This window comes from Stutzerimonas sp. Brlt_14 (assembly GCF_051948915.1).
Classification (GTDB): Bacteria; Pseudomonadota; Gammaproteobacteria; order Pseudomonadales; family Pseudomonadaceae; genus Stutzerimonas; species Stutzerimonas stutzeri.
On the sequence record NZ_JAYJLM010000005.1, the window covers coordinates 223938 to 279516 of the forward strand.

The 55579-nt window shown below is 63.2% G+C and carries 55 protein-coding genes and 1 pseudogene (2 of these 56 only partly in view); 29 read left to right on the top strand and 27 right to left on the bottom strand.

The annotated features are described in order from the left end of the window. From VF716_RS14190 to VF716_RS14225, 8 genes are all read right to left on the bottom strand, one after another. A protein-coding gene (locus VF716_RS14190; RefSeq protein ID WP_014596253.1) for a YfjI family protein crosses the window boundary here: on the bottom strand, positions 1–201 show its start. It extends 1428 nt beyond the left edge of the window; the window shows 201 of its 1629 coding nt (coding positions 1–201); the start codon lies at positions 199–201; its stop codon lies off the left edge, out of view. Further along, a complete protein-coding gene (locus VF716_RS14195; protein ID WP_011912654.1) occupies positions 201–1076 on the bottom strand; it encodes a toprim domain-containing protein in 876 nt (291 codons plus the stop codon). Before VF716_RS14195 ends, VF716_RS14190 begins: the two co-directional genes overlap by 1 nt. Next, a complete protein-coding gene (locus VF716_RS14200; protein WP_014596255.1) occupies positions 1073–1222 on the bottom strand; it encodes a hypothetical protein in 150 nt (49 codons plus the stop codon). The genes VF716_RS14195 and VF716_RS14200 overlap by 4 nt, the downstream gene beginning before the upstream one ends. Positions 1223–1225: 3 nt before the next feature. Next, positions 1226–1531, bottom strand: coding sequence for a hypothetical protein (locus VF716_RS14205; RefSeq protein WP_020307376.1), 306 nt, complete (start codon positions 1529–1531; stop codon positions 1226–1228). Next, the gene (locus tag VF716_RS14210) at positions 1531–1806 is read right to left on the bottom strand and encodes a helix-turn-helix domain-containing protein (protein WP_014596256.1); all 276 of its coding nucleotides are present in this window, start codon (positions 1804–1806) and stop codon (positions 1531–1533) included. The genes VF716_RS14205 and VF716_RS14210 overlap by 1 nt, the downstream gene beginning before the upstream one ends. 102 nt (positions 1807–1908) lie before the next feature. Beyond that, positions 1909–2430, bottom strand: a complete 522-nt coding sequence (locus tag VF716_RS14215; protein ID WP_020307377.1) for a hypothetical protein — start codon at positions 2428–2430, stop codon at positions 1909–1911. Further along, a complete protein-coding gene (locus tag VF716_RS14220; RefSeq protein WP_014596258.1) occupies positions 2427–3830 on the bottom strand; it encodes a tyrosine-type recombinase/integrase in 1404 nt (467 codons plus the stop codon). Before VF716_RS14220 ends, VF716_RS14215 begins: the two co-directional genes overlap by 4 nt. 270 nt (positions 3831–4100) lie before the next feature. Further along, positions 4101–5594 carry an MFS transporter gene (locus VF716_RS14225; RefSeq protein ID WP_440552786.1) on the bottom strand — a complete coding sequence of 498 codons (1494 nt, stop codon included), beginning with the start codon at positions 5592–5594 and terminating at the stop codon, positions 4101–4103. Positions 5595–5678: 84 nt separating this feature from the next. On the opposite strand from VF716_RS14225, the gene VF716_RS14230 reads away from it, so the two are divergent. Beyond that, positions 5679–6224, top strand: a complete 546-nt coding sequence (locus tag VF716_RS14230; protein ID WP_270066683.1) for a TetR/AcrR family transcriptional regulator — start codon at positions 5679–5681, stop codon at positions 6222–6224. A 3-nt stretch (positions 6225–6227) separates the two neighbouring features. Here the strand turns inward: VF716_RS14230 and VF716_RS14235 are convergent, their stop codons facing one another. Next, positions 6228–7106, bottom strand: a complete 879-nt coding sequence (locus tag VF716_RS14235) for a helix-turn-helix domain-containing protein (protein WP_283258948.1) — start codon at positions 7104–7106, stop codon at positions 6228–6230. A 162-nt stretch (positions 7107–7268) separates the two neighbouring features. Here VF716_RS14235 and pobA point away from each other — a divergent pair, with 162 nt between their 5' ends. Next, positions 7269–8453 (top strand): 4-hydroxybenzoate 3-monooxygenase, encoded by a 1185-nt coding sequence (pobA, locus tag VF716_RS14240; protein WP_186416497.1) that lies wholly within the window; start codon positions 7269–7271, stop codon positions 8451–8453. 41 nt (positions 8454–8494) lie between these two features. Here the strand turns inward: pobA and VF716_RS14245 are convergent, their stop codons facing one another. The 5 genes and pseudogenes from VF716_RS14245 to VF716_RS14265 form a co-directional block, all read right to left on the bottom strand. Further along, positions 8495–10630 (bottom strand): TonB-dependent siderophore receptor, encoded by a 2136-nt coding sequence (locus tag VF716_RS14245; protein ID WP_283258947.1) that lies wholly within the window; start codon positions 10628–10630, stop codon positions 8495–8497. Between the two features lie 189 nt (positions 10631–10819). Beyond that, on the bottom strand, positions 10820–12370 hold the full coding sequence (locus tag VF716_RS14250; RefSeq protein WP_125871116.1) for a sensor domain-containing diguanylate cyclase: 1551 nt from the start codon (positions 12368–12370) through the stop codon (positions 10820–10822). Between the two features lie 377 nt (positions 12371–12747). Beyond that, on the bottom strand, positions 12748–13731 hold the full coding sequence (locus VF716_RS14255; protein ID WP_020307382.1) for a lipid A deacylase LpxR family protein: 984 nt from the start codon (positions 13729–13731) through the stop codon (positions 12748–12750). 75 nt (positions 13732–13806) lie between these two features. Further along, positions 13807–14007: pseudogene (locus VF716_RS14260) on the bottom strand (hypothetical protein); the annotation flags it as partial. A gap of 97 nt (positions 14008–14104) precedes the next feature. After that, on the bottom strand, positions 14105–14338 hold the full coding sequence (locus VF716_RS14265) for a hypothetical protein (protein WP_015277635.1): 234 nt from the start codon (positions 14336–14338) through the stop codon (positions 14105–14107). A gap of 210 nt (positions 14339–14548) precedes the next feature. Here VF716_RS14265 and VF716_RS14270 point away from each other — a divergent pair, with 210 nt between their 5' ends. The 5 genes from VF716_RS14270 (at position 14549) to VF716_RS14290 (ending at position 18718) form a co-directional block, all read left to right on the top strand. Beyond that, positions 14549–15424: a YihY/virulence factor BrkB family protein gene (locus tag VF716_RS14270; RefSeq protein ID WP_013982294.1), complete on the top strand. Its 876-nt coding sequence runs from the start codon at positions 14549–14551 to the stop codon at positions 15422–15424. Positions 15425–15580: 156 nt separating this feature from the next. After that, positions 15581–16696 (top strand): glycosyltransferase family 4 protein, encoded by a 1116-nt coding sequence (locus VF716_RS14275; protein ID WP_020307387.1) that lies wholly within the window; start codon positions 15581–15583, stop codon positions 16694–16696. Continuing rightward, positions 16689–17450, top strand: a complete 762-nt coding sequence (locus VF716_RS14280; protein WP_011912665.1) for a DUF2334 domain-containing protein — start codon at positions 16689–16691, stop codon at positions 17448–17450. The genes VF716_RS14275 and VF716_RS14280 overlap by 8 nt, the downstream gene beginning before the upstream one ends. Beyond that, on the top strand, positions 17447–18439 hold the full coding sequence (locus tag VF716_RS14285) for a lysylphosphatidylglycerol synthase transmembrane domain-containing protein (RefSeq protein ID WP_011912666.1): 993 nt from the start codon (positions 17447–17449) through the stop codon (positions 18437–18439). The genes VF716_RS14280 and VF716_RS14285 overlap by 4 nt, the downstream gene beginning before the upstream one ends. A gap of 87 nt (positions 18440–18526) precedes the next feature. Beyond that, positions 18527–18718: a CsbD family protein gene (locus tag VF716_RS14290; RefSeq protein ID WP_013982298.1), complete on the top strand. Its 192-nt coding sequence runs from the start codon at positions 18527–18529 to the stop codon at positions 18716–18718. Between the two features lie 65 nt (positions 18719–18783). Here the strand turns inward: VF716_RS14290 and fdxA are convergent, their stop codons facing one another. Next, positions 18784–19107 (bottom strand): ferredoxin FdxA, encoded by a 324-nt coding sequence (gene fdxA, locus VF716_RS14295; protein WP_003285709.1) that lies wholly within the window; start codon positions 19105–19107, stop codon positions 18784–18786. Positions 19108–19228: 121 nt separating this feature from the next. Further along, positions 19229–21808 (bottom strand): DNA mismatch repair protein MutS, encoded by a 2580-nt coding sequence (gene mutS, locus VF716_RS14300; protein ID WP_014596278.1) that lies wholly within the window; start codon positions 21806–21808, stop codon positions 19229–19231. 467 nt (positions 21809–22275) lie between these two features. On the opposite strand from mutS, the gene VF716_RS14305 reads away from it, so the two are divergent. The 4 genes from VF716_RS14305 (at position 22276) to recX (ending at position 25596) form a co-directional block, all read left to right on the top strand. Then, complete coding sequence (locus VF716_RS14305; protein ID WP_014596279.1) at positions 22276–23388, top strand: acyltransferase family protein; 1113 nt, start codon at positions 22276–22278, stop codon at positions 23386–23388. Between the two features lie 106 nt (positions 23389–23494). After that, the gene (locus VF716_RS14310; protein WP_014596280.1) at positions 23495–23992 is read left to right on the top strand and encodes a CinA family protein; all 498 of its coding nucleotides are present in this window, start codon (positions 23495–23497) and stop codon (positions 23990–23992) included. A gap of 83 nt (positions 23993–24075) precedes the next feature. After that, positions 24076–25122, top strand: a complete 1047-nt coding sequence (gene recA, locus VF716_RS14315) for a recombinase RecA (protein WP_014596281.1) — start codon at positions 24076–24078, stop codon at positions 25120–25122. A gap of 6 nt (positions 25123–25128) precedes the next feature. Further along, positions 25129–25596 carry a recombination regulator RecX gene (recX, locus tag VF716_RS14320; protein WP_013982303.1) on the top strand — a complete coding sequence of 156 codons (468 nt, stop codon included), beginning with the start codon at positions 25129–25131 and terminating at the stop codon, positions 25594–25596. Positions 25597–25672: 76 nt separating this feature from the next. Here recX and VF716_RS14325 read toward each other — a convergent pair whose 3' ends face one another. Together VF716_RS14325 and VF716_RS14330 are read right to left on the bottom strand one after the other, a co-directional pair. Beyond that, a complete protein-coding gene (locus VF716_RS14325) occupies positions 25673–26764 on the bottom strand; it encodes an LOG family protein (protein WP_020308684.1) in 1092 nt (363 codons plus the stop codon). Between the two features lie 112 nt (positions 26765–26876). After that, positions 26877–28286 (bottom strand): MBL fold metallo-hydrolase RNA specificity domain-containing protein, encoded by a 1410-nt coding sequence (locus tag VF716_RS14330; RefSeq protein WP_017244602.1) that lies wholly within the window; start codon positions 28284–28286, stop codon positions 26877–26879. 132 nt (positions 28287–28418) lie between these two features. Here VF716_RS14330 and VF716_RS14335 point away from each other — a divergent pair, with 132 nt between their 5' ends. Further along, a complete protein-coding gene (locus VF716_RS14335) occupies positions 28419–30836 on the top strand; it encodes a xylulose 5-phosphate 3-epimerase (RefSeq protein ID WP_053527534.1) in 2418 nt (805 codons plus the stop codon). A 54-nt stretch (positions 30837–30890) separates the two neighbouring features. Here the strand turns inward: VF716_RS14335 and VF716_RS14340 are convergent, their stop codons facing one another. After that, complete coding sequence (locus VF716_RS14340) at positions 30891–31286, bottom strand: quorum-sensing-regulated virulence factor family protein (protein ID WP_019407135.1); 396 nt, start codon at positions 31284–31286, stop codon at positions 30891–30893. Positions 31287–31411: 125 nt separating this feature from the next. Between VF716_RS14340 and VF716_RS14345 the strand changes: the two genes are divergently transcribed. Continuing rightward, the gene (locus VF716_RS14345; protein ID WP_045158481.1) at positions 31412–32131 is read left to right on the top strand and encodes a tRNA-uridine aminocarboxypropyltransferase; all 720 of its coding nucleotides are present in this window, start codon (positions 31412–31414) and stop codon (positions 32129–32131) included. Positions 32132–32135: 4 nt separating this feature from the next. On the opposite strand, the gene VF716_RS14350 is transcribed toward VF716_RS14345, so the two are convergent. Next, positions 32136–33047, bottom strand: coding sequence for a DMT family transporter (locus VF716_RS14350; RefSeq protein ID WP_011912678.1), 912 nt, complete (start codon positions 33045–33047; stop codon positions 32136–32138). A gap of 244 nt (positions 33048–33291) precedes the next feature. Here VF716_RS14350 and erdR point away from each other — a divergent pair, with 244 nt between their 5' ends. Continuing rightward, positions 33292–33942: a response regulator transcription factor ErdR gene (gene erdR / locus VF716_RS14355; protein WP_125919072.1), complete on the top strand. Its 651-nt coding sequence runs from the start codon at positions 33292–33294 to the stop codon at positions 33940–33942. An 18-nt stretch (positions 33943–33960) separates the two neighbouring features. Here erdR and VF716_RS14360 read toward each other — a convergent pair whose 3' ends face one another. Continuing rightward, complete coding sequence (locus VF716_RS14360) at positions 33961–34887, bottom strand: LysR family transcriptional regulator (RefSeq protein WP_013982310.1); 927 nt, start codon at positions 34885–34887, stop codon at positions 33961–33963. A 112-nt stretch (positions 34888–34999) separates the two neighbouring features. Here VF716_RS14360 and fpr point away from each other — a divergent pair, with 112 nt between their 5' ends. After that, on the top strand, positions 35000–35776 hold the full coding sequence (gene fpr, locus VF716_RS14365; RefSeq protein ID WP_013982311.1) for a ferredoxin-NADP reductase: 777 nt from the start codon (positions 35000–35002) through the stop codon (positions 35774–35776). Positions 35777–35836: 60 nt separating this feature from the next. Here fpr and VF716_RS14370 read toward each other — a convergent pair whose 3' ends face one another. Together VF716_RS14370 and VF716_RS14375 are read right to left on the bottom strand one after the other, a co-directional pair. Continuing rightward, positions 35837–36322, bottom strand: a complete 486-nt coding sequence (locus tag VF716_RS14370; protein ID WP_013982312.1) for a YchJ family protein — start codon at positions 36320–36322, stop codon at positions 35837–35839. A 1-nt stretch (position 36323) separates the two neighbouring features. After that, complete coding sequence (locus VF716_RS14375) at positions 36324–36824, bottom strand: DUF6231 family protein (RefSeq protein WP_011912683.1); 501 nt, start codon at positions 36822–36824, stop codon at positions 36324–36326. Between the two features lie 169 nt (positions 36825–36993). Here VF716_RS14375 and VF716_RS14380 point away from each other — a divergent pair, with 169 nt between their 5' ends. Then, the gene (locus VF716_RS14380; RefSeq protein WP_013982314.1) at positions 36994–37596 is read left to right on the top strand and encodes an OmpA family protein; all 603 of its coding nucleotides are present in this window, start codon (positions 36994–36996) and stop codon (positions 37594–37596) included. Positions 37597–37655: 59 nt separating this feature from the next. On the opposite strand, the gene VF716_RS14385 is transcribed toward VF716_RS14380, so the two are convergent. Continuing rightward, positions 37656–38120 carry a CopD family protein gene (locus VF716_RS14385; protein WP_013982315.1) on the bottom strand — a complete coding sequence of 155 codons (465 nt, stop codon included), beginning with the start codon at positions 38118–38120 and terminating at the stop codon, positions 37656–37658. Positions 38121–38206: 86 nt separating this feature from the next. On the opposite strand from VF716_RS14385, the gene dinG reads away from it, so the two are divergent. The 4 genes from dinG (at position 38207) to pdxH (ending at position 43215) form a co-directional block, all read left to right on the top strand. After that, positions 38207–40351 (top strand): ATP-dependent DNA helicase DinG, encoded by a 2145-nt coding sequence (dinG, locus tag VF716_RS14390; RefSeq protein ID WP_014596288.1) that lies wholly within the window; start codon positions 38207–38209, stop codon positions 40349–40351. Positions 40352–40462: 111 nt separating this feature from the next. After that, positions 40463–41611: an EstA family serine hydrolase gene (locus VF716_RS14395; protein ID WP_011912687.1), complete on the top strand. Its 1149-nt coding sequence runs from the start codon at positions 40463–40465 to the stop codon at positions 41609–41611. A gap of 135 nt (positions 41612–41746) precedes the next feature. Then, positions 41747–42376, top strand: coding sequence for an OmpA family protein (locus VF716_RS14400; RefSeq protein WP_013982318.1), 630 nt, complete (start codon positions 41747–41749; stop codon positions 42374–42376). Between the two features lie 191 nt (positions 42377–42567). Next, positions 42568–43215 carry a pyridoxamine 5'-phosphate oxidase gene (gene pdxH / locus VF716_RS14405; protein WP_011912689.1) on the top strand — a complete coding sequence of 216 codons (648 nt, stop codon included), beginning with the start codon at positions 42568–42570 and terminating at the stop codon, positions 43213–43215. A gap of 175 nt (positions 43216–43390) precedes the next feature. On the opposite strand, the gene VF716_RS14410 is transcribed toward pdxH, so the two are convergent. Then, entirely contained in the window at positions 43391–43627 is a 237-nt protein-coding gene (locus tag VF716_RS14410) for a hypothetical protein (RefSeq protein WP_011912690.1), read from the bottom strand. 165 nt (positions 43628–43792) lie between these two features. Between VF716_RS14410 and VF716_RS14415 the strand changes: the two genes are divergently transcribed. From VF716_RS14415 to VF716_RS14445, 7 genes are all read left to right on the top strand, one after another. Next, positions 43793–44254, top strand: coding sequence for a glycine zipper domain-containing protein (locus VF716_RS14415; protein WP_011912691.1), 462 nt, complete (start codon positions 43793–43795; stop codon positions 44252–44254). Between the two features lie 219 nt (positions 44255–44473). After that, positions 44474–47266 (top strand): monovalent cation/H+ antiporter subunit A, encoded by a 2793-nt coding sequence (locus tag VF716_RS14420; protein ID WP_108241643.1) that lies wholly within the window; start codon positions 44474–44476, stop codon positions 47264–47266. Then, entirely contained in the window at positions 47266–47595 is a 330-nt protein-coding gene (locus tag VF716_RS14425; protein ID WP_011912693.1) for a Na+/H+ antiporter subunit C, read from the top strand. The genes VF716_RS14420 and VF716_RS14425 overlap by 1 nt, the downstream gene beginning before the upstream one ends. Beyond that, positions 47592–49091, top strand: coding sequence for a monovalent cation/H+ antiporter subunit D (locus VF716_RS14430; protein ID WP_125849850.1), 1500 nt, complete (start codon positions 47592–47594; stop codon positions 49089–49091). Before VF716_RS14425 ends, VF716_RS14430 begins: the two co-directional genes overlap by 4 nt. Then, positions 49088–49588: a Na+/H+ antiporter subunit E gene (locus VF716_RS14435; RefSeq protein WP_125849852.1), complete on the top strand. Its 501-nt coding sequence runs from the start codon at positions 49088–49090 to the stop codon at positions 49586–49588. Before VF716_RS14430 ends, VF716_RS14435 begins: the two co-directional genes overlap by 4 nt. Further along, positions 49573–49842 carry a K+/H+ antiporter subunit F gene (locus VF716_RS14440; RefSeq protein ID WP_011912696.1) on the top strand — a complete coding sequence of 90 codons (270 nt, stop codon included), beginning with the start codon at positions 49573–49575 and terminating at the stop codon, positions 49840–49842. Before VF716_RS14435 ends, VF716_RS14440 begins: the two co-directional genes overlap by 16 nt. Positions 49843–49851: 9 nt before the next feature. Next, positions 49852–50181 (top strand): Na+/H+ antiporter subunit G, encoded by a 330-nt coding sequence (locus tag VF716_RS14445; protein WP_095461135.1) that lies wholly within the window; start codon positions 49852–49854, stop codon positions 50179–50181. Positions 50182–50223: 42 nt separating this feature from the next. On the opposite strand, the gene VF716_RS14450 is transcribed toward VF716_RS14445, so the two are convergent. After that, on the bottom strand, positions 50224–52926 hold the full coding sequence (locus tag VF716_RS14450; RefSeq protein WP_011912698.1) for a [protein-PII] uridylyltransferase: 2703 nt from the start codon (positions 52924–52926) through the stop codon (positions 50224–50226). Positions 52927–52962: 36 nt separating this feature from the next. Further along, positions 52963–53745 carry a type I methionyl aminopeptidase gene (map, locus tag VF716_RS14455; RefSeq protein ID WP_017244594.1) on the bottom strand — a complete coding sequence of 261 codons (783 nt, stop codon included), beginning with the start codon at positions 53743–53745 and terminating at the stop codon, positions 52963–52965. A 286-nt stretch (positions 53746–54031) separates the two neighbouring features. Between map and rpsB the strand changes: the two genes are divergently transcribed. Both rpsB and tsf read left to right on the top strand, forming a co-directional pair. Beyond that, positions 54032–54772 (top strand): 30S ribosomal protein S2, encoded by a 741-nt coding sequence (gene rpsB, locus VF716_RS14460; protein ID WP_011912700.1) that lies wholly within the window; start codon positions 54032–54034, stop codon positions 54770–54772. A 128-nt stretch (positions 54773–54900) separates the two neighbouring features. Further along, positions 54901–55579 carry the 5' portion of a translation elongation factor Ts gene (gene tsf / locus VF716_RS14465; protein WP_011912701.1) on the top strand. 185 nt of this gene lie beyond the right edge of the window, so 679 of the gene's 864 nt are visible here — the first part of the coding sequence; its start codon is at positions 54901–54903; its stop codon lies beyond the right edge, outside the window.

A 55579-nucleotide genomic window follows, 5' to 3' on the forward strand; every position in this document is an offset into this window, starting at 1 on the left:
CTGTGCCGCCATCGCAGCGGCCGCAAGGACCGATTGTGCCGCAAGCGCCGCAGGCACTTGTACAGCTTCCACTATTGCAGCGGCAGCACCTCCCAGTACTTCGCCCAAGGCTTCCAGCGGATAGGGAACGGCCGCTTCCACTTCAGGCAACAGCGGCGTTGGTTCGGGGTAGCTCGGATCAGGAATTAGGAACGGCTCCATTAGTACCCCTCCTGCCAGTTTTTCAGGTCGTTGAAGTCGGAAAGACTTAACGGTTCTGCGCCGCTCCATGGCGGGAACACGACGCCACAGCCGAGTTGTTCGGCGGCACGCTCCGCGGAGGTGCGCCCCGGATTGCCCTTGGTCTGGCGGTCGTCATCGCCGGCAATGACCAAAGGACTATTTGGGTGAATGCGGCGCAACTGCTGACCGACAGCCAGCAGGTTTCCGGCGTTCATTGCGCAGGCCACGGCGGCATCGGTGTGCTCGTGGATCGTGGCGCCTGTCGCCCAGCCTTCGCAGACGTAAATCAGTTTGCCAGGCTCCACCTTGCCCATAGGGCTGTGCGCGCCAGCCACGCGGCCACCAAACATAAAACGCTTGGTGCCGTCCGGGCAGATGCGTTGGAGATTGACCAGCTTGCACTCGTGGTACAGCGGAACCAGCAGGGTCGATTCCAGTTGGCGCAGGTTATGCGGCTGGCAGCCCTTGTTCACCAGGTAGGGATGGCTGGCTTTCGCTGGTACCGCAAGCACGTACAGTCGCATCGATTTGACCGCAGCAAGCTGCTGGCGGTGAAGTTGCTCCGCTTCCCGTTGACGGCGGGCCTGCTCGACACGTCTACGGATCGACTCGAGCTCGAAGGGGGTGGAGGGGTTGCGGCTGCTCCAGGTGTGCCATGTGGTACCACCTGTTTCTTTGAAGCTCCCAAACCAGCCCGATGCAATTCCGTCCGAGTACAGCGCATAAGCACCGTTGCGAGTGCCTGCGCGGTCACCAGGGACGTAGTAGCGGTGGATCTGGCCGTCCGCTTTGGGCAGCCAGTTAAGCGGGCCGTGGACAGCTTGCATGGCAGCGTGAAGATGGGCTTCGATCATTTGAAAGCACCCCAAATGAGCATCACGGCAATCACGCTCAGCCCAACGACATCGGTACTCATCGGGTGGTAGCGAAGCCAGGCAATGGCCTTTTTCAGAGCGGCCGAGGGCGTCCCAGCCTTGCGGCGGGTTGGTGATTTCGGCATGGGTCAGTCCTCGCGATTGGAGAGCGCGTTACGTTCCAGAGTCGCCAAGATGGCGTTAGCGTGTTCACGCTCGGTGGCGGGAACGCTGTAGCGGGGGACGCGGCAACGCTTGCCCCAGCGGTTAGGCACCTTCTCCGGGGTGCGATTTAAGGTGACGCCGCGACGGTTCGCCAGTTCAGAGATAGTGCTATTCAAGCAGTGGTCCCCAAGGGGCTCAGCCTCAAAACGGTTCAAAGTCGCGCCTGCGAGGAAATACGCCAAGATGCTCATGGTCTTGCTGGGGACTTTGGCGGGAGGAGGCGTTTTCATTAGCGCACCTCGCCAGTATGGTCAGCAGTGCGACGCGCCAAGAACGCTGCAAGGTCCGAAACGCGGTAGCGCACCAGGCGGCCAACCTTTACAAACGGAAGGTTGTAACGGCCTGTAGAGCGCCAGACGGCCAAAGTGGTTTTTTTGGCGCCCAATACCTCAGCCGCCTGTATATCGCTGACTTGCGTAGGAGGGTTGTCCGGATCAAAGCCGAGCTGGGCGGCGATTTCGGCTTTGATAATGGCTTCAATGTTTACGGCGTGCTGCGTGGTCATAGGTACATCCCCGTGTTGGTGAACTCGACGGGGCTATGCTCAGCGTAATGAAGCATTAAAAAAATTGCCCACCCGTGACGGAAAAGGGGGTATCCGTGACGGTCAGGGGGTTTTTCGGGGCCGGCCGCCTTTCATGGCGTACTTGTATTCCTTCTCGGCAATGGGCCTGATCCAAGGGACTATGCTTTCGGCCTTGTCTGGTAGTGCGCTTTGATAGCCCATGTCGATGAGCTTCACCCAAACCATCTCGGCCATTTGTCCAATACGAATTGTCCGTGCTTCATCTGCTTTCCATAAACTGTTCGCGCAGCTTTGAGCAGCACCTCTAGCTGCTTCTTTCATTGCATTCGGCAGAAGCGTGCGGTCGCTTTTCTCTTTTTTTAGCGCACGTATTTGGTAAACGTTATGGGCGTTCAAGCAGGTAGCGAGATTCGCAAAACTCAGCGCCACGACGTTTATTTGCTCAATGGCCTGAGGATGAGCGACACGGACGGCTGACAAGGCTGTGAGCGAGTCCGCTAAAAACGATGCGCAGAGGTCTTTCATAGCAGCATCGTCAGTTATTAGGTCAATGGATGCTTTAAGCCCTTTGATCTGTTCAGAAAGCAATGTTTCGACATTCATTCTTCGTTACCACTGTGGTGATTTAGTGCTTCCCAACGTTGCGATTCGGTAGCTTCACCTACGCTCGCGGCTTGCTTCATCCCGGCAGCCGCTAGCATTGCCTGTGTTGCCGTATTAACCGATTGGCGTACCGGGTCCAGATCGAGACGGGCGTAGATGGCCGTTGCTTGGTGGGTCTTGTGGTTAAGCGACTTTCCAATAATGGACAGCGACGCCCCGGTCTTGGCTTGCCAGCTCCCAAGCGTGCGCCGCAAATCATGGATGCGTAGATCAGTCATGTCGTAGAGCGCCGGGTCAATATTTAGCGTATCGGCTATGCCTCGATAACGTTCCTCCGCTGCGGCTGCCGCGACGATGACTTCCGCGTTTGCCTGCTGGCGCTCCTCGGCGGTCAGTTTGCCCAGTTCTTCCATACGGTCGAGCAGACGACGCATGCTGGCGCGCCGCAGGATGGCGGCCCAAGCTTTCTTGGGTTCGACTAGGTGGCCAGTCTTGCCGTCGCCTGGAAATACGAAAGCTGACGCGGAGCTTGTTTGTTTGCGGGCGCGTAGAACGGAGACTGCCTCGGGGGACAGAGTCACGTTCTGCGGAGTGCCATTCTTGGTCATGCCGATGCGCCAGACATGAGCCTCTAGGTCGAGGTCGCGCCAGGCCATCGCCTGTACATTTGAGCGCCGCGCCCCGGTTAGCAGTGCTAGCAGAAAAAAATCACTCAAGCTCGACTCGCCGATTGCTTCAAATAGGTAGGGCAGTTCTACCCCTTGGGCGAAGCGGTCACGAGATGGCGCATGGTTCTTCTGGATGCGGCTTGCGGGACTGGTACCTTCGAATAGCTCCATGTCCGCGGCGTAGCTGAAAACCGAAGAAACGACAGCAAGTGCGCGATCGGCTTGCGCGGCGCTCCTCTTGGTGACCTTGGCGTGGATCGCCTTGATATCGGCGCGCGTAATCTGCGAAAGCTTCCTTGCCTTGATTGGCTCGAGGTACAGGCGTAACACGTCCGAATAATCGCGCTTCGTACGCTCGCCAAGTGGTGTGCCGTCGCGCTTGCGCTTTTTCTTGAGGAAGTCATCGAATACCTCGCCGAAACTTTGCTCCACTCGGATAGCTCGACGGGCTGCTGCTGGGTTTCCGCCCGCTTCGATTTCGGCATTAACGGCAGAGGCGTGTTTGCGCGCCTGCTCGACAGTCATGGCAGGGAATCGGCCAAGGGTAACGCGCTCGGGCTGGCCACCTTTCATGCGTCGATAAAGGGAAAACGTCTTTACCCCGCTTGGCGACACTCGAAGCTGTAGCCCCTGTATCTTGGTGTCGTGATAAGTGGCACGCTTTCCTGCCTCGGGCGGTGGTAGCGCCAGCAGCCTTTCTTTGCTGAACGCAATGTGGGTCGCGCCGGTCATGCCTTCCTCGCCGATTCTGGGGTTACGCTGGGGTTACGTATTTGGTCGAAATATGGATATTTCAGTGTAACCCCGTTAAACCTAGAATAGGCTTCACGCCGCACTCTGTATAGGCCCGTAAAGCTTCAGAGATGCGAGGGTATCCAAGCACCCTCGCATTCGTAATGCGAAGGTCGCAGGTTCGACTCCTGTCTCCGGCACCACAGAACTCAAAGCCCGCAGCGATGCGGGCTTTTTTCGTTTATGGGCCCTGTTGGCGTGGCGGCTGGGCTACCGAGCCCTTCGCGTGGTCAGGGCGATGCCGAGTGCGGCCATTGTCAGCAGGGCGGCGACCAGGATCATGACCGTCACGAATGCGCTGTCGAACGCACTTTGTGCCACGCCGATGAGCTGAGCAGCGACGCTGTCGGGCAGGGACTCGGCGGCGATCAGCGCGCCGTCGAGGCTGTCGTGGGCCAGTGCCGGGGCGTCCACACTGGCAGGGGCAGCGAAGGCGCTGGTGTAAACCGCCGACATCACGCTGCCCAGCACCGCGATGCCGAATGCGCCGCCGAGTTCGTACGAAACCTCCTCGATCGAAGCGGCCATGCCGGCGCGGTCTGGCGGAGCATGCAGCAGCATGGCGCTGGAGGCGGCCGTCATCGCCGCACCGACGCCGAAACCGAGCAGGGCGAACGAGACCAGCTGAATCCAGTACGCGGCGCTGTAGCCCAGCAGGTAGAGCAGGGCTCCGGCTGCGGCGAGGCCCAGCGATGCACTGAGAATGCGTTCGGCGCCCAGGCGCGGCAGTGCCAGCCCAGCCAGCGGGCCGGCAATGAAGGCGCCGAGGGGGATTGGCAGGATGGTCAGACCCGCCTGCAGGGGCGACAGGCCTACCACCAGCTGCAGACGCTGGCTGACCGCCAGTTCCATACCCATCAGTGCAGCGGAAGCAATGAGCGCGGTGGCCACACCGGCAGAAAAACTGCGGTCACGGAACAGCGTGAAGTCGATCATGGGAATCGTCGCTCGCCGCTGACGTCGCAGGAAAGCCAGGCTGCAGATCACTGCCGCGATTGCCGCCATACCGGCTTGCAGGAGCGAGAAGTCGGCCTTGCCGGCTTCCTTGATAGCCAGCGTCAGGCCGACCAGGGCGCCCATGATCCACAGCGAGGCGAGCAGGTCGAACGGCCGCTCGGGATTGCCGGGCCTGGTTGGCACCCAGCGCAAGGCGAGAACCAAAGCGAGCAGGACGATGGGCACATTGATGATGAACACCGAGCCCCACCAGAAGTGTTCGAGCAGCACACCGCCGACCACCGGCCCGAAGGCTGCACCACCGGAGGCGATCGCCGCCCAGATGCCGAACGCCAAGGCGCGCTCGCGATCATCGTCGAAAACATGGCGGATGATCGCCAGGGTCGCCGGCATCATCATTGCCGCCCCAACCCCGAGTGCGACGCGTGCCGTGATCAACAGCGCTGGGCTGGGCGAGAAGGCGGCGCCGAGGGAGGCCAGGCCGAACACCACCAGCCCGGCGACGAGCATCCGCTTGTGGCCGAAACGGTCACCCAGCGCTCCCATACCCGGCAGCAGGCCGGCAACGGTGAGAGCGTAGGCGTTGACGATCCACAGTTTTTCGTTGGCCGTGGCACGCAGCTCGTAGGTCAGACTGGGCAGGGCGAGGTAGATTACCGTCATGTCGATGACGATCAGCAGCAGCGCGCTGGACAGGATGCCCAGCACCAGCCAGCGAAGAGGCGATTTCACGAGTCGATCCTTCAGATTGCGGGTGGCAGCGCGATTGGCTGGAGCGTGGTTGTTCCGGCAGAATATAAATACATACGTATTGAATTAAAAGGGGCATCGGTGGGCAGAAAGAAGACGATCGATCGCGAAGCGTTGCTGGATGTGGCCGAGGGCATCGTCAATCGGCAGGGCGCTGCCGCGCTGACCATTGACGCAGTCGCCAAGGCGGCGGGCATTACCAAGGGCGGCGTGCAGTACAGCTTCGGCAGCAAGGACGACCTGATCAATGCCATGTTCGAGCGTTGGGGCCAGGGCTATACGGAACAGTTCCAGCGCATCGCCGGAGACGATCCCGACCCGCTGACGGCCGTGCGCGCCCATGTCGAGGCGACCCGCGCCTCCGATTCGGACGCCGATGCCAAGGCCGCGAGCCTGATGGCGGCGTTGCTGCAGACGCCCGAGCACCTGGCTTCGACCCGCGCCTGGTATCAGGCGCGCCTGGCCGGCCTCGATACGTCCAGCGAGGCGGGCCGGCGGGCGCGGCTGGCCTTTTTTGCCACGGAAGGAATCTTCACGCTGCGCTTCTTTCGCCTGATGGAGATCAGCGAAGAGGAGTGGCGCGACGTGCTTGGTGACATCGCCGCGCTGGTGCGCGCCGACAGCTGATGCTCAAGCGCCGCTGGGCTGCTGACGGAAGTCCTTTGGCGATCGCCCGGTCATTCGCTTGAAGAATCGGGAAAAGTACGCAGGCTCGGAAAATCCAAGTTGATCCGAGATCTGGCTGATGGTCATGGCCGTGTAGATCAGCTCCCGCTTGGCCTCCAGCAACAATCGCTGGTGCAACAACCCCAGGGCGGTGTGACCGGCGAAGCGCCGGGCCAGCGTGTTGAGGTAGGCCGGGCTGATGTCGAGCTGCATGGCATAGGCTTCTACCGAGCGCTGCTGGCGGAAGTCTTGCTCCACCAGGCGTGTGAAACGTGCCAGCAGTTCCTGTCCGCGACTCGGCCGTTGCTCCCGACGCACCAGCAACTGCCGGGCCACCCATACGGCGAGTACCCCCACCAGCGACTGCAGCAACAGCTCCCGGGCCGGTGCGGCGTTGCGGTATTCACTGTCGATCGCCTCGAACAGGGTGTTCAGATAGCGCCGATCGGCACCCGCCAGATGCAAGGCCGGGCTGCGCAACGCGTCCTGCTGGCCATCCAGCGCGGTCTCCAGCTGCCTTAGCAGCGGGCTGGCCAGTGTCAGCACATAGCCTTCTACACGCTCGGAAAAGCGAAAACCATGCACGCACAGCGGCGGCACCACCTGGATCGCCGCCTGCTCGATCCGCGTGCGCTCCCCCTCGATCTCCACTTCAGCCCAACCGCGACGGATATAAAGCAGCTGAGTCAGGTCTGCATGGCGATGCGCGCCGATCTCCCAATCGTGCAGGCGACTGCGCGCGGCGATGGACTCGCAGTGCAGCAGGTCGGGCGTCGGCCAGTCGGCGCCGTCTCCATAGAGCTTGAAGACGGGAATGGTCGTATGGGCGTCGCGGGGCTTCATCGCCAGTGTTCCTGCTGTGCGCTAATCGAACCGAGTTTATGAAAGTCCAATACCCGCACGGCTTCGTCCATTACCGCCGGGTTATCGCGGGTACACCATTGGAGCGTCTCGACAGGGTGCGGCAAGCGGTCGCGCTCGACAATAACAAGTGAGGACCGAGCCATGAAAACAGGTGTCGCCATCATCGGTGCCGGCCCGTCTGGCCTGCTGCTGGGGCAGTTGCTGCACAACGCTGGCATCCCCAACGTCATCATCGAAAGGCAGACGCCCGAGTACGTACTCGGGCGCATCCGCGCCGGGGTACTGGAGCAGGGCATGGTCAATCTGCTGCGTGAGGCGGGGGTGGCCGAGCGCATGGACCGTGAGGGGCAGATTCACGAAGGTGTCGAACTGGCTTTCGGCGAGCGGCGGGTTCGGGTCGATCTGAAGGCGCTGACCGGCGGCGACACCGTGATGGTCTACGGCCAGACCGAAGTCACCCGCGACCTGATGGATGCTCGCAAGGCCAGCGCCGCGCCGATTTTCTATGGCGTACCGGATGTGCAGCTGCACGACCTGAAAGGCGAGGCGCCCTGGGTCAGCTTCACGCTGAATGGCGAGACCGTGCGCCTTGACTGCGACCACATTGCCGGGTGTGACGGCTTCCACGGGGTGTCACGCAGGAGCATTCCGGCAGGTGCACTGACCGAGTTCGAGCGCATCTACCCGTTCGGCTGGCTGGGGCTGCTCAGCGACACACCCCCGGTGGCCGAAGAGCTGATCTACGCCAGCCATGAGCGGGGTTTCGCGCTGTGCAGCATGCGCTCGGCCACCCGCTCGCGCTATTACCTGCAGGTGGGGCTGGAGGAGAAAGTCGAGGACTGGAGCGACCAGCGCTTCTGGGACGAACTCAGGCGGCGCCTGCCGGAGGACGTCGCGGCACGCCTGATCACCGGCCCCTCGCTGGAAAAGAGTATCGCGCCGCTGCGCAGCTTCGTGGTGGAACCGATGCAGTACGGCCACCTGTTTCTGGTCGGCGACGCGGCCCATATCGTCCCGCCGACGGGTGCCAAAGGGCTCAATCTGGCTGCCAGCGATGTCAGCACGCTGTACCGCATCCTGCTCAAGGTGTATCGAGAGGGGCGTGTCGACCTGCTGGAGCGTTATTCGCCGATCTGTCTGCGGCGCATCTGGAAGGCCGAGCGCTTCTCCTGGTGGATGACCGGCCTGCTGCATCGCTTCCCGGATACCGATGCCTTCGCCCGGCGTATTCAGGCGAGCGAGCAGGATTACTTCACCAGCACGCCGGCGGCGCTGACGACCATTGCGGAAAACTATGTGGGGCTGCCCTATGAGGCGGTGCAATAGCGCGAGCGGGAGCGCAGCCAGGGTGGCTGCGCCCGCGGAGATCAGAGGCTGATCGAGATGCCGGCCTGCAGGGTGCGGGGCTCGCCCGGATAGGCCCAGGCGTTCCAGGCGCGTTCCTCGTAGTGCTTGTCGAACACGTTGTTCAGGTTCAGGTTCAGCCGCACGTTTTCGGTAAGCGGGTAATAGGCCAGCAGATCGACCAGGCCGTAGCCGTCCATGTCGAAGGTGTTGTTGCTGGTCTGCCCCTGGCGATCGCTGACGTACTTGAGCCCGACACCGAGGCCGAGGCCGGCCAGGGGGCCGCCGGCGAACTCGTAGGTATCCAGCAGGTTGAAGCTGTGGCGTGGCACGTTACCCAGGCGAGACCCGGACGGCATGCTGGCGCTGGTGCTTTCGGTGACTTCGGCGTCGACATAGGCATAGCCGCCGATCACACGCCACTGCGGGGTGATGTTGCCGGCCAGGTTGATATCGAAGCCGCGGCTGCGCACTTCGCCGGCGGCGACGCTGCGGGTGCTGTCCAGCGGATCGTTGGTCAGCACGTTCTCCTTGACGATATGAAACATCGCCGCGGTCAGGCTCAGGTCACGGTCGGCCATGTCGTACTTGATGCCGACCTCGTGAGCGACGCCTTTTTCCGGGTCGAAGGAATTACCCAGGCGGTCGGCGCCGCGGTTGGGCTTGAACGAGCGCGAGGTGTTGGCGAACACCGCCAGCTCGTCGGTGAGGTCGTAGATCAGCCCGAAGCGCGGGGTGACGGCGTTATGCGCCTGGTCCCAGTTCCCGTTGGGGTTGAGCTTGTCGTTATAGCTCTGCTCGAAGCGCTCGATGCGCGCACCCAGTTGCGCCTTGAGGCGTTCGGTCAGGGCGATCTGGTCTTGGACGAAGAAGGCGTAGGACTCCAGGTTCTCGCTGTCGTGGGTGGTGGTGCGGGTCAGCGCCGGCAACGGCTGGCCGTGTACCGGGTTGTAGATATCTATGGGGTAGGCCCCAGCACCGGGCGAGCGGATGATCAGCGAGTTGTAGTTGAACTTGTCGTACTCCACACCCACCAGCAGGGTATGGGCGAAGCCGGCGAGGTCGAGGTTGCCTTCGGCGTTGGCCTGCGCGTTGACGTCGTTCCAGTTCAGCCAGCGCTCGTTGTAGTTGCGTCCGATGGTCGTGGAGCCTGCAGGCAAGCCGGTGTAGGCGTTGCTGTTGTTCTCCACGGCGCCGCCGTAGATCTCGCCATCGAGGTACTGCACGCCGCCGCGCAGGGTCCAGCTTTCGTTGAGCAGGTGTTCGATGCGCAACTGGGTGCTGGCGTTCTCGTTGGTCAGCTTGCCGGCAGCCTTTTCACCGAGGAAGCGGTCGCGCGGAAGCTTGCCCTGCTGGTTGGCGTAGCGGGTGACCCCGCGGTCGAGCGGGTGGCGGTTGTGCAGATAGTCGCCTTCGAGGGTGATGGCGGTGGCTTCGTTGAGCTGCCAGCGCAGCACGGGAGCGACGTTGTAGCGCTCGCTCTCGACGTCGTCGCGGAAGCTGTCGCCACCTTCGGCTACCAGGTTCAGCCGATAGGCGAAGTCGGCCTGCTCGTCCAGCGCACCGGTGGTGTCGAGGGTGCCGCGACGCAAGCCTTCGCTGTTGACCTGGCTGCCCAGCACGGTGCGGCGCTCGGCCTGCGGCTGCTTGCTGACGATGTTGAAGGTGCCGCCCGGGTCGCTGCGGCCGTAGAGCATGGCGGCCGGGCCGCGCAGCACTTCGATGCGTTCGATGGTGCTGGCGTCGGGCATGTTCGGGTAGCCACGGTTGACTGCGAAACCGTTGCGATAGAACTCCTGGCTGTTGAAGCCGCGAATCAGGAATTCGGTCAGGCCCTGCCCGCCGAAGTTGTTGCCGCGCTCCACGCCGCCGGCGTAGTCGAGCGCATCTTCCAGGCGCACCGCGCCGATGTCCTGTACCACCTGTGCCGGCACCACGCTGATCGATTGCGGCGTGTCATGAATGGCGGTGTCGGTCCGTGTCGCGCTGGCCGAGCGGGTGGCGCGATAGCCTTGTACTGGCCCGTCGGCGCGTTCGGCAGATGCGGTGACCTGCATTTCCTCAAGCGCCAGCGGCGTCGAGGGGGCGTCGTTGGCGTAGGCGGCGAGAGGGCTGGTGAGGGTCGGAACCGCAAGCATCGAGACGATAAGGCGCCGCATCGGAAGATCCTTGAAGGGGAGCGAGGGCGCGCATCCTAATATCAATAACAACTATTATCAAACAGGATATTTTCTCATCTTCATGTGACGAAACCGCTGCGAGACAACAGATGGCGTGCACCGCTCCGTGCACGCTCCGCACGCGAGGTGTCAGCGTTGCGTCAGGACCGTCGGGGGCTGCCTGAATCGCTACGCGGCGGCGACCACAGCGCGGTCACGGCCGGCTCGTTTCGCCTGGTAGAGCGCGGCGTCCGCGGCCTTGAAGGTGGCATCGGCGTTCGGGTAGTCGCCGCTAAAGGCAATGCCGACTGAGGCGGTAACCGTCGTTCCGGTCGGGCTTGTGGTTTGCCGCAGCCGTGTCAGCAGGCGTTCGGCGGCAACGCTGGCACCCGTGGCATCGGTCTCGGGTAGCAGCATCAGGAACTCCTCGCCACCCATACGACAGAGCACATCGGTGGGGCGCGAACATTCACGCATCTCCGCCGCCAGGAAGCGCAGCACTTCGTCACCGACATCGTGGCCGTGCTGGTCGTTGACCTGCTTGAAATGATCGATGTCCAGCGCCAGCGCCGCATAGCCCTGATCGAGCAGTTCGAACTGCTTGAGGGCCAGCTCCAGGCCGCGACGGTTGCGCAGGCCGGTCAGCGGGTCGGTCATGGAGGCTGCCTCCAGTGCGCCCATCTTCTGTTGCAGCAGCGACACGCCGGTCAGCATCGCCACCTTCAGGCGGGCTACTTCGAAGTACCAGGAGTTGACGGTAGAGATGCGCTGCGCGGCCTCTGGCGCACCCCAGTGCTCGGCGGTATCGGCCAGCGCGCGGATTGGTGAGGAGATGAGTTTGGACAGCCACCAGAACACGGCGAGGGAAAGGATGGCGAACGGCACCGCGTTGAGCAGCGTTGCGCGTGCCAGCTGGGTGAGCTTGGCGGTAATGGCGGCCGTGGGACGCTGGGCGATGATGCCCCAGCCGGTGCTCTGGATGGGGGCGTAGCCCGCCAGCATGTCCACGCCACGGGTGTTGATCACCCGCTGGCTGCCTTCCTGGCCTTGCAGCACCTGCTGTACGACAGGATTGCTCGATACATTCTGCCCGACTCGCTCGCTGTCTTCGTGGAATACCAGGTTGCCCTGGGTATCGACGACGTACAGGTACGAGCCGTCGCGGTAGTAATGGACGCCCAGCAGGCCATGCAGTGCGTTGCGTTCACGCAGGAACAGCGAGGCGCTGATGAAGCCTCGATAGCTGCCGTCGGCGCCAAAGATCGGATGGGATATGGCGATCAGGTAGACGCCGTCCGTGGCGGTGTACGGGTCGGTAATCAGCGGGGCGCGTTCGGTCAGCGCGCGGGTCGCACCGACGCTGTTGACCTTCATTCCCACTTTCAAGCTGCTTCCCGGCGAGGCGGAGAGAATCTCCCCGGCGGCGCTGACGATGATGGCTCGACTGAATTGGTCGCTCTTGAGCTTGAGCCGCTTCGTCTCGCTATCGCGGGCCTCGGGATCGTCGAAGCGGGTCGACAGCGTTTCGGCTGCGAAGGCCAGTTCACGGCGGCTGTTCACGAAGAATTGATCGGTCGTGTCGGCCAGCTTGCGGGCATAGGCCCGGTTGGCCTCCAGTGTCTGATCGAACAGCTGGTCGCGCTGGGAACTGTAGCCAGCGAAGAAGCTGTTGGCGAAGGTCAGCAGGCCTGCCACCAGTGCCAGCAGCAGCGTGAGTTTCTGGAGATCCAGCCGGGACATGAAGCTTCCATTCCGGGTCGTGCTTGGCGTCGTCGCCAATGAAGGGTGTGGTAAGACTTCGTGCCGAGAGGAAGCCACTGGCCAGCAATGATACATGACTGTTGCGTCTGACGCGGGGTCGGCCAGCCAGCTGGCGTCGCTGAATGCGCATGGGCTCGGCGCCAGCGGGCTAGATGTGCTGGAGCAGCTGCGCCGTCGGGCGTCCTGCGTCAGCGCTGGTGACGAGCAGGCCGCATCGGCGGCTCAGCCCCGGCACCGACGGCTATCCGCTCAAGCCATTCAACCTGTGCGAACTGAGCGTTCGCATCGAGGCGGCGCTGCGACGGGAGACTTGCGAATGCGCGACGCAAACGGCACCGACGCCCGTCGGTGAATCATCAGAGAGCAGTGGACAGGGTGATCGAGCCGAACTGGTCATGCTCCTTCTGCCCCTGGAATTCGCGACTGCGCCAGACGCTGGCGAACGCCAGCTGCCAGCGACTCCAGGTCAGCGCCACGCCGAGCTTGGCGTCGCCGACCCATTCGCGGCGGTCCACCGAGTGGCTGTCCTCGAACGTGTTGCCGTCCAGCAGCATGTTGTGGGCCATATAGCGACCCTCGAGATCGGCAAAGCCGTACCAGGCGAAGTCGCCGCCCGGGCGGAAGAACTGGCTGCCGCTCTGGGCCGGCGTGACCGCCGGGATGCTGAAGCTGCGTTGCAGGTTCTGCCCCAAGCGCAGGCCCAGTCCGGCCGAGCCATAGCTATAGAGGTTGCCGAGGGCGAAGCCCGCGCTCGGGCCGTATTCCAACTCCAGCCCGGCGAAGCGCTCCTGCAGCCACCAGCGGTGCTGATAGCCCAGATTGACGAAGGGTTCGTTCTCCAGCTGGTTATCCCAGCCGTTGGGCTCGTCGCTGTCGGTCACCTTGTGCACGGCGCGCTGCAAACGCTTGCCGCCGGCGGCCGGGCCGACAATGCCGACATCCAGGTGCAGGCCCTGCGCCGTACGCCAGCCGTCGTGCTGGGTATCGGAAAACATCGACATGCCGGCGAACAGCAGGCCGGCGTAGGGGCGGTCGTCTTCGATCAACGCTCGAGTTTCGATTTCCTCCGGCGTATAGATTTGATGGCCAAAGCGGTAGGCGACGTTGTCGAGGTTGCTCCCCGACCAGCCCGGCAACAGGTCGGCGAAGCGTCGGGTCCAGTTCTGCTCATCCGGCGTGAAGCCCCAGATGACTTCCACGCCGTTGGTGTAATGACCATCGCTGCCGGAGGCGATGATGTCGTTTTCCACCTTGATGGAGAGAATGTCCGCATGGCTGACGGCGGGGGCGGTGACGGATGCGGCGAGCAGGCACAAGCACAGCAAAAAACGAGATTGCATGATTCAACTCCTGGCTTACGTTCTTGTTTGTATGTTCTCTCGGACCATCATCGCTTTCTGCGGTTCGCTTGTCGATCAGCGCACGTCGTTTTCGCCGTTTCTGGCCAGTCCCGCTCTGCTGACCATCTCCTGCCTGGTTTCGCGCAGTTGCTCGGCCAGCGCCATGGAAAAGTCCTGCACGGCGGACCAGCGCAGGTGGATCGCATCGACGAAGGCGGCCGGTGGGGCAACCCATTCGCGATCGGCGTTCCAGTACTGTGCTCCGGCATGCCGAGCCGGCACGCATCGAGATGGCGCAGGCGACCGAGGCACCGACGATTAGCTTCAGGAGCGAGCTGCTGCGTGTTCGACCACCGAATGTGTGCCGGTCCGCTCAGCGGACGCTGCTCAACCCTGCGCTGCTGCGCGCGCGCTGGACGCTTCTCGACGCGGCGGCAGGTGGCTCGACCTTGCGCTGCAGGTGTCGCACGGTGCGCTTGAGGCGCTGCACCTTGTCTTCCAGCTGGAAGACCTTGCGATTGTTGTAGAACATGCCCAGCACGAACCCCACCGAAGTGAAGACCAGGCCATAGATGAGTGCGGCTTCATAGAGATAGCTGGAAAACATCCTGTCATCCTCTGCGGGTTATGGCTCTCGCTCGTCGAGCGAATCAACCCGGAATGGGCTGATGCCAATCTGCCTTTATGTGACAGGGCGCACTTTGAAAACGTTCCCGCTGATGGCTACTCCTTTGGCCCCGGGCATCGCAGCGAACTCTCCGGCAGTGCGGTCGTCCCATTTTTAGACCGCAACACTTCACTGACCGGGGAATCTTCAATGGCCATGCTGGACACCCGCGGCGTCGGGGCTTTTACCTTGCTCAAGCGCACTCTCAAGGAATTCAGCAGCGACGACATGTCGACCTACGCCTCGGCGCTGGCCTATCGGGGGCTGTTCGCCATGTTCCCGTTCCTGGTCTTTCTCATCGCCTTGCTGGGCTTTCTCGACCTGCAGAATTTTTTCGACTGGCTGCGCATGCAAGCGGAGCTGGCGCTGCCGCCGGTGGCAATGGAGCAGATCAATCCGGTCATCGACCAGTTGCAGGAACAGCAGGCCGGCTTGCTGTCGTTCGGTATTCTGGTGGCGTTGTGGACGGCTTCCATCGGCTTTCGCTCGCTGATGAATGCGCTTAACAAGGCTTACGACGTGGAAGAGGGCAGACCCACCTGGAAGCTGATCATTCTGGCGCTGGCCTACACGGCCGGTGTCGCTGTGCTGCTGCTGTTCACCGCGGGGCTGATGGTCATCGGCCCCCAGGCCATGGAATGGCTGGCCGGGCAGGTGGGCATGCGCGAGCTGGTGGTGGTGCTCTGGACCTGGCTGCGCTGGCCGGTGATCGTGCTGATGCTGATGCTGGTGGTCGCGCTGCTCTACTACGTGGCGCCGGACGTGGAGCAGGAGTTCCGTTTCATTACACCCGGCTCGGTGCTGGCCGTGCTGGTGTGGATTCTGGCCTCGGTCGCCTTTGGCGTCTATGTGCAGAACTTCGCCGACTACAACGCGACCTACGGCAGCATCGGCGCGATCATCGTGCTGCTGCTATACCTCTACATATCGGCCGCGGTTCTGCTGTTCGGCGCCGAGCTCAACGCAGTCATCGAGCACGCCTCGGTGGAGGGCAAGGATCCGGGCGACAAGCAGATGGATGGCTGAGCCGCCGTCCGGCGCTCCGCTGCGAACGACCCTTCTACGTGACGGTCATTTATTTCATTACAGAATTATTCCGCAGGGATTGCGGAGCGGGTCGTCGAAGCGTCGGCCTGTCCGGCGAAGACCGGGTTCTGCAACGGGACCGAACGGAGAAGTACCTTGCATATCGCGGACATGACCATGTTCTACGCACCTGCCAGCGGTGGCGTGCGCACCTACCTAGAGGCCAAGCATCGCCGGTTGCAGCTTTACTCGGGCGTGCGTCACAGCATCCTGGTGCCGGGCGGTGACTACAGCCACAACGACGGGCTTTACCAGGTTCCAGCGCCCATCCTGCCGTTTGGCAAGGGCTACCGTTTTCCCATTCGGCGTGCGCCCTGGCGCAACCTGCTGCGCTCACTGCGCCCGGATATGATCGAGGTGGGCGACCCCTACATGACGGCCTGGGCCGCGCTGGACGCCGGGCGCCGGCTTAATGTGCCGGTGATCGGCTTCTACCATTCCGACCTGCCGCTGCTGGTCAGCAATCGTATCGGCAGCTGGTTGGGCACCAATCTCAATGGCTACGTGTCGCGTCTGTATGGCAGTTTCGATCGTGTGCTGGCGCCCAGCGAGGTGATGGCGGACAAGCTGATCCATCTCGGGGTGAAGAATGTGTTCGTGCAGCCGTTGGGCGTCGACCTGGACACCTTCTGCCCCCAGCGTCGCGACCCGGAGGTGCGCCGGGAGCTAGGCCTGGCGGACGACACGCGGCTGATGATCTTCGCCGGACGCGGCTCGCGGGAGAAGAACCTGCATATCCTGCTGGAGACTGCGCGCCAGCTGGGCAAACCGTATCACTTGCTGCTGGTCGGCTCGAGCATGCCGCAACGGGTGCCGAACAATGTCACGGTGATCGATCGCTTCTGCCCAGCCAGTGAGGTGGCGCGCTTCATGGCCAGCAGCGATGTGCTGCTGCACGCTGGCAATCAGGAAACCTTCGGCCTGGTGGCGCTGGAAGCCATGGCGTGCGGTATCCCGGTAGTCGCGGCGCGGGCGGGTGCATTGCCAGAACTGGTGCCCTTCTACAGCGGGCGCCTGTGTCGGCCGCTGGATGCCAGGGCGATGGCGCATACCGTACGCGAGCTGTTCGAAGATGATCCGCGCCTGCTTGGGCAACATGCCCGCCAGCATGTCGAGGCGCACCATGCCTGGGATGCGGTGGTAGCCGGCCTGCTCGCGCATTACCACGCCGTACTGGGCACGGCAGAGCTGCCGGTGGCGGTACATGGCTGAGCGCGCCCTGACCCTGGTGTTGCACGACGTCGCGGCAGAAACCTGGCCCGACTACCGTCCCTTCGTCGAGGCGGTGGATGCCATCGGTGGGGTGCCGATCACCTGGCTGGTGGTACCGGATTTCCATCGGCGCAACCCCCTCGACCAGCAGCCGGAGTTTCGCCGCGTGCTGGATGCGCGCGTGCAGCGCGGCGACGAACTGGTGTTGCACGGTTGCTACCATGCCGACCTCGAACCTGCGCCGAAAACGCCGCGAGACTGGTTCATGCGTCGGGTATACACCCATGAAGGCGAGTTCTACGGGCTGGACGAAAACGCCGCTGGCGAACGCCTGCGGCATGGGATGGCACTGTTCCAGCGCTATCAATGGCCATTGCATGGTTTCGTTGCTCCCGCCTGGTTGATGAGCGAGGGCACCCGACGCGTGCTGGCCGGCAGCGGCTTGGTCTATACCAGCGACCCCCGGCATTTCTATCTATTGCCCGCGTTCACGCCCATTGCCGCGCCCGGCCTGGTCTGGAGTGCCCGTAGCGCCTGGCGGCGCGGTGCGTCCTGGCTGGTCAGCGAGCGGCAGCTGCGGCGCAGCCATGCGGCGCCATTGCTGCGCCTCGGCCTGCATCCCGTGGATATGCGTCACGAGTTTTCCCGTGGCTACTGGCTCGATGTGCTGATGCGGCTATTGCATCAGGGGCGCCGACCGATGACGAAGATCGCTTGGCTGGACCGCTGCCGCTCCACGAGCACCGCCGCATGAATCGACGCTGGTGGCTGTTGGGTGGCGCGCTGCTCGCAGCGGCCATGGTGCCGCTGTTGCTCGGCGGTACCGGCCTGTTCGAGCGGCTGCGCCATTTCCCTGGCAGCCTGTTGGTCACAATGCTCGCCATGGTGCTGGTCGGCTGGAATCTCAATGCGCTGCGCCTGCGCCTGCTGCTGGGGCGGCGCAAGCTGGGCCAGCGGCGTGCCTTCGGGATCGTGGTGGCGACCGAGTTCGCCATCTGTGCGACGCCTGGCGGTGCCGGCGGCCCGCTGACCTTGATGGCGCTGCTGATGCGCCAGGGCGTCGCGCCGGCCAAAGGCACCGCGACCTACGCCGTCGAGCAGCTGAGCGATCTGCTGTTCTTCGCCTGTGCCCTGGTCGGCGTGCTGATCTATGCGCTGACTCATGCCCTGAGCACGCATATCGCCAGCCTGCTGGGCTTCAGTGTGGCCTTGCTGATCGGGGTGATGGCGCTGCTGGCGCTGCTTGGACGCTTCCACCGCCAGGTCTTTCTGCTCAACGGCTGGCTGGTGACGCGGCTCGGCATGAAGGAAACGCGCAAGCGGCGGTGGGCGCGCAAGGTGCTGGGCTTTCGCAACGCGCTGGTGGACTGCTTCCGTCTGCCACGGCGAATCCTGCTTGCGGTTTTCGGGCTGACCACGCTGCACTGGCTGCTGCGCTTCAGCGTGCTCTACCTGACCCTCCAGGGGTTGGGAAGCGAACTGGCCTGGGCCTGGACCTTCCTCGTGCAACTGCTCGCGCTCACCGCCGGCCAGGTCAGCCTGCTCCCCGGCGGGGCCGGCAGCGCCGAGCTGGCCTCGGCGGCGCTGCTGACGCCCATGGTGGGCAAGTCGACCACGGCCGCGGCGATTCTGATCTGGCGGTTCGTGACCTATTACTTCTACCTGATCGTCGGCGCACCGGTATTCCTGCAGCTGGCAGGGCGGCCGCTGTTGCGCCGGCTGATGCCGTCGCGGCATGCCTGAGCGGCTCTAGCCCGATGGCCGGGAGAAACTAACGCTTCGCTCGGGCGGTCCACCCTATGTCATCAATGAAGAAGCGAGGATCACGCCATGAGCAGTACCGAAGACAAGGTCAAGGGCAACACCAACGAAGCCGTAGGCAAGATCAAGCAAGGTGTGGGCGAAGCGACCGACAACCAGCGTCTGAAAGGCGAGGGCCAGCGTCAGGAAGTCAAGGGCGAGGCTCAGCAGGTCAAGGGTGATGTCAAAGACACCCTGAAAAAGGGCATCGACAAGGCCTGAACGGCTTGCCCCACAAATGAAAATGCCCGCATCGAGCGGGCATTTTTTTAAGCGGTGGTGCGCGATCAGCGCTCCAGGTACTGCAGCTTGTCCTTCACGCCGTCCCACTCTTCGGCATCGGCCAGCGCATCCTTCTTCTCGGTGATGTTCGGCCAGACTTCCGCCAGATCCGCGTTCAGCTCGATGAACTCCTGCTGGTCTTCCGGTACCTCGTCCTCGGAGAAGATCGCCTGGGCCGGGCACTCGGGCTCACAGAGGGCGCAGTCGATGCACTCGTCCGGGTGAATCACCAGAAAGTTCGGGCCTTCGTAGAAGCAGTCCACCGGGCAGACTTCCACGCAATCGGTGTATTTGCACTTGATGCAGTTGTCGGTGACGACGAAGGTCATGTCTAGCTATCTCCTCAGGCGTGTCAGGTAGGCGTTACGGTGACGCCCCTGCGAGTAGGCGGCACAGGCAAATGCCGCTTATCAAAAAAATGCGCGCGATTCTAGCAGCTTTCGCGGCGTATCAAATGCGTGATTTCAAGCTGTATAGCAGCTCCAGCGCCTGGCGCGGCGTTACATCATCGGGATTGATCCGCCCCAATTCCTCGAGCACCGGATGCGGCAGGCTGGCGAACAGGTCGCTCTGCATGGGCGGCGCTGGCTGGCCGGGTGCCATTCTCGGCGCTTCGTGGGGCAGGCTGGTGGTTTCCAGGCGCGACAGATGGTCGCGTGCACGCTGGATGACTTCGCCCGGCACGCCTGCCAGTTGCGCCACCGCCAGGCCGTAACTCTGGCTCGCCGGACCGGGTAGCACGTGGTGCAGGAAGACGATGCGCTCGTTGTGCTCGGTGGCCGAGAGGTGCACGTTGGCCACCACCGGCTCGCTTTCCGGCAGCACGGTCAGTTCGAAGTAGTGGGTGGCAAACAGCGTGAAGGCGCGCAGCCGGGCCAGCTGTTCGGCGGCGGCCCAGGCCAGCGACAGGCCATCGAAGGTGCTGGTACCGCGGCCCACTTCGTCCATCAGGACGAGGCTGCGGTCGCTGGCGTTGTGCAGGATGTTGGCGGTTTCGCTCATTTCCACCATGAAGGTGGAGCGCCCGCCGGCGAGGTCGTCCGACGAGCCGATGCGGGTGAAGATACGGTCCACCAGCGAGAGCTCGCAGGCAGCCGCCGGGACGAAGCTGCCGATCTGCGCCAGCAGCACGATCAGCGCGGTCTGGCGCATGTAGGTGGACTTACCGCCCATGTTCGGCCCGGTGATGACCAGCATGCGGGTGGCGTCGTCGAGGGCGAGATCGTTGGCGACGAAAGGCGTCTCCAATACCTGCTCCACCACGGGGTGACGGCCCTGCTCGATGCGCAGGCAGGGTTGCTCGACGAAGCGCGGGCGGTTCAGATCGAGATTCAGCGCCCGCTCGGCGAGGTTGCTCAGCACGTCCAGTTCGGCCAGTGCGGCGGCACTTTCCTGTAGCGGTGCCAGGTGGCCGATGAGCATTTCCAGCAGCTCGTCATACAGCAGCTTCTCGCGGGCCAGGGCACGGCTCTTGGCCGATAGCGCCTTGTCCTCGAACTCTTTGAGTTCCGGGGTGATGAAGCGCTCGGCGCCCTTGAGCGTCTGCCGGCGGATGTAGTCGGCCGGCGCCGATTCGGCCTGCTTGCTCGGCAGCTCGATGAAGTAGCCGTGCACGCGGTTGTAGCCGACCTTGAGGTTGGCCAGCCCGGTGCGCGCTTTCTCGCGGGTCTCCAGATCCATCAGGTACTGGCCGGCGTTCTCGGAGAGCGACTGCAGTTCGTCCAGCTCGGCGTCGTAGCCGGTCTTGAGCACACCGCCGTCGCGGATCACCGCGGGCGGATTGTCGATGATGGCGCGCGCCAGCAGGTCGGCCAGTTCCGGGTAGGTGCCGATGCTTTTCGCCAGTCCGAGCAGATGCGGGGCCACCAGATCCTGCATGCCGGCCTGCAGCTGCGGTAACGCAGCGAGCGCGTCGCGCAGGCGCGCCAGGTCGCGCGGACGGGCATTGCGCAGGCCGATACGGGCGAGGATGCGTTCCAGGTCACCGATGTCCTTGAGCTGCGGCTGCAGCTGTTCGAAGCGGTAGTGCTCGAGCAGGCAGGTGATCGAGTCCTGGCGTGCTTCGAGGATTTCGCGGTTGCGCAGCGGGCGATTCAGCCAGCGGGTCAGCAGGCGCGAGCCCATGGCGGTCTGGCAGCGGTCCATGACCGATTGCAGTGTGTTCTCGCGGCCACCGGCCAGGTTGACGTCCAGCTCCAGGTTGCGCCGGCTGGCACCGTCGAGGATCACCGTGTCATCGAGGCGCTCGTGGCGCAGGCTGCGCAGGTGGGGCAGGGCGGTGCGCTGGGTTTCCTTGGCGTAGGCGAGCAGGCAGCCGGCGGCGCCGATGGCCAGGGTCAGGTTCTCGCAGCCGAAGCCCTTGAGGTCCTGAGTGGAGAATTGCTGGCAGAGGCTCTTGAAGGCCGAGTCGCGATCGAAATCCCAGGGCGCGCGACGGCGCACACCGCGGCGTTTCTCCAGCGGCAGGCCCTGCGGCCAATCGTCGGGGATCAGCAGCTCGGCTGGGCTCAAACGCTCCAGTTCGGCGAGCAGGGTCTCCCAGCCCTTGAGTTCCTGCACGCTGAAACGGCCGCTGGCGATATCCAGCACCGACAGGCCGAACAGCTTCTCGTCGCCGACTACCGCCGCCAGCAGGTTGTCGCGGCGCTCGTCGAGCAGCGCTTCGTCGCTCACCGTGCCCGGCGTGATGATGCGTACCACCTGGCGTTCCACCGGCCCCTTGCTGGTGGCCGGGTCGCCGATCTGCTCGCAGATCACTACCGATTCGCCAAGCTTGACCAGTCGCGCCAGGTAGCCCTCGGCGGAGTGGAACGGAATGCCGGCCATGGGTATCGCCGTGCCCGCCGACTGACCGCGCGCAGTCAGGGTGATGTCGAGCAGCGCGGCGGCTTTCTTGGCGTCGTCGTAGAACAGCTCATAGAAGTCGCCCATGCGGTAGAACATCAGCTGGTCCGGATGCTCACGCTTGAGCTTCCAGTACTGTTGCATCATGGGCGTATGGGCGGAGAGATCGGCGTTGGACTTGGTCATCGGCGTGGGTGTGGTTCGTTGAGGGCGCAGGCATTGGCAGCGGGTCAGCTGCCGAACGGAAACGAGGGCGCAGCTGAAAACCGGCAAGGTTAACACGCAGCCGTGGCAGTCAGCAGGTTGCTCGCCTGTCCATCGCGCCTCGCGGGCGCCGGCATGTCATCTGTCGGGCGGCCGCCGGAATGCGTTGACAAGCGAACCGGCACTGTCTGATAACTCAGCCCCGTCGGATGGCTGCAGTGCGCTGTTGCGCAGCCTGCGTTCTGCCGTTCGATTCCTTCCGATCTCGCATCTACCCAGGCGCCCAGTGCCTGTCGCGGTAGCCTGCCTGATCGCCGCTCCCGTCTCGCCATCGTCCCGGCTGCCGTCGATCCGCTGCGGCGGCGAGCGCTTGCGTGTGCACTCTCGCGTCAGTTTCTGCAGTAACTCTGGCGACATTTATCCCTCTCCGGCCAAAGTGAGCAGCAGACATGTCCCGACTAATCGGTCTCGATGCCCTGCGCGGCGTAGCGGCATTGTGCGTCGCCTATTCCCATCTGATTGCAAAAATGAAGCGTGACGGCCAGCTCGACGAGATGGGCGCCCAGTTGTTTCTTGTCAGCAAGGCTGTACTGGATGTTGGCAAGGTCAGCGTACTGGTGCTGTTCGCGCTGAGCGGCTATTTCGTCATGGCCGCGTTGTACAAGAGCCGCGGCCGATACGAGCGGCCAATCACGGCCTTCGCCTATCAGCGCTTCTTCCGGCTCTTTCCGCTGTACTGGCTGTCGCTGATCCTCGGGGTGATGTTTCCCTGGGATGATCCGGCAAAGGCGTTCAGCCTTGCGGTCATCGCCATCAACGCGACGATGCTGCAGGGGTTCGTCTTCGTCGAGAACGTCATCGGCCTGTATTGGACGTTGCAGATCGAGATCACCTTCTACGTGCTCTGCATCCTGCTGTTCGCGCTGCGCCTGGGGGGCTCGGTACGGCGAGATCTGTTCTTTCTGCTGGCGCAATACGTTTTCACGCTGCTGCTCGCCGCCATGCGCTACAAGCTCCAGTTGAAGCTGCCCGTGGCCTTGCCGCTGATGCTCAGCGTGTGTTTCCTCGGCGCGCTATGGCGGGCGTCCGATAACGGCCGATGTCCCGAAACCGGGCGTTACGCACGTATCGCGGTGGTGGCGTTCTACCTGTTCCTGCTACCGATCTGCGTGCTCGCCTATTCGCGCGATACCGGATTCGGCGAGACCTGGTATCGCTACTTCATCAGTTACAGCGTGGCCCTCGCCGTGTTCCTTGGTGCGAGTCGCATCGCCGGTATCCGGCTGCGCTGGCTCGCGCCGCTCGGTGGGATCGGCTACATCGTCTTCCTGGCCCATCCGTCGGTGTTCGCCCTCGCCGAGCGGCTGGGCTTCGGCGCGGGCGATCTGGCGCTGCCGGGACCGTTGTACATTGCGCTGATGCTGGCTGTGCTGACCTGCTTTGCATTCTTCGTCAAGCGCACGCTGGCCGATCCGATTCAGCGCTATGGCGACGCCGTGGTGAGGCGTCGCGGCCGACGTCTGCGTGAAGACGCTGCCATCGGGATTCGCCAGGACGCCTGAGCCGTTCGGTCTTTCACGCCATTCGCCCGATGGCAGGGGGGACGGGCTGAACTCGACAGCGGGCTGGTGTAGGGTAACTGCCACTTTGCATGTTGCCGGGGTGTCGATGAATCTCACTGAATTGGCCGCACGATTGGGCGAGGCTCTGCATCGGTTGGGCGCGCAGGTCACTACCGCGGAATCCTGCACCGGCGGCGGCATCGCCGAGGCCATCACCCGCATAGCCGGCAGCTCGGCCTGGTTCGAGGCGGGCTACGTCACCTATTCCAACGCGCAGAAAACCCGCCAGCTAGGCGTGCCGGCGGCGCTGTTCGATCAGGTCGGCGCCGTAAGCCGCGAAGTGGTGCAGGCGATGGCACGAGGCGCTCAGCAGAACAGCGAGGCGCGCTTCGCCGTGGCCGTCAGCGGCGTCGCCGGGCCGGGCGGCGGGTCGTCGGAAAAGCCGGTGGGGACAGTCTGGATCGCCTGGGCCGATGGGCCTGATCTGCATACCGAACGCTACCTGTTCAGCGGCGATCGCCAGGCCGTGCGCGAGCAGACCGTCGCTGCCGCCCTGTGCGGCTTGCTCGCGCTGACCGTCGGAGAAAAACCGGTTCGGGGCTAGGCGAGCTAAATTGCCTATGTTCTAATACTGTCTACTTATACAGTTGTTGTGGCCTCCGGCCCTCTTGATCAAGTGAGGATTCGATGGACGAGAACAAGAAGCGCGCCTTGGCTGCAGCCCTGGGCCAGATTGAAAAGCAGTTCGGCAAGGGTGCAGTGATGCGCATGGGCGATCACGATCGCCAGGCGATCCCGGCCATCTCTACCGGCTCGCTGGGTCTGGACATCGCGCTGGGCATTGGCGGCCTGCCGAAGGGCCGGATCGTCGAGATCTACGGTCCGGAATCGTCCGGTAAGACCACTCTGACGCTGTCGGTGATTGCCGAAGCGCAGAAGATGGGTGCCACCTGTGCCTTCGTCGACGCCGAGCACGCGCTCGACCCGGACTACGCCGGCAAGCTGGGCGTGAATGTCGATGACCTGCTGGTTTCGCAGCCGGATACCGGCGAACAGGCTCTGGAAATCACCGACATGCTGGTGCGCTCCAACGCGGTCGACGTGATCATCGTCGACTCCGTGGCCGCGCTGGTGCCCAAGGCCGAAATCGAAGGCGAGATGGGCGATGCCCACGTCGGCCTGCAGGCCCGTCTGATGTCCCAGGCACTGCGCAAGATCACCGGCAACATCAAGAACGCCAACTGCCTGGTCATCTTCATCAACCAGATCCGCATGAAGATCGGCGTGATGTTCGGCAGCCCAGAAACCACCACCGGTGGTAACGCGCTGAAGTTCTACGCCTCGGTTCGTCTGGATATCCGTCGTACCGGCGCGGTGAAGGAAGGCGACGAGGTGGTCGGCAGCGAAACCCGCGTCAAGGTGGTGAAGAACAAGGTGGCCCCGCCGTTCCGTCAGGCCGAGTTCCAGATCCTCTACGGCAAGGGCATCTACCGCAACGGCGAGATCATCGACCTCGGCGTGCAGCAGGGGCTGGTGGAGAAGTCCGGCGCCTGGTACGCCTACAAAGGCAACAAGATCGGCCAGGGCAAGGCCAACGCCGCCAAGTTCCTGGAAGACAACCCGGAAATCGGTCGCGAAATCGAACAGCAGATCCGCGACAAGCTGCTGGTGGTTTCCGGTGGTAGCAGCAAGGCGAACGTGGTCAGCGAAGACCTGGTCGACGCCGATCTCTGATTCCCCATGGCCGCCGTGCTCGATAACCCCGTCGCGGTGCGGCGGGCAGCCATGGACCTGCTGGCTCGCCGCGAACATGGTCGTGTCGAGCTGGCCCGCAAGTTGCGCCAGCGTGGCGCCCCGCCTGATCTGATCGAACAGGCTCTGGATCGCCTCTGCGAACAGGGCCTGCTGTCGGAATCCCGTTACCTCGAAAGTTTCGTCAGAAGTCGAGCCAACGCCGGCTATGGGCCGTTGCGCATCCGTGAAGAGCTTGCGCAGCGCGGATTGCCACGCGCGGATATCGAGCAGGCGTTGCGCGACAGTGGCTTCGACTGGAGCGAGCAGCTGCGAGAGCTGTGGCAACGCAAGTTCGCCGGAAGCCTGCCGGCGGATGCGCGGGAGCGCGCCAAGCAGGGGCGCTTTCTCAGCTATCGCGGCTATCCGCTGGAGTTGATCAGCCGCCTGTTGCGAGGCAATGGTTCGGCTGATTGATCGCTGGGTTCGAGCGCAGGCGTGCCTGATGCGGTTTCGCAGTTCGACAGAGCTGAGCCGTGGCGCTGGCGCGCCCTCAGTCCTCGTTGTCCAGCGGCCGCACCCAGTTGGCCGGTTCGTTGACGTAATCGGTGAGCTCGCGCAATCGACCATGGTTGCGGCCGTTGAATACGAAGCTCAAACGCGGCAGTCGCTGCAGTTCCGGTTCGTCCAGTTCGGACTCACAGCAGTTCTGCTGTTCGAACGAGCCTGTCAGGCACAGGTCGACGAATTCCTCGTTCAGGTATTCCATGGCCTGTTCGTTGAGCTTGTGGTTCAGGCGTAGAACGAAGCGATCCTTCAACCAGCGGCTGGAGTGGAAGTTGCGGTAGAAGTTGGCGATCTCCTTCGCCGCCTCGTTGGCATCATCCACCAGGCGCATCAGACACATGTCGCTGGGCAGGATGTAGCGATTCTCTTCCAACTGGCCGCGCATGAAGCGCAGTGCATCCTTCCAGTAAGTGCCACCGGGTTCGTCGAGCAGCACGACGGGCACCAGTGGGCTCTTGCCGGTCTGGATCAGTGTCAGCACTTCGAGTGCCTCGTCCAGGGTGCCGAACCCGCCAGGGCAGAGCACCAGGGCATCCGCCTCCTTGATGAAGAACAGCTTGCGGACGAAGAAGAAGTGGAACGAGAGCAGGTTTTCGGTACCGCCAACCGTCGGGTTGGGGTGCTGCTCGAACGGCAGGGTGATGTTCAGGCCCAGGCTGTTGTCGCGACCGGCCCCTTCGTGGGCGGCCGCCATGATGCCGCCACCGGCACCGGTGATGACCATGAAGTTGTAGTGCGCAAGCGTGGCGCCCAGCTGACGCGCCAGGGCGTACAACGGATGTTCGACCGGTGTGCGCGCGGAACCGAATACCGTGACCTTGCGCCGGCGCTTGAACTGATCGAGACGGCTGAATGCATGCTCCATCTCGCGCATGGTCTGCAGCAGGATCTTGGCGTCCCAGCGGCTGCGATCGGCCTGCGCCATGCGTGTGACGGTCACCAGCATTTCCCGATACAGCGGCAGGTTGGGACTGTTGGCCGGAACGACCATGGCCGCCAGCTCATCGATCTTGCTCTCCAGTTCGGCGCCGCTGGTTTGGAAGTGTCGCGACAGATAGTCATCCGGATCAAAGGACATACAACATCTCCATGTATGGGCGTCGCGTTCAGGCTATAGGCTGCGGCCGGTGGGCTCAAGCATTGGCGGCCGCTGGTGGCCCGGGCGCGGAGGCTCGGGCCAGCCGTCCCGCTCAGAGCGCGATGCGATCGCCGAGTTCCGGAATGCGGGCTTCCCAGCCAAGACGATCCCGGATGGCTTGTTGCAGGACCTGCATTTTTTCGGTTTCGCCGTGGACGAGGTAGAGCTCCGGCCGATTCTCGAAGTTGCTCACCCAGTCGATCAGCTGCGATTGGCCGGCGTGGGCCGAGAAACCGCCGAGGGTATGCACCTTGGCGTTCACCGCGATGCGCTGGTGCAGCAGCTTGACGCTGCCGGCACCATCGACGATCGCGCGGCCCAGAGTGCCTCTGGCCTGGAAACCCGGGATGACCAGGTGGCATTCCTCGCGCCAGAGGTTGTGTTTGAAGTGATGCAGGATGCGCCCGCCGGTGCACATGCCGCTGCCCGCGATAATAATCACGCCGCTCTTGAAGCGGTTGATCGCCATGGACTCTTCGGGTGTCGGCGTGGACTTGAGAATCGGCAGCCAGCGCTCGGCGTAGAGCTTGCCACTGGCGCCGCTCAAGGCCGGATCGATGCCGTTGAGGTCCAATTGGTCCTTGTAATGTGCGTAGATGGCATTGGCGCCGATGGCCATGGGGCTGTCGAGAAACACTGCCTGCTGCGGCAGTCGCCCTTCACGGTAGAAGCGGCCCAGGTAGTAGATCAGGTCCTGCGTGCGTCCAACGGCGAAGGAAGGCATCAGCACGTTGCCGCCGTCGCGGTGGGCCTGCTGCAGGATACCGGCCAGCTCTTCGATGGTGTCCTCGTGGCTGCGATGGTCGCGGTCGCCGTAGGTCGACTCCATCAGCACCACGTCGGCCTCCTTGAGCACCGTCGGGGCGGGCATCAGCGGTGAGCAGACATTGCCCAGATCACCCGAGAAGACCAGTCGCCGCGTCCTGCCATGGTCGTGTACATCCATCTGGACGATGGATGACCCGAGGATATGTCCGGCATTGTGGAAGGTCACCGCGACGCCCCGGGCAACCTCGAAGGTTTCGCCGTAGGGGTGAGGGGCGCGCTGCCCGAGGGTTCGCTCCGCATCGACGCGGGTGTACAGCGGCTGAACCATGGGCTTGCCGATGCGCGCGCGCCACTTGTTTTCCCACTCGGCGTCCTTCTCCTGTATCTGCGCCGAGTCCAGCAGCATCAGCTCCAGCAGCTCGGCTGTCGCCTCGGTGCAGTGCACCGGGCCGCGGTAGCCGAGGGCGACCAGCCGTGGCAGCAGCCCGCTGTGGTCGATATGGGCATGAGACAGGATCACGGCGTCCAGGCTCTTCGGATCGAAGGCGAAAGCGGCGCGGTTGTCGCTTTCCTCCTCCCGGCGGCCCTGATGCATGCCGCATTCGAGCAGAACCCTTGCGCCGTCGTGTGTCTCAATGAGGTAGCAGGAGCCGGTTACCTGTTGAATGGCACCGAGAAAACTGAGCAAAGCCATGTTGCCTTCCTGTTCGTACGATGATGTCCACTGTGCCCGCTCGGTTGCCACGACCACTTGATACATATCAGAGATAACCAAACGAGCCCTGCCTAGACTACAGCACATCCCGCTTACCAACGGAGTGAACCCATGAGTCAGCTACTGCCCAGCCTCGTCGAGCTGGATCAACACGCGCAAGCCGAACCGGAGTTCGCCACCTGGCGTGGCGGCTTCGGGCCGTTCGAGCACGCGCTGGAGACCCAGGCGGCGGTGTTCCGTCTGGCCCATCAGCTGGTACAGGCAGGACATCAGCCGGATCTGGCGAGCGTCTATCGACTGCTGCAGGCGGTCGATCGCGTTGCCAGCGCCGGCCTCTGGCTGGTGGTGCACATGACCTATGCGCAGCAGGTGCACCTGGACGGCACGCCGCTGGCGGCCGACGACTTCAAGACCAATCCCGAAGGCCATACCGGCGGCGCGCTGAACATGGTGCCTGCCTATGCCGGCTATCTGGCGCTCAATGCGTTGACCGGCCGTACCCGAGCCTGGCTGATGGGGCAGGGCCATTGCGTGGCTGCGGTCGACGCACTCAACCTGCTGACCGGCAATCTGCACCCCGAGCAGGCGCAGGCTTATGCTGGCGGCGAAGCGGGCATCAACCGCCTGCTGCAGGACTTCTACGGTTATCGCCAGGCCGCCGATGGCAGCCCACTGGCGCCGCTGGGCAGTCATGTCAATCCGCATACCGCCGGTGGGATTGCCGAAGGCGGTTATCTGGGCTTCGCCGAGCTTCAATATGCCCACATGCCGCTGCCCGGCGAGACGCTGGTGGCGTTCCTGTCCGATGGTGCGGCCGAAGAACAGCGCGGCAGCGACTGGATTCCACGCTGGTGGCGGGCCGAGGATTGCGGTGTGGCGCTGCCAGTGATGATCGCCAACGGCCGGCGAATCGAGCAGCGAACGGCGTTGGGGACCGAGCAGGGCCTGGAGGATTTTCGCCAGCACTTGAGCCAATGCGGCTTCGATCCGATGCCGTTCGATGGGCGCGACCCGGCCGCATTCGTCGCGACCCTTTGGGAAATGGAGCTGCGCCTGGAGCGCCGCGTGGAGGAAAAGGCACGCGGCATCCTCAACTATCCATTGCCGATTCCCTACGGCATTGCCGAGACGGTCAAGGGCTTCGGCTTCTATGGCGCGGGCAGCAATGCCGCACACAACCTGCCGCTGCCGGGCAACCCGCGCCTAGACGAGGTGTCCCGCAACCTGTTCAACGAGCATACGGCGCGGCTTTTCGTGCCGCAGGGCGATCTTCAGGCGGCCCTCGAGCTGTTTGTGCGCAGCCGTCAGGGACGCCTGCTCGAACGCGACAATCCGCTGGCTCTGCGGCGCCCGCCGGCGCCGGTCATCCCGCAGCTCAAGTATCGTGACGATGCCTGCTCGCCGATGGCCGCGGTGGATCGCTTCTTCGTCGAGCTGACCGAGGCCAACCCTTCGCTGCGACCACGGGTGGGCAACCCTGACGAGCTGGCGAGCAACCGGCTGGGTGGCGTGCTCAAGGCGCTCAAGCACCGTGTGATTGAGCCGGAGAGCGAACTGGAGGCGATCGACGGCGCCGTCATCACCGCGCTCAACGAAGAGGCCGTGGTCTCCGCCTGCCTGGCCAACCAGGGCGGGTTGAACCTCGTCGCCAGCTATGAGGCGTTCTGCGTGAAGATGCTCGGCGTGGTGCGCCAGAGCATCATCTTCTCCCGTCAGCAGAAGGAGATCGGCAGGCCGGCAGGCTGGCTGGGGTGGCCGCTGATCGCGACGTCGCATACCTGGGAGAACGGCAAGAATCAGCAGTCGCACCAGGACACCACCTTCTGCGAGGCGCTGCTCGGCGAAATGAACGACATGGTCCGCGTGCTTTTCCCGGCGGACCACAACAGTGCTCTGGCGCTGCTGCCTTCGATCTATCAGGCGCGTGGCGAACTGGCCTGCATGGTCATGCCCAAGCGCGACCGGCCGTGCTACTTCAATCGGCAACAGGCCGAGCAGCTGGCCCGCGATGGCGCCATTGTGGTCGAGGAGGTGCCGGGCAGTGAGGCATTGCTGCTGATCGCCAACGGCAGCTACCAGTTGGGCGAGATGCTCCGCGCCGCCAAGCGGCTAAAGGAGGCCGACTGCGCCTACCGGTTGGTCTATCTGCAGGAGCCGGGTCGCTTCCGCGGGCCGCGCGATCATTGGGAAGTCGAGGCACGGGCAAGCGAGGGGGTGGCGGAACGACTGTTTCCGGACTCGATGGAGATGCGTGTCTTGCTGACCCACATGCGCCCGGAAGTCGCGCGCGGCCACCTGTGGCCGATCCTGCCGGACGCTCGCAAGTGCTCGGCACTCGGCTATCGCAACCGTGGCGGCACGTTGGACGAGGTCGGCATGCAGTTCGCCAACCGCGCCAGCTGGGCCAATGTGCTGGCAGCCTGTGCGCGGTTGCGCAACGTGCCGCGTACCGCATTGCTCACTCGGGACGAAGCTGCCGCGGTGGCGGGCAAGGGTGATCCGCAGATCCTGCGGCACGACAAAGGCTGAGTTCGGCCCGGCGGGATGCGGCGTGTCCGCCGCTCCCGCCCATTTCTTGCAGCCTTACTTGCAGTCTGCGGCGGTGTAGCGCTCGCTGGCGATGGGCTTGTTGCTCTGGTATTCGCTGAAGTCGTAGCGCAGCACCGCGCCCTGGCTCATCAGCTTGCGCAGCCCCTCGTTGCCGCAGACGCTGACCGCGAGCTGGCTGCGCACGTCGGCGGGGTTGTCGCGCATCTGCGCTGCATGGCGTGGCTGCACACTGAGGTGGTTGACCAGCTGGTTGTTCTCTACGGTGTAACCCTGGTCGAGGATGTCTTCGTTGATCGCTCGAGGCGTGCCGACGTTGCTTTCGCGGGCTACCTGATCGAGCAACTGGCTCAGCTGCTGTTCTTGCAGCGAGGCGGCATGGGCAATGGGCAGGGCGAGGCTCAGGGCGAGCAGGGTGGTCAGACGATACATGGCGGTCTCCTTATGACTGCGCTAGTTCGACCGGCGGGCCGTGGCCCGGTTCATTCGTCCGCCATGCCGCCGCCCTGTTCGCGCTGGTAGACTGCCGCGCTCCGCCGTCAATCCCGAGTCGATCCATGCCCCATGCCGTAGCCCGTTTGCGCGACGAGCGCCTGGCGAAAAGCCTGAAGCCCTTCGTCGCGCGCGGCTCGCGAGCACCGCGCTGTCTGCGTTGCCGAGTACCGTTCAGCCATTGCCTGTGCCCTTGGCTGCCCAGGGTCGACAGCGAGTGCGGTGTGTGCCTGTTGATGCACGACATCGAACCGTTGAAGCCGAGCAATACGGGCTGGCTGATCGCCGATGTGGTGCCGGATACCTTCGCCTTCACCTGGCAGCGCACCGGGGTCGATCCGCGCTTGCTGGATCTGCTGGCCGATCCGCAATGGCAGCCGCTGGTGATCTTTCCCGGTGAATATGCGGCCCCGCAGCGGGTGGTCGAGCGAGTCGAGCGACAGCCAGACAAGCGGCCCCTGTTCATCCTGCTGGATGCAACATGGACCGAGGCGCGCAAGATGTTTCGCAAAAGCCCCTATCTGGACGGTTTGCCGGTGCTGAGCCTGCAGCCCGAAGCCTTGTCACGTTATCGGCTGCGGCGCTCGACCCGCAGCGATCATCTGTGCACCGCCGAGGTGGCTGCGCTCTGTCTGGAGCTGGCCGGGGATTCGGCTGCAGCCAACACACTGGACGCCTGGCTCGACGTGTTCACCGAACACTATCTGGGCGCCAAGCACCATCGCCAGCCGGATCTGCACAACGCTGCGCACCGGGCACTGCAGGTACCTGACGGGGCGGAGTGAGGCCTCAGGCCTTGGCCGGGGCAGCGGTAGCCAGCGGTTCCGGTTTGCGCGGCCACAGCTGTGCGGCAAGCATCCCGATGAACATCAGTACACAGCCCATGTAGCCACGCAGGGTCAGACTCTCCTCGAGGAACAGGGCGCCGGCGATTGCCGCAAAGACCGCTTCCAGCGACAGAATGATGGCCGCGTGGGAGGCGATCGCATGCTTCTGTGCGACGACCTGCAGGGTGTAGCCGACCGCTACCGCGAACAGTCCGCCATAGATGAGGGCCGGGCCGGCGAGCCAGATGCTGGCCGGATTGATGTCTTCGAAGATCAGCGCCAGCAACAGGCTCACCACCGCGCAGGTCGCGAATTGCAGGAAGGCCAGCCGGATGGCGTCATGACGGCTGACGAAGAAGCTCACCAGCAGCACGTGCACACCCCAGACGAAGGCGCCGGCCAGCTGAATCCAGTCGCCCGAGGCGACGGTGAAGTCCTCGCCGATGCTCAGCAATGCCATGCCGGCCACCGCGAGGAACGCACCGAGCCAGGTACCCAGACCGGTCTTGTGCCCGATGGCGAGCCCCAGCAACGGCACAACGATCACATAAAGGCCGGTAATGAAGCCTGAGTTGGTCACGCTCGTGAACAGCAGGCCGACCTGCTGCAGATTGATCCCCAGGGTGAGCGCCAGGCCCATGCTCAGGCCGCCCAGGATCAGGCCGCGCTGCAGGAAGGGCTCGTGCCGGGCCGCAGTGCGCCCCTGGTAGATCACCAGAGGAAGCAGCGCCAGGGCACCCAGGGCGAAGCGCAGACCGGTGAAAAGAAACGGGCCGATATTGTCCATGCCGATGCGCTGGGCCACGAAGGCGGTCCCCCAGATCATGGCGGTGATCAGCATCAGGAAGTCGGCGCGGAGGGCTTGGCTACGCATGTTTCGGCTCGTCAGGGAAAAGTCGCAGACTTTGCTACAAAGCGCCGCGCTTGACCACTTATTCATCGGTGGGCATGCTTGCGCCGCTTGATTTGTTGCAGCGGGCGGCCGATATTCGGTCTGTCAGTTGAAAATCTACATCGGACCACCCCCGGAGCGGTTTTACGGGGTCTTCTGCCGTCATCTTGTCGGCATCGGCTGCTCAAGCCGATGAAAAGCGCCAATAAAAATTACAGGTCTGCCAATGGCTGCTTACGAAATTATCATTGCCGATGATCACCCGCTTTTCCGCAGTGCGCTTCAGCAGGCGCTCACCATGGGGCTTGGTGAGAACGTACGTCTGGTGGAGGCGGCCAGCATCGCCGAACTGGAAGGCTTTCTGAGCCAGGGTGCCGACTGGGATCTGGTCCTGCTGGACCTGAACATGCCGGGGGCCTATGGCTTTTCCGGTCTGGTGCTGCTGAGGGGGCAGTATCCGCATCTGCCGGTGGTCATGATCTCGGCTCAGGAAGACGCGGCGGTCGTTGCGCGTTCGCGCGAGTTCGGTGCCAGCGGTTTCATCCCCAAGTCCAGTTCGCTCGAGACGATCCAGGAGGCCGTACGGGCCGTGCTGGAAGGGGACGTCTGGTGGCCGAGCAACATTCAGGACGAAGCGAATGTCAGTGAGGAAGCCAAGGCGGCCAGCGCCGGACTGGCCAGCCTCACGCCGCAGCAATTCCGCGTCCTGACGATGGTCTGCGATGGCCTGCTGAACAAGCAGATCGCCTATGAACTCAGCGTTTCCGAAGCGACCATCAAGGCCCATGTGACCGCCATCTTCCGCAAGCTCGGCGTGCGCACCAGAACCCAGGCGGCCTTGCTGCTGCAGCAGATGGGTTCCATTCCCACCAGTTGAACCGCTGCCGCCGGCGCTTCAGGCGATCGGCGGCAGCTGGATTTCATCGCTGCGGCGCACGCCAGAGGTCAGCGCCCGGCACTGTTCGACGAACTCCTGCATCGCCGCGGTCTGGTACTTGTGCGTATGCCAGATGAAATAGAACTGGCGTCGCAGATCCAGCTCCGGTGTCGACACCGGCACCAGGCTGCCGCGGCGGAACGCATCGCGTAGCGCCAGTCGCGAGATGCAGCCGATGCCAAGGCCCGATTCGACGGCGCGCTTGATCGCCTCGGTGTGCTCCAGTTCCAGGCGCACGTTCAGCTTCCCCGGGCGGTGCCGCACGGCCTGCTCGAAGGTCATACGCGTTCCCGAACCCTGCTCGCGCAGAATCCAGGCCTCGCCCGACAGTTCCGCGAGATCCACCGCATCGCGTCCGGCCAGCGGATGTTGCGGTGCGCAGAACACCACCAGCTCGTCCTCGATCCAGGGCTGCACTTCCAGATCGGGATGCTGGCAGTCACCCTCGATCAGACCAAGATCAAGTTCGTGCTGAGCGATCTGATGCACGATATGCGCGGTGTTATGGACGTGCAGTTTGACCCGGCATTCCGGGTGGCGCTGCATGAAGTTGCCGATCAACAGCGTGGCGAGATAGTTGCCGATGGTCAGCGTGGCGCCCACCGCGAGCGAGCCGAACCCGCTCTTGCCGTTCAGCAGATCCTCGATGGCCCGCGCCTGATCCAGCAGGGCGACCGCCTGCGGCAGCAGCTGCTGGCCCAGCGCGTTCAGGCAGAGCCGCTTGCCGGCCCGGTCGAACAGTTGGCAGCCGGATTGCCGCTCCAGCTCGGCCAGTGACGTGCTGGTTGCCGACTGGGACAGCGACAGGCTTTGTGCAGCCTTGGATACGCTTTCCTGGCGAGCAATGGCGGCGAAAACTTCGATCTGGCGCAACGTGAAATGCATATCTATATAACCGATAACCTATATCTTTATTATCCAGTTAACGAATATGGCTCCGCTCGCTAGACTGCCGTCATTATCGACGTCCGTCGCGACACCATGAGGAATTCGCAGCATGAGCAACCTGAACGTAGAGCGCGTTCTCAGTGTGCACCATTGGAACGATACGCTGTTCAGCTTCAAGACCACTCGCAATGCAGGCTTGCGCTTCGAGAACGGTCAGTTCGTGATGATCGGCCTGGAGGTCGAGGGGCGTCCACTGATGCGCGCCTACAGTATCGCCAGCCCGAATTACGAAGAGTACCTGGAATTCTTCAGCATCAAGGTGCAGGACGGCCCGTTGACCTCCCGGCTGCAGCATCTGCAGGAAGGCGATTCGATCATGATCAGCCGCAAGCCGACCGGCACGCTGGTCCTGGACGATCTGCTGCCCGGCAAGCACCTCTATCTGCTTAGCACCGGTACGGGCCTGGCGCCGTTCATGAGCGTGATCCAGGATCCGGAAACCTATGAGCGGTTCGAGAAGGTCGTATTGGTGCACGGCGTTCGCTACGTCAATGAAGTCGCCTACCGCGAGTTCATCACCGAACACCTGCCGCAAAACGAATTCTTCGGCGAAGCGGTCAAGGACAAGCTGGTCTACTACCCGACCGTGACCCGCGAACCGTTCGAGAATCAGGGCCGTCTGACCGATCTGATGCGCAGCGGCAAACTGTTCAGTGACATCGGCCTGCCGCCGATCAACCCAGAAGATGACCGCGCCATGATCTGCGGCAGTCCGAGCATGCTGGATGAAACCAGCCAGGTGCTGGACAGCTTCGGTCTGAAAGTCTCGCCGCGCATGGGCGATCCGGGGCACTACCTGATCGAGCGGGCCTTCGTCGAGAAGTAAACGACTGGGCTCATGTCGCCGCTGTCACGCAGCGGCACGTCCGCTCATGCTCCGCACCGCTCAGAGGTAAGCCGCACAGCACTTCTTGAACTTCAGACCGCTCCCGCAGGGGCAGGGGTCGTTGCGGCCGGCCTTGAGCGGTACCGTCGGATCGATGAAATACCAGCGCCCGTCCCGCTGGACGAATGCCGATCGCTCCTGGTGGGCATGTTCGCCGCTCTGGTCATGCCAGCGGGCGGTGAAGGTCACCAGCGCATGCTCGGGCTTGCCGCCCAGCACGCTGCTTTCGTTTACCTCCAGCCCCAGCCAGGTGCTCTCCAGGCTCCAGCGGCGCATCCCCTCTACATCCAGTTCATCCTGCTGCGCGGGAAGCGTAGTGGCCCGCAGATAGTCCACCAGCCCCAGTACATAAGCGCTGTAGCGCGAGCGCATCAATAGCTCGGCGCTCGGCGCGGCCATGCCTGCGTGATAGCGCCCGCAGCATTCGCCGAGGGCATCGCCGCTGCCGCAGGGGCAGTTCAGGTCGGTCGGACGCGGTTCGCTCATGTCACCACCAGTACTTGCCGAACATTTCAGGATTGGCCCAGAACCTGGCATTGAGCCAGTCCGGAACCTGCTTGTATTGCAGCAGGTCGTAAGTGAAGAGCGTCAAGGTCTGTCCGTCGCGCTGGAAGCGTTCGCTGACCTGCAGTGCCAGTGCATAGAAGTCCGTAGTCAGCCATTCGCATGCATCGAGATCGACGAGTACCGCCATCCGGCTGGTATTCAGATTGCGGATGCTGCCGAGCAGCTCCAGGCCGTTGCGCTTGGGCAGATGCTCGAGGCAGTCGACGAATATGGCCAGGTCGTAGCGCTGGTTCGCCAGATCGTCAGGCAGCGGTGCGGGATCGGCGCGATCGAGCTGACACTCCGGGTGGCATTCGGCGTAGGCAGCCAGAGCAGGTTGATCGCTGCGCCCCACGAGCAGCACGCGTGTTGGGGCGTAATGGTCGAGCATTGCCGCAAGCGCTTGCTGCGGCGTATGCAGCGGTACAGGGTTTTCGCTCAACAGAGAATCCTCGTTTCAAAGGTGAAGACTAGCGCGGTGCCGTTTGTCGGCCTAGTCTGAAAAGTAACCGGAGCCGCCCGGATTCCCATGCGTGGCGTTTCTGGCTGAATGTCCATACTGGAGGTTTTGATCGATGAGTACATTACGGACAGCAGTACCCGTTATTGTCATGACCACGTTCCTGGCCGGTTGTGCAGGCGTGCAGAAGCAGGACTGGCCGACCTGTGCGGCTGTAGGTGGCGTGACTGGTGCCGCGCTGGGGGCCATCGAAAGCAGCACCTACGCCGGTTGGGGTGCGCTGATCGGTGGTGGCGTCGCGGCGGCCTATTGTTGGGCCAACGGCATGGAAGAGGAAACCGTCGCGGTCGTGGAAACGGTCGAGCCGATGCCCCAGACCCAGCCTGAGCCGGAACCGGCTGCCGCGCCGGTGCGCGTCGAACTGGACGTCAAGTTCGACTTCGACCGCGACGTGGTCAAGCAGGACAGCTACAGCGACATCCAGAACCTGGCCGATTTCATGAAAGAATATCGCCAGACCACCACCGTACTGGAAGGCCACACCGACTCGGTCGGCACCGACGCCTACAACCAGCGCCTTTCCGAGCGTCGTGCCAACGCCGTTCGCAGAGTGCTGGTGGATGAACTGGGTGTCGAGGGCAATCGCGTGAACGCCGTCGGTTATGGCGAGTCTCGCCCGGTCGCCGACAACTCCACCGAGGAAGGTCGCGCGATCAACCGTCGCGTGGAAGCCGAGGTCGAAGCGCGTCCCTGATCAATCAGCTGAGTACTGATCCAGCCGGGCCTTGCGCCCGGCTTTTTTTTGGGGGCGAGTCAGAACAGGGGGCGGGCGCTGGCCAGTGCGACCACCAGCAGGCCCAGAATCAGGTTGATTCCCACCAGCCGGCGAATCTGCCCCAGCACTGCGCCGCCTGCTGGCCATTGCTCGGCCTCGACGGCCCTTTTGAGCGAGGGTAACTGCAGCAGCTGGATACGCAGGAACAGCGCCAGCATCACCAGATACAGCCCCGCCATGATGTGCACATAGCGAGGCGCGCTTTCCAGCGCGCCGAATCGCATGTGCCACATACCGATTCCGCTGATCGGCAGCACCAGCACCGCTACCCATACCCAGACGAAGAAGCGGCGGAGTACATCGGTCCACAGCCGCAGCCGCTCCGGCGCCTGCAGCATCGCCACGGCCGCTGGTCGCAGGACCATCCAGGCGAAGAACATGCCGCCGACCCACACCGTTGCGGCGAGTACGTGCAGTGCGTAAAGCAAGGCAAAAGGTGTCATGGGCAAATCTCCGGTGGCGGTTGGGCGAACGCGCGCTATCATAGCCGCCCGATCGAAGTACTGAAAATATATACAGCTCCGCGCCCATGCTCAGCACCGAACTCAAGTCCCAGATCCAGGGCGCCTATACCCGTTTTCTCGAAGCCAAGGGGCTCAAGGCCCGCTATGGCCAGCGCCTGATGATCGCCGAAGTCGCCAAGGTGCTGGGCACGGTCAAGGTCGACGATGAAGGTCGTCGTAGCAGCGAGCCGGCTGTCGTTGCCGTCGAGGCGGGTACCGGCACCGGCAAGACCGTCGCCTACAGCCTGGCCGCGATCCCCACGGCCAAGGCTGCCGGCAAGCGGCTGGTGATTGCCACCGCGACCGTCGCGCTGCAGGAGCAGATCGTGCACAAGGATCTGCCTGATCTGATGCGCAACAGCGGGCTCAGCTTCAGTTTCGCCCTGGCCAAGGGCCGGGGGCGTTACCTGTGCTTGTCCAAGCTGGACATGCTGCTGCAGGAAGGTCAGGCACAGAGCGCCACCGCGCAGTTGTTCGAAGAGGAAGGCTTTCGCATCGAGGTCGACGAGCGCAGCCAGAAGCTGTTCACCAGCATGATCGAAAAACTGGCCGGCAATCGCTGGGATGGCGATCGGGACAGCTGGCCGGAAGAGCTGGGCGATGCGGACTGGGGACAGCTGACCACTGATCACAGCCAGTGCACCGGACGACATTGCCCCAACTTCCAGCAATGTGCCTTCTACAAGGCGCGGGAAGGCATGACCAAGGTGGATGTCATCGTCACCAACCATGACATGGTGCTGGCCGACCTCGCGCTCGGCGGTGGGGCCGTACTGCCCGACCCGCGTGACACCATTTATGTGTTCGATGAGGGGCATCATCTGCCCGACAAGGCCATTGGCCACTTCGCACATTTCACACGGCTGCGCTCGACGGCGGACTGGTTGGCGCAGGTGGAAAAGAACCTGACCAAGCTGCTGGCCCAGCATCCGCTACCGGGTGAGCTGGGGCGCCTGGTCGAAGGCATTCCGGAGATCGCCCGAGAGCTGCGTACCCAGCAACAGTTCATGTTCAGCGCCTGCGAGCAGGTCGCGGATTTCAAGGCCGGGGAGGACATGGAAGGGCGTGAGCGGCCGCGACATCGTTTCGTCGGTGGCGTCGTGCCAGGGCATCTGGTCGAGCTTGGCACTGAACTGAAGAAAGGTTTTGCCAAGCTGACCGATCTCTTCACCCGCATCGCCGAACTGCTCAAGGAGGCAATGGACGGCGAGACCGGCAGCGGCATCGCCAGCCACCAGGCGGAGGAGTGGTATCCCCTGTTCGGCAGCCTGCTGACGCGCTCGCAGGGCAACTGGGACCTGTGGACGGCCTTCACCGTCGAGGATCCGGAAGACAGCCCGCCGATGGCACGCTGGTTGACGCTGGCCGAAGGCGGCGCGCTGTTCGATATCGAGGTCAATGCCAGTCCGATCCTGGCTGCTGAAACGTTGCGGCGCAACCTCTGGAATGTCGCCTTCGGCGCCCTGGTAACCTCAGCTACGCTCACGGCGTTGAACAGCTTCGATCGTTACCGGATGCGTGCCGGCCTGCCCAAGGCGGCGGTCACTGCCGTGGTGCCGAGCCCCTTTCATCATGCCGATGCCGGCGAGCTCAGGGTGCCGGATCTGCAGGCTGACCCTCGTGATGCGCCGGCGCACACCGCCGCCATCGTCCGCGAGCTGCCGAAGCTGGTGGAAGGCGCCCGTGGAACGCTGGTGCTGTTTTCGTCGCGCCGGCAGATGCAGGACGTCTTCGATGGGCTGGAGCGGGACTGGCGCCGACGCGTGCTGATTCAGGGCAATCTGTCCAAGCAGGAAACGCTGAACAAGCACAAGGCGCGCGTGGACGAGGGCGAACCCAGTGTGCTGTTCGGCCTGGCCAGCTTCGCCGAAGGCGTCGACCTGCCTGGGGCCTATTGCGAACACGTGGTCATCGCCAAGATTCCGTTTGCCGTGCCGGACGATCCGGTCGAGGCGGCATTGGCGGAGTGGATCGAGGCCCGCGGCGGCAATCCGTTCATGGAGATCGCTGTGCCGGACGCTTCGCTGCGGCTGGTCCAGGCGTGCGGGCGTCTGTTGCGGACCGAACAGGACCGCGGGACCATCACGTTGCTCGATCGGCGAGTGGTGACGCAGCGCTACGGCAAGGCGATTCTCAATGCCCTGCCGCCATTCAGGCGGCACATCGGCTGATCGGGCCGGATCACGGGCTGCGATAGCTGTCCATCACGGCATTGGCTGCCGGTTCCCTTGCCGGGCCGCGCTTGCAAGAATCACCCGCAATCAAACATGAGGGGTAGCGACGTGCAGGTTCAGGGTTATTTCGATCTTCGCTTCGAAGCGGTTCGCGATGCGTTTGCCGCATTGTTCGACGGCACCCAGCAACGCGGCGCCGCACTCTGTGTGCAGATCGGCGGCGAGACGGTGGTCGATCTGTGGGCTGGCGTCGCCGACAACCAGGGCGAGCAGGCCTGGCACAGCGACACGCTGGTCAACCTGTTTTCCTGCACCAAGACCTTTACCGCGGTGGCCGCGCTGCAGCTGGTCGAGGAGGGCAAGCTGGAACTGGATGCCCCGGTCGCGCGGGTCTGGCCGGAATTCGCGGCCAACGGCAAGGAATCGATAACCTTGCGCCAGCTGCTTTGTCATCGCGCCGGGCTGCCGGCCATTCGCCGGCCGCTGGCGCCCGAGGCGCTCTACGACTGGACCTGCATGACCGACGCGCTGGCCGCCGAGCAGCCCTGGTGGGCACCGGGTACCGACCAGGGTTACGCCGCCATGACCTACGGCTGGCTGGTCGGGGAGCTGCTGCGTCGTGTCGATGGCTGCGGAGCGGGCGAGTCGATCGTTCGTCGCACCGCGGCGCCCCTGGGGCTGGACTTCCATGTTGGCCTGGACGACAGCCAGGCCGATCGCGTCGCTTACCTGACCAGGACCAAGAACGACTTCGGCGACGCCTGCGCCCAGCGTCTGTTGAAGGCGCTGATGAGTGATCCTGCATCCATCAGCGCCTGCGCTTTCAACAATCCGCCATCCATCATGAGCAGCGGCAACAAGCCGGAATGGCGACGCATGGCGCAGCCGGCGGCCAACGGCCACGGCAACGCGCGCTCGCTGGCCGGCTTGTATACCGGTTTGCTTCAGGGCAGGCTGCTCGATGAGGCGGTCCTGCGTGAGATGACCCATGAGCACAGCGCTGGCGAGGACCGTACGCTGTTGGCCTCGACGCGCTTCGGCCTGGGTTGCTGGCTCGATCAGCCTGACGTTGCCAATGCGACGTTCGCCATGGGGCCGCGCGCGTTCGGCCATCCAGGTGCGGGTGGCTGCATTGGCTTCGCCGATCCGGAGCGTGAACTGGGGTTCGGCTTCGTCACCAATACTCTCGGGCCCTATGTGCTGATGGACCCGAGAGCGCAATCGCTGGCTCGCTGCGTGGCCGCCTGCCTGCATTGAACCACTCGTCACTTCAAAGCGGCCGGACTTTTCAAAAGAAGGACTTGCGTCCACAATTTCGAATCAAACTCAATAGTGGCATCTCATCTTCGATGTCCGTCCAAGAAACGCGTCTGGTGCACGGAAATTTTGCTCATGAACCTGCTGAAGAGCGCCTCCCTGATTCTCTGCATGATCGTCATCGCCGGCTGTAGCTCGAAGGGCGAGAAGAAACCCAGTGAGGCAGCGGCTCCGGTTGCGCCGAAGGTGGATTACGCCTGGCTTGACGAATATGAACCGAAGCTGCGCGATGCGCTGGTGGACAGCCGTTTCGAAGTCGAGCGCCGCGATAACGTGCTGGTGGTCACGGCACCAGTGGATTCCTCGTTCAATCCCGATCGTCCCGGCATGCTGTTGCCGGTGACCCTCGGCCCGATCACCCGCGTTGCGAAGCTGGTCGAGAAGGATGAGAAGACGGCGGTCGTCATCCTCGGGCATGCCGACAGCACCGGTGCGGACGACGTCAATCGCACCATCAGCCGTGAGCGCGCCAGCGCGGTCGCGGCGATCTTCCGCCTCAGTGGCTTCAAGCACGACCGCCTGCGTATTCGTGGGCTGGGCTCCGACATGCCGCGCGCGGCCAATGACAGCAAGGAAGGCCGGGCGATGAATCGTCGTGTGGAGATGGTGCTGGCGCCGCAGACCACGATGCTGGCACTTATCGCCAAGTACGAGCGGCCGGCAGAGCCTGCTACCCAGGTAGCCCAGGCCGAGGTCGCCAAGTAGGGGCTGGATCGAGTTCGACTGCAACAGGCCCGCATGCGGGCCTGTTTTCGTTGTGGCTGGTTGCCTTGAGTCAAGGCGTGACGGGCAAACGCGGATAAGCTTTTTCGGCAGGCCGGCTCGGTTCATGGTCGTCGCCCGATCCTGCGCCCTGATACGCTGAAAGCCTGCCTATTCGATGAAGGAGCCACGCGATGATCCAGACCCTGGCCGATATGCGCCGCGATTACACCCGTGACGGACTCAGCGAGGCCAACGCGCCCGACGACCCGTTCGGTCTGTTCCGTCAGTGGTTCACCGAGGCAACTCAGACCGAGCAGGCGCCCGTCGAACCCAATGCCATGTCTCTGGCAACCGTCGACGCCGACGGTCGGCCCCATTGCCGCATCCTGCTGCTCAAGGCGCTGGACGACCGCGGTTTTACGTTCTTCACCAACTACGACAGCGCCAAGGGGCAGCAGCTGGACGCGTCGCCCTATGCCGCCATGACGTTCTTCTGGCCGACGCTGGAACGACAGGTCCGTATCGAGGGGCGCGTCGAGAAGGTGACGGCAGAGGAATCGGATGCCTATTTCCAGGTGCGCCCGCTGGGCAGTCGGCTCGGAGCCTGGGCATCACCGCAGAGTCAGGTGATTCGCGATCGCGCTGAGCTGGAGCGGCTGCTGGCCGAGACCGAGCAGCGCTTCCTCGATAAGGCGCCCCATTGTCCTCCGCACTGGGGCGGCTACCGGCTGCTGCCGGAGCGCATCGAGTTCTGGCAGGGGCGGCCGAGCCGCCTGCACGACCGACTCGACTATCGCCTGGTCGCCAATGGCTGGCAGCGCGAGCGCCTGGCGCCCTGATTCGGTCGCTGCATTCGTGCCGCTCACTCCCAGCGGCTAGCGGCACGACGGTGAGTGGGTTGGTAATTTGCCGTAACCATCCGGCAAACGGGCGGGCTCGGAAAATCACCTTTTATCCGGTGCGATATGGCAGGCTGGCCGGGCTCGGCGGATGGTAACCGCCGCGTGGCCGCGCTCAAGCGTCGGGGTAGCGTTGGGCCTGTTGCTCGAGCCAACCTTGCAGGTCGCGCCGCTTGACCTTCTGGTTTTTCGCGTCGGCCAGGCGTTGCAGCATCCAGGCGCGCCGGTCGGGGTCGCTTCCGGCAATCGACAATGCCAGATCGCGATCGGCCCAGCGGCGGAAGCGAATGATCAGCCAGGCGTGAAAAGCCAGGCCAGCCACAGTAGTGATGGCTATGATGAAGTAATCCATGGTTCATCTCGTTGAAGGAACCTGATACGCCAGGTTCGACTCGCATAGGTATGCTTGGAAGATGGCGAATGCTGAGTCAGGGCGGTGAAGTTGCCAAGTGCCTTTTCGTCGCTGCCACCTAAGCCATCCCCCGGGAACGAAACAGCAGTCTGCAGGAGACTTTCAATGCGTAAATCCATCGTTGTCGCGTCCTTTACCGCCTTGGCGCTGACTCTGGGCGGCTGCGCCTCGAGCCTTACCGGCGATACCTATTCCCGGGACGAGGCGCGTGCTGTTCAGACCGTACGCTACGGCACAATCGAATCGCTGCGGCCCGTGAAGATCGAGGGAACCAAGACGCCGATCGGTTCAGGCGCAGGTGCCGTGGTCGGCGGCGTGGCCGGCAGTGGTGTCGGCGGTGGGCGCGGCAGTGCGGTCGCCGCGGTAATCGGTGCGGTCGCTGGCGGTATGCTCGGCGCTGCGGCCGAGGAGGGGATCACCCGCACCCAGGGCGTGGAGATTACCGTGCGCGAGGATGACGGCAACATGCGCGCCTATGTTCAGGCCGTTGAGCCGAATCAGGTATTCCGCGTCGGTCAGCGGGTGCGCATCCTCACTGTCAGTGGCACCAGCCGCGTGGCCCCTTGAGCGCGCCGAACATCGCCCACAGCTGAAGCCGGGGCGCTGTCTTCCGTTCCGATAAACGGGACGGAGGCGGCGCCTTTTGTTTTTCGAAATACATGAGTCCATGACGTCGGCATCATCCGTATGGATAATCGGGCACACATTTGTGTGCCGTTTCAGGCAGTTGCCGTGCCTGCAAGGATAAGAATGCCATCCGGACTGATGGCTTAAGGGGTCTCGTTCATGGCGCTTGCGCTGATTATCGCTTTGCCATTTCTGGGCATCTTCCTGCCCCTGCTTCTGGAGCGTTTCGGTCGTTCCGCCTGTGCCTTCGGTGCAGGTCTGGCGCCACTGGCAGCACTGGTTCTGTTGCTGACCAAACGGGCCGATGTCTTTTCCGGCCAAACCGAGATCATCCATTACACCTGGTTGCCGCAGCTGGGCCTGAACCTCAGCCTGCGGCTGGACGGGCTGGGCTTTCTGTTCGCCCTGCTGATTCTCGGCATCGGGTTGCTGGTAATCCTCTACGCGCGCTATTACCTGTCGAAGAAAGATCCCATGGGGCGCTTCTACGGGTTCTTCCTGCTCTTCATGGGCGCGATGCTCGGCGTGGTACTGTCCGAAAACCTGCTGCTGATGCTGATGTTCTGGGAGCTGACGAGCCTGTCGTCATTCCTCCTGATCGGCTACTGGAACCATCGGGCCGATGCTCGTCAGGGCGCGCGCATGGCACTGGCGGTGACTGGTGGCGGAGGGCTGGCGCTGCTCGCCGGCATCCTGCTGATCGGCTACATCGTCGGAAGCTTCGAGCTGTCGACCGTGCTGGCATCAGGCGATCTGATCCGTGCCAATGCGCTGTACCCGCTGACGCTGATCCTGATACTGCTGGGCGTGTTCACCAAGTCCGCTCAGTTTCCGTTCCATTTCTGGTTGCCCCAGGCCATGGCTGCGCCGACGCCGGTATCGGCGTTCCTGCATTCGGCGACCATGGTCAAGGCCGGGGTCTTCCTCCTTGCCCGTCTGTATCCGGCCCTGGCCGAATCGGAGTGGTGGTTCTACCTGGTCAGCATGACTGGCCTGGCCACGCTGTTGCTGGGTGCCGTCATGGCGCTGTTCCAGCACGATCTCAAGGGACTGCTGGCCTATTCGACCATCAGCCACCTGGGTCTGATCACCCTGTTGTTCGGCCTGGACTCGCGTCTGGCCGCCGTCGCAGCGATCTTCCACATCATCAACCACGCGACCTTCAAGGCATCGCTGTTCATGGCCGCCGGCATCATCGATCACGAGACCGGCACCCGGGACATGCGGCGTATCAATGGCATGTGGAAGTACATGCCGCATACGGCGGCGCTGGCCATGGTCGCGTCCCTGGCCATGGCCGGTGTGCCGCTGCTCAACGGCTTCCTCAGCAAGGAAATGTTCTTCGCCGAGACCCTCGATCAGCACCTGCTGGGCAGCTTCTACTGGACGATTCCCGCTGCGGCCACGCTGGCTGGTGCGTTCTCGGTCGCCTATTCGCTGCGTTTCGTGCATGACGTGTTCTTCAACGGCGAGCCGGTAGACCTGCCGAAGTATCCGCCGCACGAGCCGGCTCGCTACATGAAGATCCCGGTGGAGATCCTCGTGCTGCTCTGCCTGCTGGTCGGCATGCTGCCCGCATTCACCGTAGGTCCGCTGCTCGCCGCCGCGGTGTCCGGGACGCTGAACGGCAACGTGCCCGAGTACAGCCTGTCGATCTGGCACGGCTTCAACCTGCCGCTGGCCATGAGCTTCGCGGCACTGATCGGCGGCATCCTGATCTACTCCCTGCGCAAGTGGGCTTTCCGCTGGTATGAGGGCCTGCCAACGGTCGATTCGCTGGAAGTGTTCGAGCGGGTGATGGGTGGGCTGACGCTGGGCGCACGTCATCTAACCTGCCTGCTGGATAATGGTTCGCTGCAGCGCTATGTCGCGCTCATGCTCATCAGCACCCTGGTGCTGGTGGTGTATGCGCTGACGCCGCTGCAAACGCTGCATGGTCCGGTGGCCCTGACGCCGCTCGACGCGATCACGGTGCTGGGCATGGTGATTCTCGCGCTCACGTCGCTGCTCACCGTGCTGTTCCACCGTCAGCGATTGGTGGCGTTGATGGTGCTCAGCGTGGTCGGGCTCATGGTCGCCCTGGGCTTTGCCCGCTACTCGGCGCCGGACCTCGCGTTGACGCAGCTGTCAGTGGAAGTGGTGACCATCATCCTGCTGATTCTCGCGCTGTTCTTCATGCCCGATCGTACGCCGGCTGAATCCAGCAGCCTGCGGGCGTTCCGTGATTTCGTCCTGGCCGCTGGCTGCGGCACCATGGTGGCGCTGCTCGCATATACGGTGCTGACGCGCCCCTACGACAGCATCGCTTCCTACTTCCTCGAGAACAGCGTCTCCGGCGGGGGCGGCACGAACGTGGTCAACGTGATCCTGGTCGACTTCCGCGGCTTCGATACCCTGGGTGAGATCGCCGTGCTGGCCATTGCCGGGGTCGGCATCTACAGCCTGCTCAGCGGCCTGCGCCTGCCACATCCGATCCGGGACGGCGGCGGACGGTTGTGGTCACTGGACAAGCATCCGATGGTGCTGGACGCACTGGCGCGCGCGTTGCTACCGATGGCGCTGCTGATTTCCGCATTCATCTTCCTGCGCGGACACAACCTGCCGGGCGGCGGTTTCATCGCCGGCCTGATTACCGCCGTCGCGCTGATCCTGCAGTACATCGCCCATGGTGTGAGCTGGGCCCAGGCGCGGCAGCCGCTCAGCTACCACTCGCTGTGCGGCGCCGGCCTGCTCATTGCCGGAGCAACCGGCCTGGGCAGTCTGCTGCTGGGCTACCCGTTCCTGACCTCCGCGTTCGATCATTTCCATCTGCCGCTCATTGGCGAATTCGAGTTGGCCACTGCAATGCTGTTCGATCTGGGGGTTTATCTGGTGGTTGTGGGCGCGACGTTGCTGATTCTTTCCAATATCGGCCAAGTCAGGCAGGACGATTCCAACAGGGAGGTGGTGTGATGGAAGCGGTATTCGCGATCACGCTCGGAATCATGACGGCAAGCGGTGTCTACCTGCTCCTGCGCGCCCGGATATTTCCAGTGGTCATGGGGCTGACGCTGATTTCCTACGCCGTCAACCTGTTCATCTTTTCCATGGGGCGCCTGGCTACCGGGGTTCCGGCCGTCATCGGCAAAAGTGCCGAGTACGGTGATCCGCTGCCTCAGGCATTGGTCCTCACGGCCATCGTCATCGGCTTCGCCATGACGGCCTTCGTCGTGGTGCTGTCGCTGCGCAGCATCGGCGAAGTACGTACCGACCATGTCGATGGGCAGGAGCCCCGCAAATGAATCATGCGCTGATCCTCCCGCTGCTGGTTCCGTTGTTCGTTGGCGCGCTGTTGCTGCTGTGCCACCGCATGGGCAAGCCGGCCAAACGAATTCTCTCCTTGGCGGCGACATGGGCGCTGGTACCCATCGCGATCTGGCTGCTGCTGCTGGCCGACGACGGACAGCTGCGCGTCTATGCGCTGGGCAACTGGCAGGCGCCGTTCGGCATCATCCTTATGCTCGACCGTCTAAGCGCGCTGATGCTGCTGGTCACTGCGGTGCTGGCGGGCTTTGCCGTGCTGTACGCCTGCCGGGGCGACGACGAGCGTGGGCCGAATTTCCATGCGCTCTATCAGTTCCAGTTGCTCGGCATCAACGGTGCCTTCCTTACCGGCGACCTGTTCAACCTGTTCGTTTTCTTCGAGATCCTGCTGATTTCGTCCTATGCCTTGCTGTTGCACGGGCACGGCCAGCGCCGGGTTCGTTCGGGCATGCACTATGTGGTGCTGAATCTGCTCGGCTCGTCGCTGTTCCTGATCGGCGTAAGCATGCTCTACGGCCTGCTGGGCACCCTGAACATGGCCGATCTGGCGGGTCGCGTCAGTGCTGTCGATCCGGCGGACGCGCCCTTGCTCGCTGCGGCCGGCTATCTGCTTCTGGTGGTGTTCGCCCTCAAGGGGGCGATCCTGCCGCTGTATTTCTGGCTGCCGCGGGCCTATGCATCGGCTACGGCCCCGGTCGCTGCCTTGTTCGCAATCATGACCAAGGTCGGCCTGTACGCCATCGTCCGGGTGTTCACGCTGGTGTTCGGCAGCGAGGCGGGAACACTGAGCAACATGGTCGAGGACTGGCTCTGGCCGTTGGCGCTGCTGACGCTCGGCGCGGCCGTGATCGGTGCGCTGGCGGCGCGCAACCTGCAGGTGCTGCTCGCCTATCTGGTGGTGGTCTCGGTCGGTACCCTGCTGGCCGGCGTGGCGCTGGGCACCGACGTGGGGCTTGCCGCGGCACTGTACTATCTGGTGCATAGCACCCTGATTGCCGGCGGGCTGTTTTTGTTGGCCGATCTGATCGCTCGCCAGCGCGGAGACCTGGGCACCGATCTGATTTCCGCTCCGGCACTGCGGCAGCCGCTGCTGCTCGGCTCACTGTTCTTCATGGGCGCGATCTCGGTGGCCGGCTTGCCGCCGTTCTCGGGCTTCCTCGGCAAGGTGATGCTGTTGCGTGCCATCGACGTAGGCCCCGATGCGGTGGCGCTCTGGGCGGTTGTACTGGTCGGCGGGCTGGGCATGCTGATCGCCCTGAGCCGCGCCGGCAGTCTCGTGTTCTGGCGCCCGGCGTCAGAGGCGGTAGGGCAGGCGGCCGACCCGGTTCGCGTCATCGCCACGCTCGGTCTTCTGCTGGGTAGCGTGGTGCTGGTCGCCATCGCCGCGCCGCTGCAGGCGTTCGTGCAGGCCACGGCTGCGCAACTGCTCGATGTTGCACCCTATCTGCAAATCATCCAGGGAGGTGTGCAATGAAGGCTCGCTGGCTACCCAGCCCCGCGCTGACGATTTTCCTCGCACTGCTCTGGCTGCTGCTGCATAACACGCTGAGCTTCGGCCATGTCCTGCTCGGTCTGTTCCTGGGCTGGGGGATTCCGCTACTGGTGCGGGGCTTCCTCATCGAGGTACCGCCGATACGCAAACCGCTGAAGCTGTGCCTGTTCACCCTCAAGGTGCTCTACGACATCGTCGTGGCGAATGTGCAGGTCGCCAAGCTGGTGTTGGGGCCGAAAGAGAAGCTGCGCCCGGCGTTTGTCGAGGTGCCCATGGCGATCGGCAACGAATTCGCGCTGGCGACACTCACCAGCATCATTTCGCTGACGCCCGGAACGGTATCGGCCTGCCTCAGCCCGGATCGCCGCGTGCTCATGGTCCATGCGCTGGACGTGCCGGATGTCGATGCGTTGATCAGTGACGTCAAACGCAATTACGAAGCGCCACTGCTGGAGATATTCGAATGCTCGCCTACGTGATTCCGCTCTGCATGGCCGTGCTTGGAATAGCCGCCGTGCTGAACGTCGTTCGCCTGATCCAGGGGCCGGACATGCCTGATCGGGTGCTCGCGCTCGACACGCTGTATATCAACGCGCTGGCTCTTATCGTGCTGTTCGGCATCTGGCTGGCATCGGACCTGTTCTTCGAGGCGGCGCTGCTGATCGCGGTGATGGGCTTCGTCAGTACCGTGGCAGTCGGCAAGCATATGCTGCACGGCGACATCATCGACTGAGGAGGCGATATGCCATTCTGGATTGAAGCGCTGGTCAGCGTGTTCCTCATCATCGGCAGCCTGTTCGCGCTGATCGGAGCCATCGGGCTGTACCGTCTGCCGGATTTCTACACGCGTCTGCACGGGCCGACCAAGGCGACCACGCTTGGTGTGGGCGGCATCGTCATCGCCTCGATGCTGTTCTTCAGCAGCCGCAATGGCGGACTGAGCCTGCATGAACTGCTGATCACGCTGTTTCTCTTCCTCACGGCTCCCGTCAGCGCGCACATGCTGGCCAAGGCTGCCATGCAGCAGAAACTGCCCGCAGTGGAGCAGACCCGCGGCAAACCCTGGGATTGATGCCCGCAGCTGACCGCGCGCCATGGCGCGGTCAGCCGCCGTTCAGATGACGATGCTGCTCGGCGAAGGCTGCTGCTCGTTTTCCTGCTGCAGCTCCTTGATGATCGCCTGTTGCAGGCGCAGGCAGAGTTGCGGGTCCGAAAGCGGCTGGTTGTCGGCGTCGGTCACGAAGAACACGTCTTCCACCCGTTCGCCAAGCGTGGCGATCTTCGCGTTCTGCACCGACAGGTCGAAATCCAGGAACAGCTGCCCGACCCGCGCCAGAAGCCCGGGACGGTCGGGCGCGATGATCTCGAGAATGGTCTGCGGGCGCTGCGTGTCGTTGTGAATGGTGACCTGCGGTGGGAAGGCGAAGTGCTTGAGCTGGCGCGGTACACGGCGCTGGATGATGGTCAGGTAGTCGTCCGGATTGCGCAGCGCGGCGATCAGTCCGCTGCGGATTTCCTCGATGCGCTCCGGGTTGTTGCCGATGGGGCTGCCGTCGGCTTCCAGCACGATGTAGGTGTCCAGGGTGAACTGGCTGCTCGAGGTGAGGATGCGGGCGTCATGGATGTTCAGGTTGAGCTGATCCATCGCCGCCACGGTTACCGCAAAGAAATCGTGCTGGTCCGGCGCATAGATGAAGATCTGCGTGCCGCCTTCGAACTCGCGCTGCGTGGTTTCCTTGATCAGGACCAGCGGGCCGCCATTGGCCGGGTGCTCGATGATCGCATCGGTGTGCCAGGCGACATCGGTGGCGGTGTGGCGCAGGAAATAGTCGTCACCCAGCTGCGCCCAGAGCTGCTCGGCATCATCCGGGTCGGTGCCATGGCGCACCAGATCGTCGAGGGCGGCGCGCTGGGTCTGGCGAATCTGCTCCTCACGGCCCAGCGGATTCTCCAGCCCGCGCTTGAGCGCGCGCTTGGTCTCCGTATAGAGCTGGCGCAGCAGGCTGGCGCGCCAGGAGTTCCATAGCGTGGGGTTGGTGGCGTTGATATCCGCCACGGTCAGCACGTACAGGTAATCCAGATGGGTCTCGTCGCCGACGCGCTGGGCGAAGTCGTTGATGACCTGTGGATCGGATAGATCCTTGCGCTGGGCGGTGGTGGACATGACCAGATGGTTCTCCACCAGCCAGACCACCAGCCGGGTATCCCACGCCGGCAGCTTGTGGCGACGGCAGAACTGCTCGGCGTCGACCGCGCCCAGCTCCGAATGGTCGCCGCCGCGACCCTTGGCGATGTCGTGGTAGAGGCCGGCGATGTAGATCAGCTCGGGCTTGGGCAGCTTCTCGACGAGTTTGCTGGCCAGCGGATACTTCTCGGCCACGCCTGGCTTGGTCAGCTTGCGCAGGTACTTGATGACGTTGAGCGTGTGCGCATCGACGGTATAGATGTGGAACAAGTCGTGTTGCATCTGCCCGACGATGTGGCCGAATTCGGGCAGGTAGCGTCCGAGGATGCCGTAGCGGTTCATACGGCGAAGGTTGCGGTGGATGCCTTCCTTGCACTTGAACAGCTCGATGAACAGGCTGGTGTTGCGCAGGTCCTGGCGAAACGTGTCGTCGATCAGGTAGCGATGGTCGCGCAGCAGGCGGATGGTGTCGGAGCGTACGCCCTGGATATCCGGATGCTGGGCGAGCAGCACGAAGGTTTCCAGGATGGCGAACGGCGTGCGCTTGAAGATCGCCGGGTTGCTGACTTCCAGATAGCCGTCGCGTACCTGGAAGCGGCTGTTGAGCGGAACGATCGGGCCTGATTCGCCTTCCCAGAGGATCACTTCGGCAAAGTGCTGGCCGACCAGATCGCTGAGCTCGGCAATGCTCATCACCACCCGGTAGTACTTCTGCATGAAGCGCTCGATGGCCAGCTTGGCATCGCTGTCTTCGTAACCGAGCAGGGCGGCAAGGCTGCGCTGGTGGTCGAACAGCAGGCGGTCCTCGGCCCGTCCGGCGAGCATGTGCAGGCCATAGCGTACCTTCCAGAGAAACTCCTGGGCGGCGGTCAGCAGACTATGTTCGCCTTCGGTAATGAACCCCTGGTCGACCATGGCCTGCAGGTTGAGGGTGCCGAACTCGCGACGCGCGATCCAGAGGATGGTCTGGATGTCGCGCAGACCGCCGGGGGAACCCTTGACGTTGGGCTCCAGGTTGTACTCGGTGTTGTTGTACTTGGCATGGCGAGCGCGCTGCTCGTTGCGCTTGGCAAGGAAGAACTCCTTGCTCGGCCACATCTGCTGGGTACTGGTGACTTGCAGCATGGCCTGGCGCAGGCGCTCCGGACCGGCGATCGTGCGGCTTTCCATCAGGTTGGTGATGACGGTGAGGTCGGCACGCGCCTCATCGGCACACTCGGCTACCGAACGTACAGCCTGGCCGACCTCCAGGCCGATGTCCCAAAGGAGGGTGAGGAAGCCCTCGATCGGCTCGCGGAAGATTTCCTGGTCGTTCTCGTCCAGCAGGATCAGCAGGTCGATATCGGAATAGGGGTGCAGTTCGCCGCGCCCATAGCCGCCCACGGCGACCAGGGCGATGTCGGCGCCCTTGTCCCAATCGAAGCGGCTCCAGGCCGAGCGCAGGATCTGATCGACGAACCAGGCGCGATCCTCGATTAGGCGGCGAATGTCCCGCCCCGCCCTGAAGCGTTCGTCCAGCACCTGGCGTGCCTGGCGAATGGCCTTCTTGTACGCAGCGATGGGGCTGGCCTTGAGTGCGAGCTCCGCCTGGAACTGGCTGCGGTCAAACAGCTCCGGATCAACCTGGGGCATGCGAACGTCCTCCCATCAATGCGGCGGCGGGGTGTCTCAGGCTGAAGTGCGGGCGATGGTGTCGTCGCTGCGCAGCGTGAAGATCTCGTAACCATCGGCGGTGACCAGGATGGTGTGCTCCCATTGCGCCGAGAGCTTGCGGTCCTTGGTGATCGCGGTCCAGCCGTCGCCAAGCAGGCGTGTTTCCGGGCGGCCCTGGTTGATCATCGGTTCGATGGTAAAGGTCATGCCTTCCTTGAGCTCCATGCCGGTGCCGGCACGGCCGTAGTGCAGCACCTGCGGCTCCTCGTGGAACACCTTGCCGATCCCGTGGCCGCAGTACTCGCGCACCACAGAGAAGCCGTTCTTCTCCGCATGCTTCTGGATGACTTCGCCGATGTCGCCGAGACGGGCGCCCGGACGGACCAGTTCGATGCCTTTATATAGGCATTCCTGGGTCACCTGGCAGAGGCGCTCGGCCCACTCGGGCACCTTGCCGACCATGAACATCTTGCTGGTGTCGCCGTGATAGCCGTCCTTGATCACGGTGATGTCGATATTGAGAATGTCACCGTCTTTGAGCGGCTTGTCGTTGGGAATACCGTGGCAGACCACATGGTTGATCGAGGTGCAGATCGACTTGGGGAAGCCCTTGTAGTTCAGCGGGGCCGGAGTCGCCTGTTGAACATTTACGATGTAGTCGTGGCACAGGCGGTCGAGCTCCTCGGTGGTCACGCCCGGCTTGACGTGTTCGCCGATCATTTCCAGAACCTCGGCGGCGAGACGCCCGGCTACGCGCATCTTCTCGATATCTTCGGGCGTCTTGATGGTGACTGTCATGCAAACCTCTTAGTGCGCCGGCAGGCGAAGGCAATAAACGGAAAGCCGCGATGATAAACCAAAGCAACCATGCCCTGCAGGAGAGGGGGCGATCGGCAGCCGAACATGCGGCGGATGGTCAAAGCAGTAGCCTGTCGATGGCCTTTATGCTATAAAACGCGCCGCTCGACGGGGACACCCCGTCGCGCTTAACCCCACACACGTGTCGACACGGTATCCTGGGTGCTCGCAAGAGTTGGATATCGGGACGCGTGGAGGCCTAACCCGACTTATTCGAGGACTTATCATGTCTCAAGTCACCATGCGCGATATGCTGAAGGCCGGTGTGCACTTCGGCCACCAGACCCGTTACTGGAACCCGAAAATGGACAAGTACATTTTCGGCGCGCGCAACAAGATCCACATCATCAACCTGGAAAAGACCCTGCCGATGTTCAACGACGCCCTGCGTTTCGTTGAGAAGCTGGCTGCAGGCAAGAACAAGATTCTGTTCGTCGGTACCAAGCGTTCCGCTGGCAAGATCGTTCGCGAAGAAGCTGCTCGTTGCGGCTCGCCGTATGTCGATCATCGCTGGTTGGGCGGCATGCTGACCAACTACAAGACCATCCGCGCTTCCATCAAGCGTCTGCGTGAGCTGGAAGCCCAGTCTCAGGATGGTACTTTCGAGAAGCTGACCAAGAAAGAAGCCCTGATGCGTACCCGTGACCTCGAGAAGCTCGAGCGCAGCCTGGGCGGCATCAAGGACATGGGCGGCCTGCCGGACGCCATGTTCGTCATCGACGTCGATCACGAGCGCATCGCCATTTCCGAAGCCAACAAGCTGGGCATTCCGGTAATCGGCGTGGTCGATACCAACAGCAGCCCGGAAGGCGTCGACTACATCATCCCTGGTAATGATGACGCCATCCGTGCCGTGCAACTCTACCTCGGCTCCATGGCTGATGCCGTTCTGCGCGGTCGTCAGAACGGTGCCGGTGGTGCTGACGAGTTCGTCGAAGAAGTAGCTTCCGAGGCGGCTCAGGGCTGAGTGCGACGCACTGCAGCGTGATACCCGATAAACGAAAAGGGGGCTAGGCCCCCTTTTTGTCTCTTGCGAATTGATCACCTGTGTCTTTGGGTGAGTGGTTTAGAAACCAAATCGAGAGGATTCCCAACATGGCAGAAATCACTGCAGCCTTGGTCAAAGAACTGCGCGAGCGTACCGGCCAGGGCATGATGGAGTGCAAGAAGGCTCTGGTTGCCGCTGGTGGCGACATCGAGAAAGCCATCGACGACATGCGCGCTTCCGGTGCCATCAAGGCCGCCAAGAAGTCGGGCAACATCGCCGCCGAAGGTTCGATCGCCGTTCGCGTCGAAGGTGGCCGTGGTCTGATCATCGAAGTCAACTCGCAGACCGACTTCCTGGCTCTGCAGGACGACTTCAAGGCATTCGTCAAGGAGAGCCTGGACGAGGCCTTCGAGCAGAAGCTGACCGAAGTGGCTCCGCTGATCGCTTCCCGCGAATCCGCCCGTGAGGCCCTGGTTGCCAAGTGCGGCGAGAACGTCAACATCCGTCGCCTGAGCGCGGTTGAAGGCGAAGTCGTGGGTGCCTACCTGCACGGCCATCGCATCGGTGTACTGGTCACCCTGAAAGGCGGCGACGCCGAGCTGGCCAAGGACATCGCCATGCACGTGGCTGCCAGCAACCCGGCCGTCCTGAGCCCGGCGGATGTGTCCGAAGAGCTGATCGCCAAGGAAAAGGAAATCTTCCTGCAGCTCAATGCCGACAAGATCGCCGGCAAGCCGGAAAACATCGTCGAGAACATGATCAAGGGTCGTATCAACAAGTTCCTGG

Excerpts from the sequence above, each read along its gene's own strand:
- VF716_RS14350 (WP_011912678.1), bottom strand. The coding sequence starts at position 33,047 with ATGCGTAGCCAAGCCCTCCGCGCCGACTTCCTGATGCTGATCACCGCC.
- VF716_RS14310 (WP_014596280.1), top strand. The coding sequence starts at position 23,495 with ATGAATCTCACTGAATTGGCCGCACGATTGGGCGAGGCTCTGCATCGG.
- VF716_RS14370 (WP_013982312.1), bottom strand. The coding sequence starts at position 36,322 with ATGAGCGAACCGCGTCCGACCGACCTGAACTGCCCCTGCGGCAGCGGC.
- VF716_RS14430 (WP_125849850.1), top strand. The coding sequence starts at position 47,592 with ATGAATCATGCGCTGATCCTCCCGCTGCTGGTTCCGTTGTTCGTTGGC.
- mutS (WP_014596278.1), bottom strand. The coding sequence starts at position 21,808 with ATGACCAAGTCCAACGCCGATCTCTCCGCCCATACGCCCATGATGCAA.
- VF716_RS14215 (WP_020307377.1), bottom strand. The coding sequence starts at position 2,430 with ATGAATGTCGAAACATTGCTTTCTGAACAGATCAAAGGGCTTAAAGCA.
- VF716_RS14330 (WP_017244602.1), bottom strand. The coding sequence starts at position 28,286 with ATGGCTTTGCTCAGTTTTCTCGGTGCCATTCAACAGGTAACCGGCTCC.
- VF716_RS14325 (WP_020308684.1), bottom strand. The coding sequence starts at position 26,764 with ATGTCCTTTGATCCGGATGACTATCTGTCGCGACACTTCCAAACCAGC.
- pobA (WP_186416497.1), top strand. The coding sequence starts at position 7,269 with ATGAAAACAGGTGTCGCCATCATCGGTGCCGGCCCGTCTGGCCTGCTG.
- VF716_RS14205 (WP_020307376.1), bottom strand. The coding sequence starts at position 1,531 with ATGAAAACGCCTCCTCCCGCCAAAGTCCCCAGCAAGACCATGAGCATC.
- VF716_RS14200 (WP_014596255.1), bottom strand. The coding sequence starts at position 1,222 with ATGCCGAAATCACCAACCCGCCGCAAGGCTGGGACGCCCTCGGCCGCT.
- VF716_RS14285 (WP_011912666.1), top strand. The coding sequence starts at position 17,447 with ATGAATCGACGCTGGTGGCTGTTGGGTGGCGCGCTGCTCGCAGCGGCC.
- VF716_RS14220 (WP_014596258.1), bottom strand. The coding sequence starts at position 3,830 with ATGACCGGCGCGACCCACATTGCGTTCAGCAAAGAAAGGCTGCTGGCG.
- VF716_RS14210 (WP_014596256.1), bottom strand. The coding sequence starts at position 1,806 with ATGACCACGCAGCACGCCGTAAACATTGAAGCCATTATCAAAGCCGAA.
- pdxH (WP_011912689.1), top strand. The coding sequence starts at position 42,568 with ATGATCCAGACCCTGGCCGATATGCGCCGCGATTACACCCGTGACGGA.
- VF716_RS14345 (WP_045158481.1), top strand. The coding sequence starts at position 31,412 with ATGCCCCATGCCGTAGCCCGTTTGCGCGACGAGCGCCTGGCGAAAAGC.
- VF716_RS14420 (WP_108241643.1), top strand. The coding sequence starts at position 44,474 with ATGGCGCTTGCGCTGATTATCGCTTTGCCATTTCTGGGCATCTTCCTG.
- VF716_RS14255 (WP_020307382.1), bottom strand. The coding sequence starts at position 13,731 with ATGCAATCTCGTTTTTTGCTGTGCTTGTGCCTGCTCGCCGCATCCGTC.
- fpr (WP_013982311.1), top strand. The coding sequence starts at position 35,000 with ATGAGCAACCTGAACGTAGAGCGCGTTCTCAGTGTGCACCATTGGAAC.
- map (WP_017244594.1), bottom strand. The coding sequence starts at position 53,745 with ATGACAGTCACCATCAAGACGCCCGAAGATATCGAGAAGATGCGCGTA.
- VF716_RS14415 (WP_011912691.1), top strand. The coding sequence starts at position 43,793 with ATGCGTAAATCCATCGTTGTCGCGTCCTTTACCGCCTTGGCGCTGACT.
- erdR (WP_125919072.1), top strand. The coding sequence starts at position 33,292 with ATGGCTGCTTACGAAATTATCATTGCCGATGATCACCCGCTTTTCCGC.
- VF716_RS14340 (WP_019407135.1), bottom strand. The coding sequence starts at position 31,286 with ATGTATCGTCTGACCACCCTGCTCGCCCTGAGCCTCGCCCTGCCCATT.
- VF716_RS14385 (WP_013982315.1), bottom strand. The coding sequence starts at position 38,120 with ATGACACCTTTTGCCTTGCTTTACGCACTGCACGTACTCGCCGCAACG.
- VF716_RS14270 (WP_013982294.1), top strand. The coding sequence starts at position 14,549 with ATGGCCATGCTGGACACCCGCGGCGTCGGGGCTTTTACCTTGCTCAAG.
- VF716_RS14235 (WP_283258948.1), bottom strand. The coding sequence starts at position 7,106 with ATGAAGCCCCGCGACGCCCATACGACCATTCCCGTCTTCAAGCTCTAT.
- VF716_RS14450 (WP_011912698.1), bottom strand. The coding sequence starts at position 52,926 with ATGCCCCAGGTTGATCCGGAGCTGTTTGACCGCAGCCAGTTCCAGGCG.
- VF716_RS14195 (WP_011912654.1), bottom strand. The coding sequence starts at position 1,076 with ATGATCGAAGCCCATCTTCACGCTGCCATGCAAGCTGTCCACGGCCCG.
- recX (WP_013982303.1), top strand. The coding sequence starts at position 25,129 with ATGGCCGCCGTGCTCGATAACCCCGTCGCGGTGCGGCGGGCAGCCATG.
- VF716_RS14425 (WP_011912693.1), top strand. The coding sequence starts at position 47,266 with ATGGAAGCGGTATTCGCGATCACGCTCGGAATCATGACGGCAAGCGGT.
- VF716_RS14290 (WP_013982298.1), top strand. The coding sequence starts at position 18,527 with ATGAGCAGTACCGAAGACAAGGTCAAGGGCAACACCAACGAAGCCGTA.
- VF716_RS14380 (WP_013982314.1), top strand. The coding sequence starts at position 36,994 with ATGACCACGTTCCTGGCCGGTTGTGCAGGCGTGCAGAAGCAGGACTGG.
- VF716_RS14305 (WP_014596279.1), top strand. The coding sequence starts at position 22,276 with ATGTCCCGACTAATCGGTCTCGATGCCCTGCGCGGCGTAGCGGCATTG.
- VF716_RS14440 (WP_011912696.1), top strand. The coding sequence starts at position 49,573 with ATGCTCGCCTACGTGATTCCGCTCTGCATGGCCGTGCTTGGAATAGCC.
- VF716_RS14245 (WP_283258947.1), bottom strand. The coding sequence starts at position 10,630 with ATGCGGCGCCTTATCGTCTCGATGCTTGCGGTTCCGACCCTCACCAGC.
- rpsB (WP_011912700.1), top strand. The coding sequence starts at position 54,032 with ATGTCTCAAGTCACCATGCGCGATATGCTGAAGGCCGGTGTGCACTTC.
- VF716_RS14250 (WP_125871116.1), bottom strand. The coding sequence starts at position 12,370 with ATGTCCCGGCTGGATCTCCAGAAACTCACGCTGCTGCTGGCACTGGTG.
- VF716_RS14265 (WP_015277635.1), bottom strand. The coding sequence starts at position 14,338 with ATGTTTTCCAGCTATCTCTATGAAGCCGCACTCATCTATGGCCTGGTC.
- VF716_RS14435 (WP_125849852.1), top strand. The coding sequence starts at position 49,088 with ATGAAGGCTCGCTGGCTACCCAGCCCCGCGCTGACGATTTTCCTCGCA.
- recA (WP_014596281.1), top strand. The coding sequence starts at position 24,076 with ATGGACGAGAACAAGAAGCGCGCCTTGGCTGCAGCCCTGGGCCAGATT.
- VF716_RS14280 (WP_011912665.1), top strand. The coding sequence starts at position 16,689 with ATGGCTGAGCGCGCCCTGACCCTGGTGTTGCACGACGTCGCGGCAGAA.
- dinG (WP_014596288.1), top strand. The coding sequence starts at position 38,207 with ATGCTCAGCACCGAACTCAAGTCCCAGATCCAGGGCGCCTATACCCGT.
- VF716_RS14410 (WP_011912690.1), bottom strand. The coding sequence starts at position 43,627 with ATGGATTACTTCATCATAGCCATCACTACTGTGGCTGGCCTGGCTTTT.
- VF716_RS14335 (WP_053527534.1), top strand. The coding sequence starts at position 28,419 with ATGAGTCAGCTACTGCCCAGCCTCGTCGAGCTGGATCAACACGCGCAA.
- VF716_RS14445 (WP_095461135.1), top strand. The coding sequence starts at position 49,852 with ATGCCATTCTGGATTGAAGCGCTGGTCAGCGTGTTCCTCATCATCGGC.
- fdxA (WP_003285709.1), bottom strand. The coding sequence starts at position 19,107 with ATGACCTTCGTCGTCACCGACAACTGCATCAAGTGCAAATACACCGAT.
- VF716_RS14360 (WP_013982310.1), bottom strand. The coding sequence starts at position 34,887 with ATGCATTTCACGTTGCGCCAGATCGAAGTTTTCGCCGCCATTGCTCGC.
- VF716_RS14400 (WP_013982318.1), top strand. The coding sequence starts at position 41,747 with ATGAACCTGCTGAAGAGCGCCTCCCTGATTCTCTGCATGATCGTCATC.